The sequence below is a fragment of the Falsiphaeobacter marinintestinus genome, assembly GCF_007923355.1.
In the GTDB taxonomy this organism is placed as follows: Bacteria; Pseudomonadota; Alphaproteobacteria; order Rhodobacterales; family Rhodobacteraceae; genus Phaeobacter_A; species Phaeobacter_A marinintestinus.
The window spans coordinates 55346-113016 of the sequence record NZ_VOGO01000002.1 but is presented as its reverse complement, the minus strand read 5'-3'; the positions used below and the strand labels follow the sequence as shown (position 1 = coordinate 113016).

Annotated in this window: 52 protein-coding genes and 1 riboswitch (2 of these 53 running past the window's edge); of the genes, 18 read left to right on the top strand and 34 right to left on the bottom strand. The window is 59.5% G+C overall.

Annotated elements, in window-relative coordinates:
* Positions 1-1340: the 3' portion of a Ppx/GppA family phosphatase gene (locus FOY56_RS04795; protein ID WP_146344688.1), read on the top strand. The gene continues 205 nt to the left of window position 1, outside the view; only the last 1340 of its 1545 coding nucleotides appear in the window; its start codon lies beyond the left edge, outside the window; the stop codon is at positions 1338-1340.
* A gap of 3 nt (positions 1341-1343) precedes the next feature.
* Here the strand turns inward: FOY56_RS04795 and FOY56_RS04790 are convergent, their stop codons facing one another.
* The 11 genes from FOY56_RS04790 to FOY56_RS04740 all read right to left on the bottom strand — a co-directional run bounded on the left by FOY56_RS04790 (position 1344) and on the right by FOY56_RS04740 (position 11638).
* Positions 1344-1718: a hypothetical protein gene (locus FOY56_RS04790; protein WP_146344687.1), complete on the bottom strand. Its 375-nt coding sequence runs from the start codon at positions 1716-1718 to the stop codon at positions 1344-1346.
* 39 nt (positions 1719-1757) lie between these two features.
* Entirely contained in the window at positions 1758-2771 is a 1014-nt protein-coding gene (locus FOY56_RS04785) for an endonuclease/exonuclease/phosphatase family protein (RefSeq protein WP_146344686.1), read from the bottom strand.
* Positions 2771-3451, bottom strand: coding sequence for a molecular chaperone DjiA (locus FOY56_RS04780; protein WP_146344685.1), 681 nt, complete (start codon positions 3449-3451; stop codon positions 2771-2773). The genes FOY56_RS04785 and FOY56_RS04780 overlap by 1 nt, the downstream gene beginning before the upstream one ends.
* A gap of 51 nt (positions 3452-3502) precedes the next feature.
* Positions 3503-3985: a GNAT family N-acetyltransferase gene (locus FOY56_RS04775; RefSeq protein ID WP_146344684.1), complete on the bottom strand. Its 483-nt coding sequence runs from the start codon at positions 3983-3985 to the stop codon at positions 3503-3505.
* On the bottom strand, positions 3982-4593 hold the full coding sequence (locus tag FOY56_RS04770; protein ID WP_146345136.1) for a VOC family protein: 612 nt from the start codon (positions 4591-4593) through the stop codon (positions 3982-3984). The genes FOY56_RS04775 and FOY56_RS04770 overlap by 4 nt, the downstream gene beginning before the upstream one ends.
* A gap of 119 nt (positions 4594-4712) precedes the next feature.
* Positions 4713-5876, bottom strand: coding sequence for a M20 aminoacylase family protein (locus FOY56_RS04765; RefSeq protein ID WP_146344683.1), 1164 nt, complete (start codon positions 5874-5876; stop codon positions 4713-4715).
* Positions 5877-5908: 32 nt separating this feature from the next.
* Complete coding sequence (locus tag FOY56_RS04760) at positions 5909-7072, bottom strand: M20 aminoacylase family protein (protein WP_146344682.1); 1164 nt, start codon at positions 7070-7072, stop codon at positions 5909-5911.
* Between the two features lie 10 nt (positions 7073-7082).
* Positions 7083-8249, bottom strand: a complete 1167-nt coding sequence (locus tag FOY56_RS04755) for a M20 aminoacylase family protein (RefSeq protein ID WP_146344681.1) — start codon at positions 8247-8249, stop codon at positions 7083-7085.
* Between the two features lie 4 nt (positions 8250-8253).
* Positions 8254-9423, bottom strand: a complete 1170-nt coding sequence (gene argE / locus FOY56_RS04750; RefSeq protein WP_146344680.1) for an acetylornithine deacetylase — start codon at positions 9421-9423, stop codon at positions 8254-8256.
* Entirely contained in the window at positions 9420-9815 is a 396-nt protein-coding gene (locus tag FOY56_RS04745; protein ID WP_146344679.1) for a bleomycin resistance protein, read from the bottom strand. The genes argE and FOY56_RS04745 overlap by 4 nt, the downstream gene beginning before the upstream one ends.
* 2 nt (positions 9816-9817) lie before the next feature.
* Positions 9818-11638 (bottom strand): ABC transporter ATP-binding protein, encoded by a 1821-nt coding sequence (locus FOY56_RS04740; protein WP_146344678.1) that lies wholly within the window; start codon positions 11636-11638, stop codon positions 9818-9820.
* A gap of 270 nt (positions 11639-11908) precedes the next feature.
* Between FOY56_RS04740 and FOY56_RS04735 the strand changes: the two genes are divergently transcribed.
* The 4 genes from FOY56_RS04735 (at position 11909) to FOY56_RS04720 (ending at position 17000) form a co-directional block, all read left to right on the top strand.
* Positions 11909-13615: a peptide ABC transporter substrate-binding protein gene (locus FOY56_RS04735; protein ID WP_146344677.1), complete on the top strand. Its 1707-nt coding sequence runs from the start codon at positions 11909-11911 to the stop codon at positions 13613-13615.
* Between the two features lie 90 nt (positions 13616-13705).
* The gene (locus FOY56_RS04730) at positions 13706-14713 is read left to right on the top strand and encodes an ABC transporter permease (protein ID WP_146344676.1); all 1008 of its coding nucleotides are present in this window, start codon (positions 13706-13708) and stop codon (positions 14711-14713) included.
* Entirely contained in the window at positions 14706-15731 is a 1026-nt protein-coding gene (locus FOY56_RS04725; protein WP_146344675.1) for an ABC transporter permease, read from the top strand. Before FOY56_RS04730 ends, FOY56_RS04725 begins: the two co-directional genes overlap by 8 nt.
* Positions 15732-15941: 210 nt before the next feature.
* On the top strand, positions 15942-17000 hold the full coding sequence (locus FOY56_RS04720; RefSeq protein WP_146344674.1) for a YeeE/YedE family protein: 1059 nt from the start codon (positions 15942-15944) through the stop codon (positions 16998-17000).
* Here the strand turns inward: FOY56_RS04720 and FOY56_RS04715 are convergent.
* From FOY56_RS04715 to FOY56_RS04680, 8 genes are all read right to left on the bottom strand, one after another.
* A complete protein-coding gene (locus FOY56_RS04715) occupies positions 16936-18216 on the bottom strand; it encodes a DUF3422 family protein (RefSeq protein ID WP_146344673.1) in 1281 nt (426 codons plus the stop codon). The two genes, FOY56_RS04720 and FOY56_RS04715, sit on opposite strands and share 65 nt — an antisense overlap.
* 138 nt (positions 18217-18354) lie before the next feature.
* Entirely contained in the window at positions 18355-18735 is a 381-nt protein-coding gene (locus FOY56_RS04710) for a carboxymuconolactone decarboxylase family protein (protein ID WP_146344672.1), read from the bottom strand.
* Positions 18728-19099 (bottom strand): MerR family transcriptional regulator, encoded by a 372-nt coding sequence (locus FOY56_RS04705; RefSeq protein ID WP_146344671.1) that lies wholly within the window; start codon positions 19097-19099, stop codon positions 18728-18730. The genes FOY56_RS04710 and FOY56_RS04705 overlap by 8 nt, the downstream gene beginning before the upstream one ends.
* A gap of 76 nt (positions 19100-19175) precedes the next feature.
* Positions 19176-19583, bottom strand: coding sequence for a PaaI family thioesterase (locus FOY56_RS04700; protein ID WP_146344670.1), 408 nt, complete (start codon positions 19581-19583; stop codon positions 19176-19178).
* A gap of 76 nt (positions 19584-19659) precedes the next feature.
* Entirely contained in the window at positions 19660-21093 is a 1434-nt protein-coding gene (locus FOY56_RS04695; RefSeq protein ID WP_146344669.1) for an NAD(P)(+) transhydrogenase (Re/Si-specific) subunit beta, read from the bottom strand.
* Between the two features lie 13 nt (positions 21094-21106).
* Complete coding sequence (locus FOY56_RS04690; RefSeq protein WP_146344668.1) at positions 21107-22678, bottom strand: Re/Si-specific NAD(P)(+) transhydrogenase subunit alpha; 1572 nt, start codon at positions 22676-22678, stop codon at positions 21107-21109.
* A 131-nt stretch (positions 22679-22809) separates the two neighbouring features.
* On the bottom strand, positions 22810-23259 hold the full coding sequence (locus tag FOY56_RS04685; protein ID WP_146344667.1) for a methyltransferase family protein: 450 nt from the start codon (positions 23257-23259) through the stop codon (positions 22810-22812).
* Between the two features lie 22 nt (positions 23260-23281).
* The gene (locus tag FOY56_RS04680; RefSeq protein ID WP_146344666.1) at positions 23282-24235 is read right to left on the bottom strand and encodes an MBL fold metallo-hydrolase; all 954 of its coding nucleotides are present in this window, start codon (positions 24233-24235) and stop codon (positions 23282-23284) included.
* 124 nt (positions 24236-24359) lie between these two features.
* On the opposite strand from FOY56_RS04680, the gene FOY56_RS04675 reads away from it, so the two are divergent.
* Entirely contained in the window at positions 24360-25112 is a 753-nt protein-coding gene (locus tag FOY56_RS04675; protein ID WP_146344665.1) for an SDR family NAD(P)-dependent oxidoreductase, read from the top strand.
* 53 nt (positions 25113-25165) lie between these two features.
* Here FOY56_RS04675 and FOY56_RS04670 read toward each other — a convergent pair whose 3' ends face one another.
* Together FOY56_RS04670 and FOY56_RS04665 are read right to left on the bottom strand one after the other, a co-directional pair.
* Positions 25166-25594, bottom strand: a complete 429-nt coding sequence (locus FOY56_RS04670) for a CBS domain-containing protein (protein ID WP_186766239.1) — start codon at positions 25592-25594, stop codon at positions 25166-25168.
* A gap of 105 nt (positions 25595-25699) precedes the next feature.
* A complete protein-coding gene (locus tag FOY56_RS04665; RefSeq protein WP_246139416.1) occupies positions 25700-26323 on the bottom strand; it encodes a TetR/AcrR family transcriptional regulator in 624 nt (207 codons plus the stop codon).
* Positions 26324-26378: 55 nt separating this feature from the next.
* Between FOY56_RS04665 and FOY56_RS04660 the strand changes: the two genes are divergently transcribed.
* The 3 genes from FOY56_RS04660 (at position 26379) to FOY56_RS04650 (ending at position 31356) form a co-directional block, all read left to right on the top strand.
* Positions 26379-26843: a (2Fe-2S)-binding protein gene (locus FOY56_RS04660; RefSeq protein WP_146344663.1), complete on the top strand. Its 465-nt coding sequence runs from the start codon at positions 26379-26381 to the stop codon at positions 26841-26843.
* Between the two features lie 2 nt (positions 26844-26845).
* A complete protein-coding gene (locus tag FOY56_RS04655) occupies positions 26846-29083 on the top strand; it encodes a xanthine dehydrogenase family protein molybdopterin-binding subunit (RefSeq protein WP_146344662.1) in 2238 nt (745 codons plus the stop codon).
* 194 nt (positions 29084-29277) lie between these two features.
* Positions 29278-31356, top strand: a complete 2079-nt coding sequence (locus tag FOY56_RS04650; protein WP_146344661.1) for a Hint domain-containing protein — start codon at positions 29278-29280, stop codon at positions 31354-31356.
* Between the two features lie 13 nt (positions 31357-31369).
* Here the strand turns inward: FOY56_RS04650 and FOY56_RS04645 are convergent, their stop codons facing one another.
* The 3 genes from FOY56_RS04645 to FOY56_RS04635 form a co-directional block, all read right to left on the bottom strand.
* On the bottom strand, positions 31370-32149 hold the full coding sequence (locus FOY56_RS04645) for a gamma-glutamyl-gamma-aminobutyrate hydrolase family protein (protein WP_146344660.1): 780 nt from the start codon (positions 32147-32149) through the stop codon (positions 31370-31372).
* A 123-nt stretch (positions 32150-32272) separates the two neighbouring features.
* On the bottom strand, positions 32273-32698 hold the full coding sequence (locus FOY56_RS04640) for a GlcG/HbpS family heme-binding protein (protein WP_146344659.1): 426 nt from the start codon (positions 32696-32698) through the stop codon (positions 32273-32275).
* A gap of 84 nt (positions 32699-32782) precedes the next feature.
* Positions 32783-34933 (bottom strand): malate synthase G, encoded by a 2151-nt coding sequence (locus FOY56_RS04635; protein ID WP_146344658.1) that lies wholly within the window; start codon positions 34931-34933, stop codon positions 32783-32785.
* 257 nt (positions 34934-35190) lie between these two features.
* Between FOY56_RS04635 and pepN the strand changes: the two genes are divergently transcribed.
* The 5 genes from pepN (at position 35191) to gatB (ending at position 42212) form a co-directional block, all read left to right on the top strand.
* Positions 35191-37743, top strand: coding sequence for an aminopeptidase N (gene pepN, locus FOY56_RS04630; RefSeq protein WP_146344657.1), 2553 nt, complete (start codon positions 35191-35193; stop codon positions 37741-37743).
* A gap of 190 nt (positions 37744-37933) precedes the next feature.
* Positions 37934-38680, top strand: a complete 747-nt coding sequence (locus FOY56_RS04625) for an SDR family oxidoreductase (protein WP_146344656.1) — start codon at positions 37934-37936, stop codon at positions 38678-38680.
* A complete protein-coding gene (locus FOY56_RS04620; RefSeq protein ID WP_146344655.1) occupies positions 38680-39111 on the top strand; it encodes a hypothetical protein in 432 nt (143 codons plus the stop codon). Before FOY56_RS04625 ends, FOY56_RS04620 begins: the two co-directional genes overlap by 1 nt.
* A 218-nt stretch (positions 39112-39329) precedes the next feature.
* A complete protein-coding gene (locus FOY56_RS04615; protein WP_146344654.1) occupies positions 39330-40592 on the top strand; it encodes a hypothetical protein in 1263 nt (420 codons plus the stop codon).
* Between the two features lie 108 nt (positions 40593-40700).
* A complete protein-coding gene (gene gatB / locus FOY56_RS04610; RefSeq protein ID WP_146344653.1) occupies positions 40701-42212 on the top strand; it encodes an Asp-tRNA(Asn)/Glu-tRNA(Gln) amidotransferase subunit GatB in 1512 nt (503 codons plus the stop codon).
* Positions 42213-42344: 132 nt separating this feature from the next.
* Here the strand turns inward: gatB and FOY56_RS23475 are convergent, their stop codons facing one another.
* Positions 42345-42512 carry a hypothetical protein gene (locus tag FOY56_RS23475; protein ID WP_186766238.1) on the bottom strand — a complete coding sequence of 56 codons (168 nt, stop codon included), beginning with the start codon at positions 42510-42512 and terminating at the stop codon, positions 42345-42347.
* Between the two features lie 152 nt (positions 42513-42664).
* On the opposite strand from FOY56_RS23475, the gene FOY56_RS04605 reads away from it, so the two are divergent.
* The 3 genes from FOY56_RS04605 (at position 42665) to FOY56_RS04595 (ending at position 46702) form a co-directional block, all read left to right on the top strand.
* Positions 42665-44452 carry a helix-turn-helix domain-containing protein gene (locus FOY56_RS04605; protein WP_186766237.1) on the top strand — a complete coding sequence of 596 codons (1788 nt, stop codon included), beginning with the start codon at positions 42665-42667 and terminating at the stop codon, positions 44450-44452.
* 238 nt (positions 44453-44690) lie between these two features.
* Complete coding sequence (locus tag FOY56_RS04600) at positions 44691-46136, top strand: tetratricopeptide repeat protein (RefSeq protein ID WP_146344651.1); 1446 nt, start codon at positions 44691-44693, stop codon at positions 46134-46136.
* An 83-nt stretch (positions 46137-46219) separates the two neighbouring features.
* The gene (locus FOY56_RS04595; RefSeq protein WP_146344650.1) at positions 46220-46702 is read left to right on the top strand and encodes a thioesterase family protein; all 483 of its coding nucleotides are present in this window, start codon (positions 46220-46222) and stop codon (positions 46700-46702) included.
* A 74-nt stretch (positions 46703-46776) separates the two neighbouring features.
* On the opposite strand, the gene FOY56_RS04590 is transcribed toward FOY56_RS04595, so the two are convergent.
* The 6 genes from FOY56_RS04590 to folE2 form a co-directional block, all read right to left on the bottom strand.
* On the bottom strand, positions 46777-48363 hold the full coding sequence (locus FOY56_RS04590) for a thiamine pyrophosphate-binding protein (protein ID WP_246139415.1): 1587 nt from the start codon (positions 48361-48363) through the stop codon (positions 46777-46779).
* Complete coding sequence (locus tag FOY56_RS04585; protein WP_146345133.1) at positions 48363-49811, bottom strand: TrkH family potassium uptake protein; 1449 nt, start codon at positions 49809-49811, stop codon at positions 48363-48365. The genes FOY56_RS04590 and FOY56_RS04585 overlap by 1 nt, the downstream gene beginning before the upstream one ends.
* A gap of 38 nt (positions 49812-49849) precedes the next feature.
* On the bottom strand, positions 49850-50092 hold the full coding sequence (locus FOY56_RS04580; protein WP_146344649.1) for a hypothetical protein: 243 nt from the start codon (positions 50090-50092) through the stop codon (positions 49850-49852).
* 188 nt (positions 50093-50280) lie between these two features.
* Positions 50281-51051, bottom strand: a complete 771-nt coding sequence (locus FOY56_RS23470) for a hypothetical protein (protein WP_186766236.1) — start codon at positions 51049-51051, stop codon at positions 50281-50283.
* 15 nt (positions 51052-51066) lie between these two features.
* A complete protein-coding gene (locus FOY56_RS04570; RefSeq protein ID WP_146344648.1) occupies positions 51067-51426 on the bottom strand; it encodes a hypothetical protein in 360 nt (119 codons plus the stop codon).
* A 146-nt stretch (positions 51427-51572) separates the two neighbouring features.
* Positions 51573-52676, bottom strand: a complete 1104-nt coding sequence (folE2, locus tag FOY56_RS04565; RefSeq protein WP_146344647.1) for a GTP cyclohydrolase FolE2 — start codon at positions 52674-52676, stop codon at positions 51573-51575.
* Between the two features lie 231 nt (positions 52677-52907).
* Here folE2 and FOY56_RS04560 point away from each other — a divergent pair, with 231 nt between their 5' ends.
* Positions 52908-53696 (top strand): HalD/BesD family halogenase, encoded by a 789-nt coding sequence (locus FOY56_RS04560; RefSeq protein WP_146344646.1) that lies wholly within the window; start codon positions 52908-52910, stop codon positions 53694-53696.
* A gap of 14 nt (positions 53697-53710) precedes the next feature.
* Here FOY56_RS04560 and metZ read toward each other — a convergent pair whose 3' ends face one another.
* The 3 genes from metZ to FOY56_RS04545 all read right to left on the bottom strand — a co-directional run.
* Positions 53711-54895: an O-succinylhomoserine sulfhydrylase gene (gene metZ, locus FOY56_RS04555; protein WP_146344645.1), complete on the bottom strand. Its 1185-nt coding sequence runs from the start codon at positions 54893-54895 to the stop codon at positions 53711-53713.
* A gap of 80 nt (positions 54896-54975) precedes the next feature.
* A riboswitch (SAM riboswitch) is annotated at positions 54976-55051 on the bottom strand.
* A 253-nt stretch (positions 55052-55304) separates the two neighbouring features.
* On the bottom strand, positions 55305-57032 hold the full coding sequence (locus FOY56_RS04550) for a calcium-binding protein (protein ID WP_146344644.1): 1728 nt from the start codon (positions 57030-57032) through the stop codon (positions 55305-55307).
* 214 nt (positions 57033-57246) lie between these two features.
* Positions 57247-57671: the 3' end of a calcium-binding protein gene (locus FOY56_RS04545; protein ID WP_146344643.1), read on the bottom strand. The gene runs 1303 nt beyond the window's last position; the window shows 425 of its 1728 coding nt (coding positions 1304-1728); its start codon lies off the right edge, out of view; the stop codon is at positions 57247-57249.

Genomic DNA, 57671 nt, shown 5'->3' with positions numbered 1-57671 from the left:
TGTCGGAATCCGGTCGCCTGAATCCCAAGGGCCGCGACCGCGCCCTTGCAGCCATGCGCCGGTTCCAGCGTCTGGCCGAAGGCATGAATCTGCCGCCCCTGACCGCCGTTGCCACCGCCGCCGTGCGCGATGCCGAAGACGGCCCCGAATTCTGCGCCGAAGTTCAGCGCGAAACCGGGTTGAAGATCTGGGTGATAGACGGCGAAGAAGAAGCGCGGCTGTCAGCCCAGGGTGTTTTGCTTGGCTGGCCCGGTTCCTATGGGTTGGTCTGCGATATTGGTGGGTCGTCGATGGAGCTGGCCGAAATTCACGATGGCCGGGTTGGCAAGCGCGTCACCTCGCCCCTCGGGCCGCTGAAACTGCGCGACGTCAAGGGCGGCAAGAGCGGGCGCAAGGCGCATATCAAGACGGTCATGGAAGATCTTCACGACCGGATGGGCCCGCAACCGGATCGCTTGTTTCTGGTCGGCGGCAGCTGGCGTGCGATTGCCCGGATCGACATGTTGCGCCGGGGCTATCCGCTGACGGTTCTGCATGAGTACCGGATGAATGCGCAGGCGGTGCGCGACACCATCGCCTTTATCGAGTCCGGAGATCTGGACGACATCCGATCACGGGCCGGGGTGTCCTCTGCGCGGGCCGCGCTGGTGCCCTATGCCATCGAAGTCCTGCACCGGCTGAATCGGACGTTCAGGCCCAAAGATATCGCAATCTCAAGCTATGGGATCCGCGAGGGGCTGTTGTACGAACAGATGCCGCAACGCTTGCGTGAACGCGATCCGCTGATCGAGGCCTGCTATTTCGCCGAAGCCAAAGATGCCCGCCTGCCCGGGTTTGGAAAAACGCTGTTCAACTTTGTGCGGCCCTTGTTTTCCTCGGTTCCGCACGCCCGGCTGCGCCTGATCAAGGCTGCGTGCCTGTTGCATGACGTCAGCTGGCGGGCGCATCCGGATTACCGGGCCGAAACCTGCTTTGACAACGCGACCCGTGCCAACCTGGGCGGCATCCGCCATTCAGAACGCGTGTTCATGGGCCTCGCCTTGCTTCACCGCTATCGCAACAAACGCGACGGAACACGCTTTGAACCACTGTACGACCTGATCCCTCAGGCCGAAATCAAACAGGCCGAAATCCTTGGCAAAGCAATGCGTTTTGGCGCCATGCTATGGATGCAGCCGGACGCCGAAATGGCGCAGTTCAAATGGTACCCGAAGAAGAAAGTGTTGGATCTGACCCTGACCAAAGAAGCGCAGCCGCTGTTCGGTGAGGTCGCCGAAGCCCGGCTGATGTCACTGGTGCAATCGCTTGAAGCCGAAGTCAATATCCGCGTCCGGCGCTGACCGTCAGATATCAATAGCCCTGTCGGGTGCGGTGTCTTCCTGAGGCTCTGCTTCCGGTTCTTCGGGGGCCGGATCTGGCTTGCGGCGGATGATGATGTCACCGTTCGGCAACATCTCGGGCATCTCATACCGGCTCCAATCCTGCACCTCGGTCATCATCTCGGCAAGGGCCGGGCCCATCTCTTCAAAGAAGCTGCGCATGGATGGTCCGAACTGGCGGGCCAGATCCCCAAGCTCGATAATGGCGGGCGCCATCTCCTCGCGGAGCCCGTCAAACAAAAGCTCAAGCCCTTGTTCCAAGTCGGATTTAGGGTCTTCCGCATATGCCGGAGACACCGACAGGGCAGCAACGATCAGGACGGCAGAAATCTGTTTCATACCCGAATATATAATCGCGCCAACCCCGTCTGATAAGGGCTATATGTCAATGTCGAGCGTCACAGGGAAGTGATCTGACGCCGTCAGCAACGCGTCACGCAATTCAGGAATCGACCAACATGCTTCGTCTTCGAACGGGTTCCAAATGCGCCAGACCGGATTTTTTGCCATCAGATCCTGAGAGATCATGATGTAATCCAGAAGTGCCTGCAGATACCTGCCATCGCCTGAAATCTTGAACCGCGCCGATGTCGGAACAGCCCCGGGACGCGGTTGGCTAACCTTGCGGGCGTGCGGATCATACAAATTTTCGCCCAGCAGGATTTCGACCGAAGACCGCCCGAACAGATGTTCGAATTCATCCAATCCGGGCCCGTCATTCATGTCCCCCAGCAAGATCACGCTTTGGCCGTCTGCAAGATGCCTGTCGATCCGGGCCCGCAACCAGACCGCCTGCGCCATCTGCTTGCGCCGGTTCGCGATCGAAGCGCGCATGATCCCGTTGCGGGTCCGCTCGCCATGCGGAGCCTTTGATTTCAGATGCGCGCCGATCAGGCGCAGCCGGGTTCCCCCGGCAGTGGTCGCGCCCAGTTCCAGCGGCGGTTTGGAAAACCGCACCAGATCCTCGGTCGCATCGACATCAAGATCGATCCGGAAAGTCCCATCAAACCGCGGCGCGTCGGGGCTGCCCTTGCGCCCCGTAACCTCTCCGATCGGGTCGTGAACGACGCTGATTGCATCCGGGTCGTACATCAGAGCGATTTCCTGATGCGTGTCGTTGGCAAAGCCAATCACGGCGCGGCGCTGGCGCAAATCGAACGCTTTGGCAAACCCCTCAAGCGCTTTGACTGTATTCTGCTTGCGACCCGTGTTCGGGGCTTCGATCACCATTATGGCATCCGCGTCCAACGCGACAAACACCTTGCCCAAGGCCTCGATCTGCTGCGCCCGCGTCACATCCTGACGCCCGGACCAGCCATCATCGACGATCAGTTGATCCTGGTTGTCAAACAGGTTCGCGAACCATTCAACGTTATACGTTGCAAGCCGCATCAGACGGCCTTTTTGTTGATGTCTTCCCATGCCTGATTGATCGCAATCAGACGCTTTTCTGCCAGCCGCACGGCTTCTTCCGGCACACCGCGCGCAATCATCTTGTCGGGATGGCTATCGCGGACCTGCTGGCGCCAGGCTTTGCGGATATCGGCCAGTGGCATATCCGACGACACTCCCAGAACCTTATAGGGATCGGGTTTGGAATCAGGCACAAAACGCGCCCTGATCGTGCCGAATTGCGCCGGGTTCATCCCGAAAATCGTCGCAACGTCCTCAAGAAAGGCATTCTCACCCGGATGATAGAACCCATCGGCCATTGCGATGTGAAACAACCCTTCCACAAGATCCAACAGGGCATCGGGATCAGATTCGAACATCCGCCCGATCTGTCGGGCATAATCCTGGTATCCGGCCACGTCCTGACGCGCCATGTTGAACACCCGCGCGGCCCCAGCTTCATCCTCCTGCGCGATCTGAAAGACCTCGCGAAACGCCATGACCTCGTCCCGGGTGACCTGCCCATCCGCCTTGGCCATCTTGGCCCCCAGCGCGATCACGGCAATGGCAAAGGCCACGCTGCGCTGCGGCGGCGTGCGCAGCCGTTCAAAAACCTCGGTCAGGCTTTCACCGCTGGTCAGAGCGCCCAGCGCATCAGATATACGAGTCCAGATCGACATGCCGCCAACCTAACCTGCCTCTCACGTAAAGTCAGGTGCGGCCAAAAGGGATCAGGCCAGTTTTTTCTGCATCAGCACAAGATCCAGCCATTGGTCGAATTTGCGCCCAACCTGCGACATGCGCCCGACCTCGGAAAACCCCATCGCTTCATGAAATGCGATGCCGTCAAAGTTGGCCGCGCTGACCCCTGCAATCAGGACATGGATACGGTCTTGGCGCGCGACATCCTCTAACCGGCTCATCAGTTCGCGCCCGACACCCTTGCCGCGCGCCTGCGCAGACAGCTGGATACTATGTTCAGCCGTATGGACATAGCCCGGACCAGACCGGAACGGGCCATAACTGGCAAATCCAAGAACCGCGCCCTGATCTTCAGCCACCAGAAACCGCGCGCCTTTCTCGAAAATCTCTTCAGCAACCTCGCTCTCAAGGCGTTCGCGCGTTGTGAACGTGATCAGGGTATCGCGAATGATCGGGTTGGTGATGGCACAGATCGACCGGGCATCCGCCGCGATTGCAGGCCGCACAATCACCGCAACAAGCGCCGCCCGTGCGGCGTATCAAACTCGGCCATCGCCCCGGCAGGACCGGGCTCAATGACAACCCGCCCATCCGCCAATCGGTCCGACAACACCGCGCTTAAGCCTGCCGCATCAGGATGGCTCACGATAAGGCGACGCAAGGCACAGCCCGTAGGCGCTAACATCTGCGCCGGATGCCGATCCGTCTGCCACTCGATCAGCGCGGGAAACATGTTGTCAAACGGCAAGATCCCGGATTGCGGCACCGCCATCTGCCAGAGCAGATCCCCCCGCTGCAAAGCCACGGGTTGCCCTGCATCAACCGGCAAGCCCTTCAGCTCAGCCGCCAGATCACCGCTTCGGCAAATCCAGTTGGTCAACCGGGCCGAACCCTCAAATCGATCCAGATCAAACCAGCGGGGGCGATCCGGGTTCGGCGCTGCCGGATCAATCGCGATCGCTTCCAGATACAGCCCATCAGCCAGCCCAAGCAGCCGATTATGTGTAAAAAACACATCATGCTGCCCGCCCGGCTGCATTTTGACCCCTAGTGCGACCTCCACGGCCTCGACCGCATCTGCCAGAACCGTCCCCGCGACGGCAACATGATCCAGATTCAGCATGACCTGCCCTTTTTGCTAAAACCGCCCCTTGGCTTCTTTCTTGTCTCAAATCCCCTCGGGGGTGAATTGAGCCAGAGGCTCAAGAGGGGGCAGACAGCCCCCTCCCGCCATCACAATCAGGCAGACGGCATCCGCTGTTCGACCAGCTCGGCATACCACGAACACCCTGCCGGGATCGCTTCATCGTTGAAGTTGTATTCCGGGTGATGAACCATGGCCGTATCGCCATTGCCCACAAGAATGTAGGCCCCCGGGCGTTCTTCCAGCATAAAGGCAAAATCCTCGCCGCCCATCACCAGCGGTGCCTCGACACAGTCACCCGACACCTTGCGCGCGACCTCGGCGGCAAATTCGGTCTGTTCTTCCGAATTCACCATGACGGGATAGCCACGGATGTATGTGACATCTGCGGTTCCGCCAAAGGTTGCCGCGATACCGTCACAGATTTCTTTGATCCGGGTTTCGGCCAGTTCGCGCATCTCTTTTGTCATCGTCCGCACAGTGCCCTTCAACTGCACTTTCTGCGGAATCACGTTGAAGGCCTTCGACGAGGTTTCGAACGACGTGACCGACACTACAACCCGGTCAATCGGGTCCGCGTTCCGGCTGGCGATGGTTTGCAGAGCCAGCACGGCCTGGGCCGCCATCACCGTCGTATCCACAGTTTCATGCGGTTTTGCGGCGTGGCCGCCTCGACCTTCCAATGTGATGTCAAACTGGTCGGTAGCGGCAAAGAAGGCGCCCGAGCGAATGGCGAAAGACCCCGTCGGCTGACCCGGCCAATTGTGCATGCCATAGACTTCGTCGATTCCCCACCGCGCCATCATGTCGTCATCGCACATCTCTTTCCCGCCGGCACCGCCTTCTTCGGCAGGCTGAAAAATCACAACAACTGTGCCGTCAAAATTGCGCGTCTCGGACAGGTACTTGGCCGCCCCCAGCAACATCGCCGTATGACCGTCATGACCGCAGGCGTGCATCGCACCCGGCGTTTTTGAGGCATAGTCCAACCCGGTCGCTTCCAGGATCGGCAGCGCATCCATGTCCGCCCGCAGGCCAATCACCTTACCCTTGCTGTCGGATTTGCCCTTGATCACCCCGACAACACCGGTTCGGCCGATGCCAGTGACAACTTCATCCGCGCCGAACTCTTGCAGCTTTTCCGCAACCAGCGCAGAGGTGCGATGCGTATCGAACAAGATTTCGGGGTTTTCGTGGATGTCACGCCGCCATTCGGTGATTTCACCCTGCAATTCTGCAAAACGGTTCTTTACGGGCATGTGCTTGCTCTCTTCCTGTAGTGTCGCTTGGATCAGGCCGCCGGCATCCGGCGTTCGACCAGTTCAGCAAACCAGCTGCACCCGGCCGGGATCGTCTCATCGTTGAAGTTGTATTCGGGGTGATGCAAGGACGCGCTGTCTCCATTTCCAAGGAAAATGAAGGCGCCGGGGCGTTCCTGCAGCATAAAGGCAAAATCTTCGCCGCCCATGATCAGGGATGCTTCGCTGCAATCGCCCGCAATGCTGCGCGCGATACCTTCAGCAAACGCGGTGTTTTCATCCGTATTGATCGTGATCGGAACGTGGCGCAGATATTCAACCTGCGCCTGCCCGCCAAAACTGGCAGCGATCCCTGTCGCGACATCTGACAACCGCTGTTCAATCAGATCCTGCAAGTCGGCAGAATGAGTGCGGACCGTGCCGCGCAGTTTTACCGATTGTGGGATCACATTGAACGCATGTGACGAGGTGTCAACGGATGTCACCGACACCACGCCCTGCACAATCGGGTCGGCATTTCGGCTGATGATGGTTTGCAGCGCGATCACGATATGGCTTGCGATCACGGTCGGATCGATCGACGTGTGAGGCTCGGCGGCGTGCCCGCCCTTGCCCCCAACCGTGATGAAAAACTCATCTGTCGCTGCCAGCAAAGGCCCCGGGCGAATCGCGAATTGACCAACCGGCAGGCCGGGCATGTTGTGAATGCCATACACCTCATCGACGCCAAACCGGTCCATCACACCGTCGTCGATCATGCCTTTGGCCCCCAAAGCGACCTCTTCGGCCGGTTGGAACAACAGCACCACGGTACCATCGAAATTGCGGGTCTCGGCCAGATATTTGGCAGCCCCCAGCAGCATCGCGGTATGGCCATCATGGCCGCATGCATGCATGACGCCTTCGTTCCGCGAGGGATAGTCTACGCCCGAGGCTTCCAGAATCGGCAAGGCGTCCATGTCGCCCCGCAACCCGATCACTCGCCCTGACGTGTTGGCCTTGCCCCGGATCACGCCGACCACGCCGGTGCCCCCGACGCCCGGAACGATTTCATCGCACCCGAAGGCTGCCAGTTTGTCAGCTACCAGGGCTGCTGTGCGGTGTTCTTCGGTGCCCAGTTCCGGATGCGCGTGAATATCCTGACGCCATGCGGCGATTTCGGGCAGCAGCTCGGCCAGACGGTTCTTGATGGGCATGTTTGGCTCCTTAGCTTGCGGGCATCCGCGCTTCGACCAGTTCGACAAACCAGCTGCAGCCCATCGGGATCGCATCATCATCAAACTGATACGCCGGATGATGACACATCGCCGTGTCCCCGTTGCCCAAGAAGATATAGGCCCCGGGCCGTTCTTCCAGCATGAATGAAAAATCTTCTGCCGGCATGATCGGATCGGTTTCGGTATCGACCTTGTCGGTCACCCGCCGCGCAGCCTGAATCGCGTATTCGGTTTCCTGTTCGGAATTGACGGTCACCGGATACCCCTCTTCCCAGTGCACCTCGGCCGTTGCGCCAAAGGCTTCGGCTGTGTTCAGCGCCACACGGCGTACGCGGTCTTCGGCCATTGCGCGTTCGTCCGGGTCCAGCGTGCGCACGGTGCCGGTCATGCGCACGGTGTGAGCAATGACGTTTGACGCGTTACTGTCGGTTTCAAACGTCGCGATGGTCACGACCACCCGTTTCACCGGGTTCACGTTGCGGGCCACGATAGATTGCATCGACACCACGATCTGAGCCGCAGCAAGCGTGGTATCAATCGCCTCGTGCGGCGCAGCGGCATGCCCGCCCTTGCCGGTCACCACGATTTCGAATTCATCCGCCGACGCCAGAAGCGGTCCGGGCCGGATGGCGAATTCACCGACCGGAAGCCCCGGCATGTTGTGCAGGCCATACACTTCCTGAATGTTCCATCGGTCCATCAGACCGTCCTTGCACATCTCGCGCCCACCCCCGCCGCCTTCTTCGGCAGGTTGAAAGATCAGCACAACAGTGCCGTCGAAATTGCGGGTTTCAGCAAGGTATTGCGCCGCCCCCAACAGAATCGAGGTGTGCCCGTCATGGCCACAGGCATGCATCTTGCCCGCCACTTTTGACGCATAGTCCAGCCCGGTCGCCTCAACAATCGGCAGGGCATCCATATCCGCACGCAGCCCAATCACCCGGCCACTGGTATTGGTTTTGCCCTTGATGGTCGCCACGACACCGGTCTTGCCGATGCCGGTGGTGATGCCATCAACACCGAATTCTTTCAGCCGGTCGACCACAAAGGCCGCGGTTTCGTGAACGTCGAACATCAGTTCGGGGTTTTCGTGCAGATGCCGGCGCCAGCCGGTGATTTCGTCGTGAGTTTCGGCAAGGCGGTTCTTGATCGGCATCGGGTTATCCTTGTTGCAAACGCGCCAAAAGTTTTTCCATGAAGGCATGGCCGGCGTTGAACTGTTCTATGGTGATGAATTCGTCGGGCTGGTGGGCCTGCGCGATATCGCCCGGACCGCAAACCACGGCGGAATACCCGGCTTCCTGAAACTGCCCGGCTTCGGTGCCATAGCTGACCACATGGGTTTCGTTGTCACCGGTCAGTTGCCGGGTCAGCGCTTCGGCTGCGCCATTGTCTTCAGGCACCAGGGCGGGCACGCGAAACCATGGGCTAAGCTCGACCCGGGTATCGGGGTGGATGGCCTGAATATCGCTTTGCACCTGCAACGCAGCTTCGGTGTAGGCGTCGCACCAGGCTTGCGGGTCTTCGCCGGGCACGACCCGGAAACTGACCGCGAAGTCGCATTCACCAGCTGTGATGTTATGCGCCGTCCCGCCCGAGATCATGCCGATATGCGCCGTGGTGTATGGCGGGTCAAACATCGCCGCCAGCGGGCCCGGTTCTTTGTCGCGGTTGGCAACATTGGTATCGTTGACCCACGTGATTAGCGGTGCGCTGGCCATGATCGCATTGACCCCGATATGCAGAAGCGAGCTGTGAACTTCATGTCCGATGACATGGGTTCTCAACCCCTGCCCGCCCTTGTGTCCGGTCACTGTCTTCATCATCGACGGTTCCCCGACGATCACCGGCCCGCCCTTTGGCAGAACGGGTTGCATGGCCTCGATCATTGGCGGTGCCCCGGTGCACCCGACTTCTTCGTCAAAGCTGAGCGCCAGTTGCAGAGGGTGTTTGACACCGCGCGTCTGGGCTTCGACCAAGGCCCAGATCGCCAGCGCGTCAAAGCCTTTCATGTCACAGGTGCCGCGCCCGTAATATTTGCCGTCCCGTTCGGTCACGGTGAACGGATCGCTGCTCCAGTCCTGCCCATCAATGGGCACCACATCGGTATGACCCGACAGCACTACGGCCCCTTCTTCCCATGGGCCGACATGGGCGAACAAGGCCGCCTTGTGCGGTTGGTCCGGGTCCGGCCAGCGGTACGCTTTGATCCCGTGCGACCCAAGATAGCCTTCGACCCAGTCGATCAGCGGCAGATTGGTATCCCGGCTGACAGTGGGAAAGCTGATGAGTTTGGTCATCAATTCGAGTGGCGTAAGTTTCATCGTCACATTTTCACCGGTTCGCCAAAGAACACCAAAGTACAATCTTCGTCTGCCACATGGAACTCGCGTTGGCCGTAGTCCTGATCAAACGGCGCACGCACACGCTCAGCCGGCAAACTGTCCAGCGCGGGTTTCATGGTTTCATACAGCGCGTCCAGCCCGTTGACGTCGATATAGAAAGAGTTTTCCCGCTCAGGATGCTTGAGATCGACGTGGCCCGAGACTTCGACCAGCCTGATGGCGACGGAGTCCCTGTGCAGAAATGCGTAATTTTCCGCCAGAAATCCGATCTCGAATCCCAGCACATCCCGGTAGAACGCCACCTGCGTGTCTAGCGACGTACAGGGAACAAAGGGTGTGATCTGCTTAAGGACTGGGGGCGACTGCGGATCAGCCACGCTCAGTACCCGCTGTCAGTGGTCAGCACGAAGTGACCCGGTTCAACCTCTTTGTATTCGGATGGTGCTGGATCATAATCCAGATTGTGAATTGGCGATGGGATGGGCTTGAAATTCAAGTCTTTTTCTGATTTTCGCCGATGCGGATCAGCAATCGGAACCGCCTTCATCAAGGTCTGGGTATAGGCGTGCTGCGGGTTTTCGAACACTCGGGAACGCGGCCCCATCTCAACAATCCGGCCCAGATACATCACGCCGACATGATGGCTGACGCGTTCGACCACGGCCATGTCATGGCTGATGAACAGGAAGCTGATGCCAAGCTCTGATTGCAACTCCATCATCAGGTTCAGCACTTGCGCCTGCACTGACACATCCAGCGCCGACACCGCTTCATCCGCGATGATCAGCTTGGGATTCAGCGCCAATGCGCGGGCAATGGCGATACGCTGGCGCTGGCCGCCGGACATCTCGTGCGGATAGCGCCGCATGAAACTGCGCGGCAATTCCACCCGGTCGAACAGGTTTGCAACGCGGTCGGCCAGATCCGTTCCGCTGGCAGTGCCATAGTTGCGCATCGGTTCGGCGACCTGATCCTCTAGCTTCATCTTGGGGTTCAGAGATGCAAACGGGTCCTGAAAGATCATCTGCATGTCAAGCCGCGCCTCGCGCAGGCCGCGTTCGTCCAGCTTCATGATATCGACCCCGTCCAGATCGACTTCGCCTGCCATCGGTTCGACCAGTCGCAGGATCGACCGACCCGCCGTCGATTTGCCACAGCCAGATTCGCCAACAAGGCTGAGGGTTTGCCCCTTGTTGACGGTGAACGACAGGTCTTCGACGGCATGGACGTTGGCAAGCGTGCGGCGAAAGAACCCGCCTTTGACGGGGAACCGGGTTGTCAGCCCTTTGACCCGCAGCAGTACCTGGTCAGTTCCCGGAATCGGATCCAGATTCTGGTTTTCGACGCCCATCAACTTCATCGGTTCGGGGGCCGCTTTGCCGCGCATCTCACCCAGTTTGGGCACTGCCGCCAGCAAAGACTTGGTGTACGCGTGCCTTGGGTTGGCGAAAATCTCTTCAACAGGGCCTTCTTCCACCTTGTTGCCACGGAACATGACAACAACACGGTCCGCCATCTGGGCGACAACGGCCATGTCATGCGTGATGAACATGACCGCCGTGCCGGTTTCCCGTTTCAGCCGGTCCATCAACGCCAGAATTTCAGCCTGAATGGTCACATCCAATGCAGTGGTGGGTTCGTCCGCGATCAGAAGACGCGGTTCACACGCCATCGCCATGGCAATCACGACCCGCTGGCGCATTCCACCCGACAATTCGTGCGGATACTGGGTCAGACGGCGCTCGGGTTCCGGAATGCGGACATGCTTCAAAAGCTCCAACGCCCGGGCCTCTGCCTCGGGCTTGGTCATGCCTTTGTGCACACGCAATCCTTCGGTCAACTGGCGGCCGACCGTGAAAACCGGGTTCAGGGCCGTCATCGGTTCCTGAAAAATCATCCCGATTTCGTTGCCGCGGATCTTTTGCATCAGATCCTGATCGGTTTGCGCCAGATCCAGCACGCCGCCATCTTTTCGATCAAAAAGCAGGCGGCCGCCTGAAATTTCACCACCTCCGAACTCGACAAGTCGCATCAAAGACAGCGAAGAGACCGATTTCCCTGACCCGGATTCGCCAACGATACAAACGGTTTCCCCCGGATTGACGTCGAAAGAAACATCCTCGACGCCCACTACGGGTCCATCTTTTGTTTGAAACTCGACCCGTAGGCCTTGGATTTGGGCAATCGGCTGATCCAGCACTTGTGCGCTCCCTGAACGTGATGCCGAACGCTAAGACTGTGGCGGGTAAAGTGTCAAACCCCGATGGCCAATTTCCGACGGCAAGGCTTGCAATTTCCGAAAACTCTGTTTCGATGGTCGCAGTATCCGGTTCGGGGGGATCGGGGCACAATGTGTCACGTTCAGTGTTTTCCACTCGTACAAATACTTACCCCCAAGAACCGCATATTCCGCGCGGTCCACGCCGCGCAATGATAACAAGGCACGTATGTGTCAAACATGGAGTGTAGTATGAAACTGAAAGCGCTACTGCTTGGTGCGATTGCGTCAACGGCACTGGCCCCGATGGCCATGGCGGAACGCGGATCGGACGGAAATGTCAGCATTATTTACTGGCAAGCCCCGTCGATTCTGAACCCATTCCTTTCGGGCGGCACCAAAGACGTCGAATCCGCATCGCTCATCGTGGAGCCGCTGGCCCGCTATGACGAAAACGGCGAGATGGTTCCGTTTCTCGCAACCGAGATCCCCACGGTAGAAAACGGCGGCGTCAGCGCCGACCTGACGTCGATTACCTGGAAAATTGCCCCCGGTATCCTGTGGTCAGACGGCACGCCGTTTACCTCGGCCGACGTGAAATTCACCGCCGACTACTGCATGGACCCGGATGGCGGCTGTGCCCAGCTGACCAAGTTCAATGGTGTGACCTCGGTTGAAGCACTGGATGATCTGACAGTCAAAGTCAGCTTCGACAAGCCGACGCCGTTCCCTTACGGCCCGTTTGTGGGCGGTGAAAACCCGATTATTCAGGCCGCGCAGTTTGCTGACTGCATGGGCGCCAAGGCCCCCGAATGCACCCAGCAGAACTTTAATCCGATCGGCACTGGCCCGTTCATGGTTACCGAATTCAAACCGAATGACGTGATCACGATGGCCGCCAACCCGAACTATCGCGATCCGGCCAAACCAGCCTTCGCAACACTGACCTTCAAAGGTGGCGGCGACGCAACCGCAGCTGGTCGCGCGGTTATGGAAACCGGCGAATTCGACTATGCGTGGAACCTGCAGCTGGCACCCGACGTCATCGCCAAGATGGAAGAAGGCGGCAAAGGCACGCCGGTCGCGGGCTTCGGTCCTCTGGTCGAGCGAATCATGCTGAACAACACGAACCCCGATCCGGCACTTGGCCCGGACGAAAGGTCCGTTGTTCGCCCGCACCCGTTCCTGGGTGATCCTGCCGTGTACAAGGCAATGTCGATGGCCATCGACCGTCCGCTTCTGGTCGAAGTCGGCTATGGCAAAGCCGGTAAAGTGACCTGCAACTGGGTGCCCGCCCCGGCGGCGTTCAATTCGGACACATTCGATTGTTCGACACAGGACATCGAAGGCGCCAAGGCGATGCTGGAAGCCGCCGGTTACAAGGACACCAACGGTGACGGCGTCCGCGAGACCCCGGATGGCGTCAAGATGAGCATTCTGTACCAAACCTCGACCAACGCCGTCCGTCAGGATTTCCAGGCGCTGATCAAGGAGTGGTGGAGCCAGATCGGCATCGAAACAGAGCTGCGTAACCTGAACGCGTCTGTGTTCTTTGGTGGTGACCCCGGTTCGCCTGACACCTTCCAGAAGTTCTATGCTGACGTGGAAATGTATGCCAACACCTTCAATGGCACAGATCCGCAGTCTTACATGGGCAACGGCCTGTGCGACAAAGCCCCAAGCCCGGCAACCCAGTGGCAAGGTGAAAACATCTCGCGCTTCTGCAGCGAAGAGTTTGACGCACTGCACGCAGAACTGGCCAAGACCGCAGGTCTGGAAGCCCGCTCGGCAATCGCCAAGCAGCTGAACGACATGATTGTCGAAGGTGGCGGCATGATCCCGCTGGTGCACCGTGGACGTCTGTCAGCCCATGCGAATTCGCTGGGTGGCGTTATCCTGAACGTTTGGGACAGTGAGCTGTGGAATGCAGCCGACTGGTACCGTAAGAAAGGGTCGTAAACCGACCTGCCCCACCCCGGTCATGTATCGGGGTGGGGTACTTCCGACCTCGCCCAACAACAAAAAGACTATGCTGCAAAGGCGCCCTGAATGCTGACATTCACCATTCGTCGATTGGTTCTCGCTGTCCCGACGCTTTTGTTCATCAGTCTCGTGATCTTCCTGCTTCTCGAACTCGCTCCCGGAGACCCGATGGCACAGGTCCCGCTGACCGTGCCGCCCGAGGTCAAGGAAAAGATGCGCGAGGCGCTTGGCCTTGGCCAGCCGATGCATATCCGGTTCTGGAAATGGCTGGTGCAGTTCTTCTGGATCGAACCGCAGGTGCTGATCGACTGGATGATCGGCACCACGTTCTCCGAAGGCGATCTGCGCGTGATTTCGTGGCAGACCCGCTCGCCGGTGATGGACATCGTCGTTCAGCGCCTGCCCCAGACCCTTTGGGTGGTCGGAACCGCCTATGTGCTGGCCACCATCATCGCGATCCCGATCGGCATCTATTCCGCGTATCGCCAGTACAGCTGGTTTGATCAGTTGGGCACGTTTGTGTCGATGATCGGCTTTTCGGTCCCGCCGTTCTTTTCGGGCGTTCTGGTGATCGTCATCTTCTCGGTCAATCTGGGCTGGTTCCCGTCGATCTATGATACGACGCTGAAGGTCACAGACTGGGAGAGCTTCTTAAAACAGCTGCAACAGATGATCATGCCGGTCATGGTGCTGGCACTGCAGATCACCGCACAAACCAGCCGGTTCATGCGCGCCTCGATGCTCGACAACCTCACCCAGGACTATGTGCGCACCGCCCGTGCCAAGGGCCTGCGCGAATACACGGTTGTCATGACGCATGTTCTGCGCAACTCGATGATCCCCGTCATCACAGTAATCGCGCTGGGGATCCCTGCGATCTTTGGCGGCGCCATCATCACCGAGCAGGTGTTCAAGGTGAACGGCATCGGCCAGTTGCTGATCGGTGCCATTCAGGCCAATGACCTGCCGATGGTGCAAACGCTTACCTTCATTTTCGCAGTGCTGATCGTCGTGTTCAATCTGATCGCCGACGTGCTCTATGGCCTCATGGACCCGAGGATCCGCTATGACTGATAAGGACAACTTCGTACCAGACGAAGGCCTCGCCCCCGCATCGACGATCCTGCCCGCCGCTGCTGGCCCCCTGCAAGACCTGTCGACCCCAGCGCGCAGTCAGTGGATGGATGTCTGGGACCAGTTCAAGACCCACAAGGGCGCGCTGTTTGGCTCGTTCGTGTTCATCTTCATCATCTCGTCGGTCTATATCGGCCCGCTGCTGTGGGGCATTGACCCGCAGTTCCTGCCGCAGGGTCGCGATTTCATCAATCTGCGCGACACGCGGCCGATCTGGGTTGGCTTGTTTGATGCGGATGCCAAAGTCGACTGGTCGCACCCCTTGGGCACCGACAATCTGGGCCGCGACATGCTGGCCCGCCTGATGTTCGGCGGCCAGGTGTCCATCGCCGTGGGTTTGACCGCGATGCTGCTGGCGCTGTTTCTTGGCACGCTGGTCGGAGTTCTGGCCGGGTATGTGAAAAAACTGGACGGCATTCTGATGCGTCTGACCGACCTGTTTCTGGCGTTGCCGCTGCTGCCCCTGATCCTTGTCGCGTCGTTGTTGTTTCGTGATCCGCTGTCGGCGATGTTCGGCCCCGAAGGCGGGACATTCATCCTGATCGTGATGCTGATCGGCGTGACCTCATGGATGCCGACTGCGCGGATCGTCCGGGGCGACGTTCTGGCCCTGAAAGAGCGTGAATTCGTGCTGGCCGCCCGGTCGATCGGCACCAATAACAGACATCTGATCCTGCGCCATGTACTGCCGAATGTGCTGTCTCCGATCATGGTGTCGGCAACTTTGGGTATCGCAACCGCGATCATCACCGAAAGCGCGCTGTCCTTCCTAGGCTTCGGCTTTCCACCCGACTTCCCGACTTGGGGTCGTCTTCTGAACGACGGAGTTGACCGGGTGGCCAGCTATCCCGAGCGGTCAATCCTTCCGGGCATCATGATCTCGCTCACCGTGCTCAGCGTGAACTATCTGGGCGATGGCCTGCGCGACGCATTGGACCCACGGATCCGCGGACGCTGAACGTCAAATAAGAACACTCCAGTCGTCATGTCTGGCATTCAAAGGGCGCGGTTCCAAAATGGCCGCGCCCTTGGTGTATTCGTTTGCATCACGCGACCCAATTGAGAACACTGTTCCCCCAAGCAAACACAATCACACGTCTGAATAGGTTGATTTGGCCAGCTTTTACCGACATCTGGGAAAAAATTCCAGAAAACGTGGAGCTGCCCCATGTATGAATCCCTTGCCCTCGATCTTACCCCTCAGGCCGCCTCGGCCTGGTTCGGCCTTGCTCTTGGCCTGGCGTTCGGCGCCTTGGGCCTGCTGACGGGTTTCTGCCTGAGACGCGCATTGATCGGCGACGACAGACGTCAGGCCGGGGGCGTCTGGTTGCTGGCTTTGGCCGTCGCAATCCTTGGCACACAACTGGCCATCGGACAGGACCTCATCAGCTTTGATGGCCACCGTTTTGTCACCACCGACATCCCCGTTCTGGCGATTGCCCTTGGTGGCGTTCTGTTCGGCATCGGTATGGTTCTGGCCCGGGGCTGCATCGGTCGGCTTTGGGTGCTGAGCGGCACGGGGAATCTGCGGGCACTGACCGTGATCGTGGTTGCCGCCATTGTCACCCACGCAACACTCAAAGGCGTTCTGGCGCCCCTGCGCACCGCGCTGCAATCTCAAACCCTGTCGCTCGACAGTGGCACCCTGCCCGGCGCTCCGATGCTGTGGACCGGACTGCTGGTCGCTGCTGGTCTGTGGGCTGCCGTTCGCTCGGGCAACCGGCCCATCGTCCTGATCGGGGCCATCGCCCTGGGCCTGCTGGTTCCGCTGGGCTGGGTTGGCACCGGTTTTGTCCTGTTTGACGACTTTGACCCGATTGCAATGGAAAGCCTGTCCTTCGCCTCCCCCAGCGCCGAAAGCCTGTTCTATGTCATTGCGGCCACGGCAGTCGCTCCGGGCTTTGGCACGGGCCTGATGGCGGGTGTGCTGGGCGGAAGCCTGATTGCCGCGCTGGTGTTCGGCCAGTTCCGTCTGCAAAGCTTTGAAACCCCGCAACAGACCCTGCGCTACTTGTCCGGGGCCGTTCTGATGGGCACAGGCGCGGTTCTGGCCGGGGGCTGCACCATCGGCGCCGGTCTTGCCGGGGTTCCGTCGCTGGGCATCTCGGCGGTGTTGGCGCTGGTTTCGATCATCGTCGGCGTGCTTGGCACCAACGCCCTGATCAGTCGAGGCGTTTCCGAATCCGGCGAACAGACCACCACACCAATGCCACAACCGGCAGAGTGACCACCGCAGTCAGCATCCCCTTGCTGAGGTCAAAGATCTTGGCGAGGGGATACAGCGCATAAGACGCCAAGGACACGGCGTAATAGCTGATCGCCACCACAGACAGACCTTCGACCGTATGCTGCAATCGCAATGCCAGATCGGCGCGGCGGTCCATGCTTTCCAGTAATGCCTGGTTTTGGGCGCTGCGCTCCACATCGACCCGGGTGCGCAACAAATCCCCGGCCCGCATGGCGCGGTCTGCCAGCGCCTGAAGACGGCCCTCGGTCGATTTCACAGTCCGCATGGCAGGCTCGTACCGCCGAACCATGAAATCTGCGAACGTCTGACGGCCATGAAACCGGGTTTCGCGTAACGATCCGATGCGCTGCGCGACAATGGCTTCATACGCCCCGGTCGCCCCAAAACGGAACGAGGCGCGGGCCCCCATCGTCTCAAGCTCGGCCGAGATCGACAGCAGGCTGGTCAGGGTAACCGCAGCATCCGAGGTATTCCCGGTCATCCGCACCATCAATTCGCTCAGATGGTTATCCAGCTCGCCCAGAGGCCCCGACAATTCACGCGCCCGGGAAAAGCCCAGCATCGACATCGATTTATAGGTTTCGATCTCAAGCAACCTCTGCACAACCCGACCGATCCGGCGTTGACCGGTCTCGGGGCCAGCGAACACGGCAAACCGCATGTGGCCCGCCGGGTCGATCCGGAAGTCTCCGGCGGCGACAGCGGCATCGTCCAGCACGTGCGCAACCGCCAGACTTTCGGGAACGAACCAGTCCGCCAGCGCCGCGTTAATCCCGGCCTCGTCCGGACGCGGACACACGCGCAAGGAAATCGAAGTCATTCTGACACCGGGGGCCTCATCCAGCCAATCGCCTGGGAAGACCTCAAAATCTGCCGGATCAAACGCCCGTGCGCTGAGCCCGTCGGAAAACGCCGTATACGTCACAAACTCGGTATGCTGTTCCCATTTCAGGACATGCCGACCAAGCTGCGCCGAGTGATGTGTCGCGCCGGGCTGTGGGTAAGGTGCCCCGTGCCGGTCCAGCAGTGATTTCAGATGCTCAAGATCCGCCGTACGGTCCCGACTGACGGCCTGGCTGGGTTGCTTGATCGCCAGTTGAACCACCGTGCAAGAGCTTTGCATCGGGGGAAACGGGCGCGCATGCAATTCGTTAGCCAGTTGATAGCGCAGCGGATGATCCGGGATCGGCGGCATAAGGTGTCCTTCGGGGGTCTGCGTGACTTTTAGCCATGCACTTTAAAAAAGTAAATCCTTCTATTTCAATACCTTAAATGGATACCAAGGTATACCGAACCGCCAACCGTTATCTGCCCCGCCAAACCCATGGGCCAATCACGCGGCATCGCGCGCGTCAAACACGTCTCTGGCCGCATTCAAGCCGTTGATCGCAGCGGGCAGGCCGCCATAGACCGCGATCTGCCAGATAACTTCCACGATCTCGCGACGATCAGCTCCGGCGGCCAGCGTATGTTCGATGTTGATCTTCAGTTGCGGGCCGGTCTGTCCGCCCAATGCGGTAAGCGCCGCAATCGTGCACAACTGGCGGGTCTTCAGGTCGACCCCGTCGCGGGCATAGTGGCGACCATAGGCCCATTCGACCAACGTTTCTGCCATTTCGGGGATCAGATCATCATAGCGATCGACCAGAATGTCTTCGAGACCCGGATTCATGCCTTTCAGCAGGTCCCGGCCTTTTTCCAATGCATCAGACATTTTCAATCATCTCCTGTTCCATGTCACGGTACAACGCTACCTTGCGGTCCATCAGCGCCAGCGTGTTTTTGACCTGTTCCAGTTGCAAGGCCACCTGCTCACGATGGGCTTCCAGCATCTCGCGCCGCTGTGCGCAGGTCTGCGGGCCCTCCGCCCTAAGCCGGGCATACCGGATGCGGTCAGCCTGTTTCATGCCAGTGGCATTCAGCTGATCCAGAAACCGGATCCATCCCAAAACCTGAGGGTCATAGTCGCGCCGGCCTGCCCCATCGCGGGGTGGCGGATCAATCAGACCGATTTTTTCATAAAAGCGCAGGGTGTCGATGCTGAGACCGCTTTGCGCGGCCACGTCCGAAATCTTCACTGGCGATCTCCATTTCATCCGAGTCGCCATCAGCTTACGGGCTGGAGTACACTCCAGCTCAAGCGATTTCTTCAGTTTAGCGCGATGCGATCATCACAGTGCCTTGTGCGACGGCACACAGCTTTTCGCTGTCCTTGGACACAGCAAAGACTTTGCACTGGCAAACGGCCTGTGTGCGGCCCGCAGACAGCACCTCGGCCCGCGCGACCAACCGGTCCCCGGTCGCGGGGCGGACATAGTTGATCTTCATCTCAAGCGTCAGGACAGGCCCCAGAACGGAACCGCCTGCAAAGGTCAGCGCGTTGTCCGCCAGATAGCTGACAACCCCGCCATGGGCAAAACCGTTCTGCTGCAGATGATCCTCGCGCAAAGCCAATGTCAGCTCGGCCTTACTTTCTTCAAAGACAGTCAATTCGGCCCCAAGGGCCACGCTGAACGGTTGTTCAGACAGGATCTTGCGCCCGAATGCCATCATGTCCGACATAAAAAAACTCCGCCCCAATACATGGGACGGAGCAAACGCTTTCCTTGCGACGCCGTCAAAGACGACGTGGCGTCGGTCAGTCGATCATTGGCAGCAGTTTATCCAGCGATGCCTTGGCGTCGCCGTAGAACATGCGCGTGTTCTCTTTGTAGAACAGCGGGTTTTCGATGCCCGAATACCCGGTCCCCTGACCGCGCTTGGACACAAACACCTGCTTGGCCTTCCAGCACTCAAGAACCGGCATGCCCGCGATGGGCGAATTCGGATCTTCCTGAGCGGCCGGGTTCACGATGTCGTTTGACCCGATCACGATGGCGACGTCCGTTTCCGGGAAGTCATCGTTGATTTCGTCCATTTCCATGACGATATCGTACGGAACCTTGGCTTCGGCCAGCAGCACGTTCATGTGCCCCGGCAAACGACCGGCAACGGGGTGGATCGCAAAGCGCACGTTCTTGCCCTGCGCCCGAAGCTTCTTGGTCAGATCACTCACCGCCGATTGTGCCTGCGCCACGGCCATGCCGTAGCCCGGGATGATGATGACGCTGTCCGCGTCGTTCAAAGCGGCTGCGACACCGTCGGCTTCGATTGCGATCATCTCGCCTTCGACTTCCATTGCAGGACCCGTGGTGCCGCCAAAGCCGCCCAGGATCACGCTGATGAACGACCGGTTCATCGCCTTGCACATGATATAGGACAGGATCGCACCAGACGAACCAACCAGCGCACCAACAACGATCAGAAGGTCGTTGCCAAGGCTAAAGCCAATCGCCGCCGCGGCCCAACCCGAGTACGAGTTCAACATCGATACAACCACCGGCATATCAGCACCGCCGATACCCATGATCAGGTGATAGCCGATGAACAGCGCTGCCAAGGTCATGATGAATAGCGGGAAGAACCCGCCAGAGTTCATGTACCAGATCAGGCAGATGAACGAGAGCGCCGCAGCACCCGCATTCAGCATATGACCGCCCGGAAGCTTGGTCGCTGCCGAAGACACTTTGCCCGCCAGCTTGCCATAGGCAATGACCGATCCGGTAAAGGTCACAGCACCAATAAAGACGCCCAGGAACACCTCGACCCGCAGGATCGTCTGTTCGACAGGTGTCTTATGCGCCAGCAACGCCGCAAACCCGTCCAGAGCCTCGCGTTCGTCATGACCCATGGCCAGAACATTGCCCAGTTCGATATGCGCGTTATAGCCAACGAACACAGCCGCCAGACCAACCAGCGAATGCATCGCCGCAACCAGCTGAGGCATTTCTGTCATCTGCACGCGCGTCGCCACGACATAGCCGATGGCACCACCGCCAGCGATCAGAAGAACCGACAACCACCACAGACCGGCACCCGGTCCGATCAGGGTCGCCACAACCGCCAGCGCCATGCCAACGATCCCGTACCACACCGCGCGCTTGGCGCTTTCCTGGCCTGACAGTCCGCCAAGGCTGAGGATGAAGAGGACAGCCGCGACGACATAGGCCGCCGTTGTAAATCCGAATTCCATTATCCCCTACTCCTTACGATTTCTGGAACATGGCGAGCATGCGCCGTGTCACGAGGAAGCCGCCGAAGATGTTGATCCCGGCCATAAAGACCGAAAGCGCGGCAAGGAGAACCACCAGCCACGAGCCTGATCCAATCTGCATCAGGGCCCCCAGAATGATGATCGACGAGATTGCGTTGGTCACGGCCATCAGCGGCGTGTGCAAGCTGTGCGACACGTTCCAGATCACCTGGAACCCGACGAACACGGCCAGAACGAACACGATGAAGTGCTGCATGAAGCTGGCCGGAGCCACCAGACCGACGGCCAGCAGCAACGCGCCGCCAACAGCCAGCAAAGTCACCTGCTGTTTGGTTTGCGCCTTGAACGCCGCCGTTTCCAGCGCGCGTTTTTCTTCCGGGGTCAGCTCTTTTGGCTTTTCCTTCGGTTGCGCGGCGATGGCTTTGATTTTTGGCGGCGGCGGCGGGAAGGTGATTTCGTGATTGAATGTCACGGTCGCGCCGCGGATCACGTCATCTTCCATGTCATGATTGATCTGACCGTCCTTTTCGGGAGTCAGGTCGGTCATCATGTGGCGAATGTTGGTCGCATAGAGTGTCGAGGCCTGCGACGCCATACGGCTGGGGAAGTCGGTATAGCCGATGATGGTCACGCCATTGTCGGTCACGATCTTCTCATCCGGGACGGTCAGCTTGCAGTTGCCGCCCTTTTCCGCTGCAAGGTCAACGATGACCGAGCCCGGCTTCATCGCGGCGACCATGTCTTCGGTCCACAGCTCGGGCGCTTCGCGGTTCGGGATCAGCGCCGTGGTGATGACGATATCGACCTCGGGCGCCAGTTCGCGGAACTTGGCCAGCTGGGCCTCGCGGAACTCAGGGCTGGACACCGCAGCATAACCACCGGTGGCCGCGCCATCCTGCTGATCTTCTTCGAAGTCGAGGTAAACGAACTCGGCACCCATCGATTCGACCTGTTCAGCCACTTCGGGCCGCACGTCGAACGCCAGAGTGATCGCACCCAGCGAGGTCGAGGTCCCGATGGCGGCCAGACCGGCAACACCAGCACCAACAACCAGAACCTTGGCCGGGGGCACTTTGCCAGCGGCGGTGATCTGACCGGTAAAGAAGCGGCCAAAGTTGTTGCCCGCCTCGATCACGGCGCGATACCCGGCGATGTTGGCCATCGACGACAGCGCATCCATCTTTTGGGCACGGCTGATACGCGGCACCATTTCCATGGCGATCACATTCGCGCCCTTGGATTTGGCCAGTTCCATGCCTTCTTCGTTCCCCGCAGGATTGAAGAAGGAAATCAACGTCTTGCCACCGGTCATGCGCTTCAGCTCGGTGTCTGTCGGCTGGCGGACTTTGGCGACGATGTCGACCGATTTCCACAAAGCCGCCGGTGTCTTGATGATTTCCACGCCAGCATCGGCATATGCGTCATCCGAGAACCCGGCCGCCGCGCCCGCACCACTTTCGATGGCGCAGTCATACCCCAGCTTTTGCAGTTGCTTGGCTGAATCCGGCGTCATCGCGACTCGCGCTTCGCCGTCAAAAATCTCTTTCGGTGTGCCTATTTTCACCCTTTATGTCCCCCTTTACCGCCCCGGAACAGGACGAACCTCGGTACAGTTTGCAAATTCTGGACCTACCCTGCGCAAGAAAATTTCGCAAGTGCAGCATAAGTAGGACGCCACGTTCTATTGATTGCCCGCTACACCCATCGGCGCACCTTGCTTTCATAGCGGGCAAAGTCCATGCGGTATTTGCGCCTCATTCTGTCTTCTTCGGACAGGATGAACCGTTTCTCGATCACGTATACGAAGATCGGAATCAACGGCAGCGCCAGCACCGCGTCGAACCTGAGAATCAGCCCGGCGAGAACCAGACCGTCCCCAAGGTAGATCGGGTTTCGCGTGCGGCTGAAGATGCCGCTTTGCACAAGCGCGCTTGGCGTCTTGTGCGGAACGACCGTGGTGCGGTTGCGATTGAGCTCATAGACCGCCAGCAGCATCAGAACCACACCGCCCCCAACCAGTAATCCGCCAGCAAAATCAGCCCAGTAGCCGCCAAAGCTGAGACCCATGGGGAAATATGTCACTTGCAGCCACGCCGCTATGATAAAGCCGATCAGCCAGACAGGCGGGAGATCGATCCATTTCATAGTTCAGGTTTCCATGCTGCGGTCATTCCCACTCCATTTCGGCAAACACCCGACCGGCGTTCTTGGTGGCCAGCTCATCAAACGTATCAAGGTTCCGCCACCGGTCCTGATCGACATAGTAAGAACCAGCCAGATCGCCGCCCTCATCGATATGGGCACCGATCTTTTCCCTAAGGTCAACCAGATAATCAAGCGTATAGCGGCGCACCTGCGCCAGATTCGTTGGGTGCCCATGACCGGGGATCACATAGGTCGGTGCCAGAGGCTCCAGCGCGGTTTCCCAGGTTTCGATCCAGCAACTTGTGCAGGTGTAGTCAAAGATCGGCAGCATCCGTTCGTGAAACGCGATATCGCCTGCGATCATGATCTCCCACTCCGGGATCCAGACCTGAATATCGCCCGGATCGTGGGCCGGTCCCAGATGCAGCACCTTAATGTCCACCCCGCCTAAAGTGACCTCATACTGGTCTTCAAAGCTGAGGTTGGCATGTTCGACCCGACTGCCTTCGGCTTTGTCACGGTTATACCGCTGCATCCCCTGAAATATGAAATCGCCGTTTTCGGTGGTCTCGGCAATAGCGTCGACATGGGCCAGAACATCGACACCCTGATCGCGCCAGTATCCGTTCCCGAGCATCGCATGGCCCTGTCCGTTCTCGTTGATGACCAAAACCACGGGCTGATCGGTCACCGCCTTGATCTCATCATGCAGGGCCGCCGCCAACCGGCTGGACGCACCTGCGTTGACCACGATCACGCCCTCATCCGTCACGATGAAGCTGAGGTTGTTGTTATGGCCCGAATTCTCATAGGTCGGCGGCGCGGTGGCCCCAATTGCCGAAAACACATGCGGAATGACTTCGACCGGTTTTGAGTACAGCTCGGACTGGGGGTACTGGTCGGCAATGTCTTCGCTTGCGGTGGCGGCCCCGGCCCCAATACCAGCAAGGGTGAAAGCGATCAAAATGCGTTTCATGAGTCTCTCCCTGAATTCGGCAACAAATTCACATGTGTGAATGGGTAAGTAAAGTGACGAAACGGCGCGTCTTGTCACGGCGCGGCCAACCGATAGGGTGTCCGAAATGAGGGAGGATTTGAACATGTCACTGAATGGAAAACACGCTTTGGTCACTGGCGGTGGTACTGGAATCGGGCTGGCCATCGCCCGTGCGCTGGCCGCCGAGGGCGCGCAGGTCACCATCACCGGCCGCCGGCAAGAGGTGCTGGACGACGTCGCCGGGAAAGGCCTGTTCGGAATGGCCATGGATGTGCGCGACGAAGACGACGTGGTTGCCAAGGTCGAAGCCGCCGTTGCCGCACGTGGACCGATCCAGATTTGCGTCGCCAACGCAGGGATCGCCGAGGGCAAGGCGTTTCACAAAATGTCGATGGAGTTCTGGCGCAACATGGTCGCCACCAATCTGGACGGCGTGTTCCTGACACTGCGGGAAAGCATGAAATCCATGACCCAGACGGATTGGGGCCGGGTCATCACGATTTCTTCGATTGCGGGTGTCAAAGGCATGCCAAGCGGAGCCTGTTACTCAGCCACAAAACACGGCGTCATCGGTCTGACCCGGTCGCTGTCCGAAGACTACCTTGGCCAGAACTTTACCTTCAACGCATTGTGCCCAGCTTTTGTCGATACACCGATCGTGACCCGCAATACTGACAACATTTCAAAACGGGCTGGCATCAGCGAAGAAGAGGCGAGAGCGTCGATGGTCAACGTAAACCGCCACAAGCGTTTGATTGCTCCGGAAGAAATCGCTGCGGCTGCGCTGTGGCTTGTCGGTCCGGGATCAGGAAGTGTAAACGGTCAGGCCATCGAAATCGCCGGTGGTCAGATGTAGCGATTGTTTCGGGTTGGACAGGCGCCGCGCTGCCTGTCCGGTCGATCTGACGACTAATCCGACGCCTTTCCGGCCACAAATTCCTCGTAGCGTTCAAGCATCATCCGGTATTCTGTCGGCACATCGCGGATCGACAGCATCCCGACGGTTTCCGCGCCGTCCACAACCGGCAAATGGCGGAATTCACCGTCCATCATGATCCGCAAGGCTTCGGCCACCCCGGCGTTCAGGGTCACGACAGCAGGGTCGTGGGTCATGATGTCTTTCACCATGGTGTCTGCCGTGTGCAGCGATCCGCAAACACATTTGCGGATGACGTCCCGCTCGCACAGGATTCCGACGAGTGCGCCGTCTTCCAGAACAGCCACCGATCCGACGTCAAAGGCGTCCATAACATGGCAGGCCTCGCGGACAGTCGACGTGGGCGTGGTTTGGGGAAGCTTTCGCTGGCCGAGGATTTCGGCAACAGAATGAATAATCAAGTCACTCTCCACTCAATACGGGATTTCCCCATAAACTAGCAGATGAATGTCAAATCGAACCAGACATTTGGCCTGCATTTCTGCCCGTCAAGGTGCGACGAATGATCAGCCTATGCTTAATCCGCGCGCAATCAGACGCGCCAGCATCCTGACCCTTGCTTGGAATTCGGGATAATCCGGCGCTGTCATCTTCAGCCCCTTCAGGGCGCCCGTCATGGTCAAAGCCATCTGCATGGCATCCCCAAGCAGGCGGACCCGCCCGGTCTGTGCCGCGCTTTCCAGCCATTCACCATACAGAACGGCGAACCGGTTTTCGCCAATTTCCGCGATATCCGCACATGCCTTGAACCCGGTATCCATCAGTTCGGCCCCATGCGGCGACGACATCATTGCTTCGACGATTTTGTCGTATTGGGCCATGAATGCAGCCGCCAGAACATCCTCGACCGGCCCCTGCCCGCCCAACGCTTCGGCCACATTGGACGCGGCCAGATCATAGTGAAACTGGGAGAGTGAGCGAAAGATGTCTTCTTTGTTCTTGTAATACAGATACAGCGCAGGCCGCGACATTCCGGCCCCGCGGGCTATGTCATCCATCGAGGTCTTGCGAAAACCATAATTTGCAAAGGCATCCCAGGCGGATGTCAGGATCGCGTTCTGTTTGGGATCATCGCTTATTGGCTCCATACTAGCGTTCTGACGTTTCAGGCCAATAATGTCAATTGACATACTGACACAATATGCTAATTTTGTCAGATGCGTCGGAGATTCAGGGAGAGCCCCCATGCCAACCACCCTAACCGTAAACGGCAAAGCCCATCAGGTGGACTTGCCCGATGACGTCCCCTTGCTTTGGGTCCTGCGAGACGAACTGAACATGACCGGCACCAAATTCGGGTGTGGCGTGGCGGCCTGTGGTGCCTGCACCGTACATATTGGCGGCGAAGCCGTACGAAGTTGCCAGGTCTCTTTGTCGGATGTTGACGGCGACATCACAACGATCGAAGGCGTCGGAACCCCCGCAGCCATGGCCGCAATCCAACAAGCCTGGGTCGATCATCAGGTCGCGCAGTGTGGTTATTGCCAGTCTGGTCAGATCATGCAGGCCGCAGCCCTTCTGGCTGAAAATCCTGAGCCCAACGATCAGGACATCGATGATGCCATGCAGGGCAATCTGTGCCGCTGTGGCACCTATCCCCGGATCCGGGCCGCCATTCATACCGCCGCAAAACAAATGCAGGAGGCATAAAGATGTCCCGAGCAGGTAAAATCGCCCGACGTACATTCCTGATCGGCTCGGCCGCCATTGTTGGTGGCGTGGCCTTCGGGGTTTACTCGATCCGCAAGACCGCCCCCAACCCGCTGACGGCGGACGCTGGTGAGGCCGCTCTGAACCCATTCGTTTTCATTGACCCGCAAGGCGTGACCCTGATCGCGCCGCGCGCCGAAATGGGACAAGGCGTCAGCACCACATGGGCCGCCTTGATCGCCGAAGAACTGGACGTGAACCTTGACGATGTCCGGGTTTTGCACGGCCCACCAGCCAAGGCCTATTACAACACAGCCATGCTGGGCGAGGCATTGCCCGGCAAAGGCTATGACCAATCTGAATTCATGCACAGCCTTGCCGAGTCTCTGGGCATGGCTGGCAAGCTGATGGATATGCAGGTGACCGGCGGATCGACCTCGATGCGTGATGGGTTCACCCGCATGCGCGAGGCGGGCGCCTCGGCCCGTGAGACGCTGAAACTGGCCGCTGCCGAACGTCTGGGTTTGGACGCACGGCAGCTTAAGACAGAAAACGGTCAGGTTCTGGCACCCGACGGCACCGCCCTTACCTATGCCGAACTTGCAGCTGAAGCGGCAGACATCGACCCGCCCAAGGTCAAGCTGCGCCCCAGTTCTGACTGGAAACTCTTGGGCAATACGCAACCCCGCATCGATATGGTCGGCAAATCCACCGGTACCGCAGAATTCGCCATCGATACCCGCATGCCGGGGATGAAATTCGCGACGATCAAGGTCAACCCGGGTCGTTCCGGTATGGTCAGCTATGATGACAGCGCGGCCAAGGACATGGCTGGCGTCGAGGCGATTGTTGATCTGGGTGACGGCATTGCTGTGATCGCCCGCAACACCTGGCTTGCCATGCAGGCGGCTGACGCCGTTGAGATTGAGTGGGAAGCAGCCAGCTATCCCGCCGACACGGACGGCATCTTTTCCAAGATCGAGGCCGCGTTTTCGGACAAACCGAACTCGACCATGCGCGATGAGGGCGATGCAGACACGCTGCCCGATGGCGCCACCGAAGTGACCGCCGAATACCGCCTGCCCTATCTGGCCCACGCAACGATGGAACCGATGAACGCAACAGCGGTGTACACCGGTGATGCGCTGGAACTCTGGAGCGGTAACCAGGCTCCGGTGTTCACGCAAAAAACCTGCGCCGACGTGGCCGGATTGGACCAAGAAGCCGTCACCGTGCACACGCCGTTGATGGGCGGAGGATTTGGTCGTCGCGGCGAACTGGATTTCTCGGCCTACGCCACCAAGGTTGCAATCGCGATGAAAGGGACGCCTGTTCAGGTGACCTGGAGCCGCGAAGAGGACATGACACATGACTTCTACCGCCCCGGCGCGATTGCCCGGTTCCGCGGTGGCGTCAAAGACGGCAAGGCGGTTCTTCTGGATGGCGCTGTATCGGGTCAGTCCTGTGCGCAGCAGGCATTGAACCGCTGGATGGGATTTGCCCCGGGTGGCCCTGACAAAGCCCATGTCGATGGCGCGTTCAACCAGCCCTATGCGATCCCGAATTACCGGATTGCCGGGCATCTGGCGGATCTGACCGTGCCGGTCGGCTTCTGGCGGTCAGTCGGTGCATCCTTCAACGGGTTCTTCCACGACACGTTCATGGATGAACTGGCCCATGCTGCTGGACGTGACCCGCTGGAGTTCCGGCTAGAGCTGATGCAGGACGAACACATGCCCTCGGCCAAGGTTCTGGAAGCTGTGCGGGACATGTCTGGCTGGACCGGCAAAACCCCGGACGGCATCGGGCGCGGCGTCGGGTTCTGCTATAGCTTCGGCACGCCCACCGCGACAGTGATCGAGGTCGAAGACCGCGATGGCGAGATCGCCATGACACGGGCGTGGATCGCCTGTGACCCTGGCATCGCGCTGGATCCCGGTACCATCGAGGCCCAGATGATCGGAGGCATGGTCTATGGCCTGTCTGCGGCCTGCTTTGGCGAGATCACTTTTGCTGACGGCGCGGTCGAACAGCAGAACTTCCCGGATTATGACGCGCTCAGGATCCACAACACGCCTGTCACCGAGGTCGCGATTCTGGAAAACCAGACGCATATCACCGGTGTCGGCGAACCCGGCACACCGCCGTCCATGCCAGCCCTTGGCAACGCGATCTTTGATCTGACCGGCAAGCGCGCCCGCAGCCTGCCCCTGATGCATGACTTCGACCTCTTGGTCTGATCACCGTTTCGGCCCGCAGGCATTGCGGGCCGAACACTCTTGTTCATTTGTGACCATTGTTTCCAAATTTGCCATTATTGGGACCTTATCGTTCCTCATTCTGACCGCGATGATCCGTTAACCTTTTCCTCAAGGGGGCAAACCCCACGAAGATCGGTGGGTTCAAAATCCCGCCGGAACCGAGGAAGAGTTTTATGCCTACAGGGTATCTGGTCACGCCGGGCGTCGATGGCGATCTGACACAAGAGCTTAGCATTGGCGGCGCATATACAGCGTTCACGACCGATCAAGCGCTGGGATCGGGTGAATGGGCCTGGACCGGAAACTATTTCACCACAGACTATTACAACGAAACCGAACCCGGCGAATATTTTCTTGCGACCGACGGCAATATCTATTTCGTTCCGGATCTGGGCCCGGTCACGGCCATCATCTCGGCCGAAGTGGTCACTGCCCCGGAATATTCCCCCTTGAACAAGGTACAGGGCACCAACAACGACGACCTGATTGATGACACCTATGTCGACAATAACGGCGACTCGGTCGATAGCGGTGAAGGCACCGGTCCGGGCGGTTTCGGCGATGATGTGTTCGGCAAGAAGGGCGATGACGAGATCTATTCCGGTCTTGGCGATGACACAGTCGAAGGCGGATCCGGCAACGATGAGATTTATGGCGGCACCGGCAACGACATATTGCTGGGCGATGGCCAGGCCAGTTCAACCGAAAGCTTTAACTGGTTTGCCGCCGGAACCGACGGTGCAGACCTGAGCGCCGGAGTCGACCAAAACACCGGCGACATCGATGTCAGTGTCAGCTTCACCAACGACGGCAACAACAATCCCGACTTTGAACTGCGCACCGAGTCACAAACCTATGTGGGCACTGGTGAATCGCAAACCGAATACTCCGCATTGTATCTCTTTGGAAACGGCGGCGGGGCCACATCGACGACCACCATCGAATTTGCAGCCGCGACAGGCGCCGATGTCGAAGACGAGGTTGAAAACGTCATGTTCCGCATCAACGATGTGGACTTTGCCAGCGGCAATCACCTTGATCTGGTCTCGGTCACAGCAACCGATGCCAACGGCGACCCGGTTGACGTAACCTTTACCGTGTCGCCCAATGGCGCGAATACCGACACCGTTTCAGGCAACACTGTCACCGCGGGCAACTCATCCGAAAGCGAACTGGATGCGGCAGGGTCGATCCTTGTCGAAATCGACGGCCCGGTGCAAGAAATCGTGATTTCTTATGCCAACGGGCTCGGCGGCACTCAGGCAATCTGGGTGTCCGATATCTTCTTTGACACAGTGGCGGCACAGGATGGCAACGACACGATTGATGGCGAAGAAGGCGATGACGAACTGTACGGCGGGGGCGGCGACGACATCCTGATCGGCAATGTCGGGGCCGACGAGATGTATGGCCAAGACGACGATGACACGCTTTACGTGGCGCAGGGCGATTCCGCCTATGGCGGCGCAGGCGATGACACCTTTATCCTGACCGATCTGGCCGAGGCCGGCACCGACGCGATTTTCATCACCGGCAACGAAGGCGGCGAAACGCTGGGGGACACGCTGGCGTTGGGCGATGTTGTTGACTACAGCACGCTGAACCTGACGGTGGATACGCCGGACGAAAAGGAAGGTACGGTTGAGCTGCTGGACGGCACGCTGGTCAGCTTCACCAATATCGAAAACATCATCTGTTTCACCCCAGGCACGTATATTTCGACGGCCCACGGTGCGCGCCTGATTGAAACACTGCAGGTCGGCGATCTGATCGTGACACGCGACAACGGGCTTCAGCCACTGCGCTGGATCGGGCAGCGCACGGTTTCTGGTATCGGACGTTTCGCGCCGATCTCGCTCGACCCATCGCTGCTGCAGGATGCCGATGCCCCGGTACTCGTGTCACCTCAGCACCGGATGTTATGGAGTGGGTATCGCGCCCAGATGATGTTCGGTGAGTCCGAGGTGCTGGTTGCAGCCCGACATCTTCTGGACCACCCCGCAGTGTCCCGCGTGCCCAGTCAAACCGTAACTTACATGCATCTGATGTTTGACCGTCACGAGGTCATCTATGCCAACGGTGCCCCAACCGAGAGCTTTTTTCCCGGCGACAATGCCCTCAGCGCCCTGACCCGCCAATCCCGCGAACAGATGTTTTCGGTGTTTCCAGACCTTCGCAGCCACAGCGCCGCCTTCGGAGACACCGCGCGGCTTTGCCTGAAACCCCACGAGGCCCAGGTGCTGGCGGCATAATCCTGTCTTACCGTTACGCGGTTTTTTGAAGCGGCGCGCCTTGGCGGGCCAAAGACCATTGCAGCACAGCCGCGCCAAAGGCTGCAAACAGTGGGCGCGAGACCGGGTCATTCGCCGCATCCCATTCCGGATGCCACTGCACCGACAAGGTAAAGCCTGGCGCATCCTTAATGAAAATCGCCTCGGGCGTGCCATCGGGCGCATAGCCATCAATCACAACCCGCGCGCCCGCAGTCTTGATGCCCTGCCCATGCAAGGTGTTGGTCATCACCTCTTGCGCGCCCATCAGCGTGTGAAACACGCCGCTTTGCGAAAACGTCACCTTGTGGCGCAGCGCAAACTTCTCTTCCAGGGTGCCCTCAGGCGGCATTCTGTGGTTCAGACGGCCCGGCAGATCCCGGATCTCGGGATACAGCGTTCCGCCCATGGCCACATTGACCTCCTGAAACCCGCGGCAGATGCCAAGAAACGGCTGCCCCCGGTCGACGCATTGGCGCACCAACGGCAACGTGATCGCGTCCCGCGCCCGGTCAAAGGTCCCATGCGCATCGGTTTCCGCTTCACCATATTCTTCGGGATGCACATTCGGGCGACCGCCCGTCAGCACGAACCCGTCACATGTCTCCAACAACTCATCGACACCGACATAGCGCGGATCCGCCGGGATCAGCAGCGGCAGGCAGTTCGAGACCTCCGACACCGCCTCGGTATTCATAGTGCCGCCCGCATGGGTCGGATAGCTGTCGTTGATCAGATGGGAATTTCCGATGATGCCGACGATGGGGCGCGTCATGAACCGCTCTTCTTTTGCGTTGTTTCACACAAAATATAGGGACAGGCCCGCCGCCGCAACACCCATCCCCTGCGTCACGGCGCAGCTGCGTGTGCCCGATTGCACAAACAGCAGGCGTTTGCGTCAGGCTTCGCCGGTCAATCCTGCGGCCGCCAACCCCGCCAATGCAGCATTGGCATCATTGTCCGACGAGTCCCCGGTCACCCCGACAGCCCCGATCACTGCTCCGTCTTCATCGCGCACCAGAACGCCCCCCGGTACAGGAACGACCTTGCCGTCAAAAAGCCCGTTCATAGCCGTCATGAAATAGTGCTGAGATTCGGCCCGCGCCATCTGCGCCCCGCCCGCCATGCCCAGCATGACCGATCCATAAGCCTTGCCGAATGCAATCTGAAACCGCCCCGGCGACGCCCCGTCTGACCGCTCAAAGGCTTTCACGTGCCCCCCCGCATCCAGAACGACCACCGACAGCGGCTTCATGTCCTGCGCGACGCCATGGGCCAATGCTTCGCGCACGGTGGTGCGTGCCTGTTCCAGTGAAATTGCCATCCTAGTCCCTTTCTTCTCTTTCAAAATACTCTCGGGGGTGAATTGCGCCTCAGGCGCAAGAGGGGGCAGACAGCCCCCTCCCCTTTACCCTTGATGTGTTGCTTTCCATTCCAGACGCCGGGCGTGCAGCACTGGTTCCGTATATCCCGACGGCTGCACGCGACCTTTGAACACCAGATCACTGGCCGCCTGAAACGCCACGCCGTCGAACCCCGGCGCCATTGGCACATAGGACGCATCGCCGTCATTCTGACGATCGACCACAGCCGCCATTTTTCGCATCGCTGTCATCACCTGACCGTCATCAACCACACCATGGTGCAGCCAATTGGCCAGCGCCTGGGACGAGATCCGGCAGGTCGCGCGGTCTTCCATCAGCCCGACATCGTGAATGTCCGGCACTTTCGAACAGCCAACGCCCTGATCGACCCAGCGCACGACATACCCAAGGATGCCTTGGGCGTTGTTCTCAATCTCCTGCGCGATTTCATCGTCGCTCAGATTGCGCCCGACCATGACCGGGATGGTCAGCAGATCACCCAGCGACCCACGCGCGCCGCCGGCCTTGATCTCATTCTGCCGGGCAAACACGTCAACCTCATGATAATGCGTCGCGTGCAGTGTTGCGGCCGTCGGTGACGGAACCCAGGCACAGTTCGCCCCCGCTTGCGGATGACCAATCTTGGCCTCCAGCATATTCGCCATCAGATCCGGCATGGCCCACATGCCCTTGCCAATCTGCGCCTTGCCCTGCAACCCGCAGGCCAGTCCGATATCGACATTGCGATCCTCATAAGACGTGATCCACGGCGTCGATTTCATTTCACCTTTGGGCAGCATCGGCCCGGCCTCCATCGAGGTATGGATTTCATCCCCGGTGCGGTCCAGAAAGCCGGTGTTGATAAATGCAACCCGGTCTTTGGCGGAGCGGATGCATTCTTTCAGGTTCACACTGGTGCGACGTTCTTCGTCCATGATGCCCAGTTTCACGGTGTTGCGTGGGAGACCAAGGATGTCTTCGACCATATCGAATATCTCAACCGCAAAGGCGACTTCTTCGGGGCCGTGCATCTTTGGTTTCACAACATAGACCGAGCCATGCAGGGAATTGCCACCATCCCGCTGCAGATCATGCATTGCGATCATCGCGGTGCAGAGCGCATCCAGCAGCCCTTCGCCAATTTCAAGCCCCTCGGCGTCCAATACAGCCGGGTTGGTCATCAGATGGCCGACATTGCGCACCAACATCAGCGACCGACCCTTCAGCGTCAGCGCACTGCCATCCGGAGCGGTAAACGTCAGATCATCGGCCAGCACCCGGTCAAAGGTCTTGCCGCCCTTGGACACGCTTTCCTTCAGATCGCCGCGCATCAGGCCCAGCCAGTTGGTATAGGCCAGCACCTTGTCTTCGGCATCGACAGCCGCGACGCTGTCTTCGCAATCCATGATGGTCGACATGGCGGATTCCAGAACCACATCCGCGATATGGGCCGGGTCGTCCTTGCCGATCGCATGGCTTGCGTCAAGGATGACGCGCAGATGCAGGCCATTGCAAACAAACAAAAGTTCGTCGATGTCGCCACGGTGCCCGGCATACTGCGCCGGATCAGCCAACCGCACAGCCCCCGACGTCGTCGAAAATACAGGCCCGTCCGCATCCACTTGAAGACCATTTACGTCCGTCCAGCTGGCCCCGTTCAGAGGCACCGCTTTGTCCAGATGGGCCTTGGCCCAGGCCACAACCCGCGCGCCCCGCGCCGAATCATATCCGCCCCCCGCTGGCAAATCACCCAGCGCGTCCGTTCCGTAAAGCGCATCATACAGCGATCCCCACCGCGCATTCGCAGCGTTCAGCGCAAAACGCGCATTGGTGATCGGCACAACAAGCTGAGGACCGGGCACATGGGCGATCTCGGGATCAACACCTGTTGTCTCAATCTCAAAATCCGCATCTTCCGGCACAAGATACCCGATCTCGCGCAGGAAGGCTTCATAGGCCGCCGCATCATGGTCCTGCCCTTGACGCGCCATATGCCAGGCATCGACCCGGCTCTGGATGTCTGCGCGAGCGGCCAGAAACGCGCGGTTCTTTGGCCCTAGTTCCGTTGTCATCTGCGCCAGGCCGGCCCAGAAATCATCCGCTGACACGCCTGTTCCCGGCAAAGCCTGCGTTTCGATGAAATCCACCAGCTCGGTCGCCACCTGCAACCCTTGCTTTTCCACCCGATCCGTCATCGCGGCCTCCTCTTCGAACTACCCCTGCCTAGAACGGCAACCAATCTCGCCCTGATTAGAACAAAAGTTTCCGATAGGCAACACGGTGGTCAAAAAGGTTTACCAATTCTCCAAGGCGCACTTTCAAGATTGTCCGAACCTTTGGCAGAAGGCGCGAAATCCATGCAAGCGATGCTGCAAAATCCGGTCCCTTGCAGCCTTCGCGCGCGACCTCTACGGTCCGCATCAACACCGGTTCAAAGCTTCAAGGACATGCCATGCGCGACGCTGCACCGAAGACGATCTATCTGAAAGACTACACACCCTTTGGCTATATGATCGACGCGGTCGAACTGACCTTTCGCCTTGATCCCACCGCCACCCGTGTCCTGAGCCGCATCGCGTTTCGCCCCAACCCGGACGCAAGCGATAACCGGTTTTTCCTCTATGGGGAAAACCTGAAGCTGATTTCGGCCACCATCGACGGCAACCCCGTCGACCTGCGCGCGGTCGATGACGGGATCGAAGCCGATGTGCCCGATGCCCCCTTCGTGTGGGAGGCCGAGGTCGAGATCAATCCGCAGGCCAACACAGCGCTGGAAGGGCTGTACATGTCCAACGGCATGTACTGCACCCAGTGTGAGCCCGAAGGCTTTCGCAAGATCACCTACTACCCGGACCGCCCCGATGTGATGGCCACCTTCGACGTGCGGATCGAAAGCGATCTTCCGGTGATGCTGTCCAATGGCAATCCGGGCACCGTCGGTGAGGGTTTTGCCGAATGGTCCGACCCCTGGCCAAAGCCCGCATATCTGTTCGCTCTGGTCGCAGGCGATTTGGTGGCCCACCCGGATCAGTTCACCACAAGTTCCGGCACTGATGTCAGCCTGAACATCTGGGTGCGCCCCGGCGACGAAAACAAATGTGCCTTCGGGATGGAAGCGCTCAAGAAGTCGATGTCATGGGACGAAGAGGTCTATGGGCGCGAATACGATCTGAACACGTTCAACATCGTTGCTGTCGATGACTTCAATATGGGCGCGATGGAAAACAAGGGGCTGAACATCTTCAACTCCTCTGCGGTTCTTGCCAGCCCCGAAACCTCGACCGATGTCAATTTCCAGCGGATCGAAGCGATCATTGCGCACGAGTATTTCCACAACTGGACAGGCAACCGCATCACCTGCCGCGACTGGTTTCAGTTGTGCCTGAAAGAGGGGCTGACCGTTTTCCGCGATGCCCAGTTCACGTCGGACGTGCGCTCAGAACCCGTCAAGCGCATACAGGACGTGATCGATTTGCGCGGGCGTCAGTTTCCGGAAGACAATGGGCCTTTGTCGCATCCAGTGCGACCCGAAAGCTTTCAGGAAATCAACAACTTCTACACCGCGACCGTCTATGAGAAAGGCGCCGAGGTGATCGGCATGCTGAAACGTCTGGTCGGCGATGCTGCCTATGCCGAAGCGCTGGAGCTGTATTTCGCGCGCCATGACGGTCAGGCCTGCACCATCGAAGACTGGCTCGCTGTGTTTCAGGATGTCACCGGGCGCGACCTGACGCAGTTCAAGCGCTGGTATTCGCAATCGGGCACGCCCCGGTTGGCGGTCGAAGAGTCCTTTGCCGATGGCACCTATACGCTGACCTTTACGCAATCGACACCATCCACTCCGGGCCAGCCCGACAAAGCGCCTCAGGTGATCCCTGTTGCCGTCGGGTTGTTGGGTCAGAACGGCGACGAAGTTGTGCCGACACAGGTGCTCGAGATGACCGAGGCCACGCAGTCGTTCACCTTTGAAAACCTGCCCAGCAAACCGGTTGCATCGATCCTGCGCGGGTTTTCAGCCCCTGTAATCCTTGAACGATCGACCCAAGCCGCAGAACGCGCGTTCCTGCTGGCGCATGACACCGACCCGTTCAACCGCTGGGAAGCGGGCCGCAGCCTTGCCAGCGAGACCCTGATCGCCATGGCAACCGAAGACGCCGCACCAGATGCCGCCTATCTGGATGGCATTCTTGCCGTTCTGCGCGATGACGGTTTGGATCCGGCCTATCGCGCGTTGATGCTGGGCTTGCCGGGTCAGTCCGAACTGGCCGGGGCGCTGCATGAGCGCGGCATCACGCCTGACCCGATGGCGATCTGGCAGGCGATCGAAACGATGAAACAGGCCATGGCCCAGACCGCGCAAGACACCCTGCCGCGGATTTATGCCGATATGCAGATCGACGGAGAATACCGCCCGGATGCCGAGCAATCCGGCAAGCGCGCTTTGTCCGGTGGGGCTTTGGCGCTGATGTCGCGGCAGGATGGCGGGGCGCAGGCGGCAGCGCAATATGGTCAGGCCGACAACATGACCCAGCAACTGTCGGCGCTGGCCTGCTTGCTGAGTGCAGGCAAAGGCGCCGATCAACTGGCGGCGTTCTATGATCAGTGGCAGGATGACCGGCTGGTGATCGACAAATGGTTCATGTTGCAGATCACCCAAGCCAGCCCCGACGCGGCTGTTGAGACAGCCCGGAGGCTGACGGAACATGCCGATTTCAACTGGAAGAACCCGAACCGGTTCCGCGCGGTGTTTGGTGCCCTGTCGATGAACCACGCCGGTTTTCATAATGCGGATGGGTCGGGCTATGCCCTGCTGGCGGACTGGTTGATCAAGCTCAACCCGGTGAACCCGCAAACCACGGCGCGCATGTGTTCGGCGTTCCAAACCTGGCGGCGATACGATGCCGACCGTCAGGCGCTGATCAAGGTCCAGCTGGACCGGATTGCCGACACGCCGGACCTGTCCCGGGACGTTGCAGAAATGATAACACGGATTCGCGGAGCATAACCAAGTCGTTTGATAGCCATATGCCAGTCCCGAAAGCCACGCCCTGTCGCAACAGGTACAACGGCGGGCTTTCGGGCAAACCCATCAATAAGGGTGACGCGCCTTCGGCAAATGGGGGCCCCGCCCCGCACCATGTTGGCACGTCTGAACCGGCCTTTCCATGCGGGCAACACTGCGATAGCCTGCCCGCATGACAGACAGAAAAACTCTTCTCATCACCGGCGCCAGCGCTGGTATCGGCGCGGCAACAGCACGGCTTGCGGCCAAACGCGGTTATGATCTGGCCCTGAATTACCGCAGCGACACAAAAGGCATGCAGGCCGTTGCGGTAGACTGCGAAGCGGCTGGTGCGCGGACGCTGATCCTGCAGGCGGATGTTGCCGACCCCGACCAGATCGCGGCGATGTACGCCCAGATCGATGCCGAGTTCGGACGGCTTGATGCCTTGGTGAACAACGCGGGCATTGTAGATCAGGCGGCCAAGGTAACCGACCTGACCCACGACCGGTTGCGGCGCATGTTCGATGTCAATGTGATCGGCGCGATGCTGGTCGCAAAAGAAGCCGTGCTACGGATGCAGGCTCAGGGTGATGGCGGTGCCATCGTCAACATCTCGTCCGCTGCGGCCCGGCTTGGGTCCGCCAATCAATACGTCGACTACGCCGCGTCCAAGGCCGCTGTCGATACCTTTACCAAGGGGCTGAGCGACGAGGTTGCGGCCGACAACATCCGCGTCTGTTCCCTGCGCCCCGGCCTGATCGATACCGAAATCCATGCTAAGGGCGGCGATCCGGATCGCGCCGCGCGGCTGGCGCACAACGTCCCGATCCAGCGCACCGGCAGCCCCGAAGAAGTGGCGCGCGCCATCCTGTTCCTGCTGTCCGATGACGCATCTTACGTCACCGGCACAACTCTGGATGTGACAGGCGGACGATAGTGGTTGCCCCCCTGACGTTTCAGCGCGAGGCCCGCACGCCGGGCCTCCAGTTCGCTTTGATCGCGATTTATGCCGTGCTGACGGTGCTGGTCTATGTCTATGACGCCGCATTCTGGGTCATCGCGCTGCTGATCCTGCCGACACTTCCGGCGTTGTTCGACCTCTATACCAACCCCGTGTCCACGCTGACCTTGGGCGCAACGACATTGGACTGGGCCAATGGCAGGCGTCACGGCAGCCTGAACCTTGCTGACATCGACCACATGCGGTTCGACACCCGTTGGGATTTCTCGGTGCGTGCCACGGCCATTCTGAGCAACAAAACCAAACAACGCCTGCCGCAGCCCTGCATGCCGCCACATCTGTCTTTGGAGCAGGCGTTCCAGGACCGCGGAATCAGGGTCGAACGACACCACTTCCGCGTGTTCTAAGCAGTGATCCGCCCTTATTACCTGGTGATTTGAGAACAATGCAGCCACCAGACCGGGATTGGCGACAACGTCGGCCAGACTTTGGCGGATTGCTGCTAATTTGCCCAATTTGTCTTTGGTATTCTTCTCGGGAAAGCCATCTTTAGGCCCAATACGCAGGCAATGATGACTGCACATGATTTTACCAGTAGCCGGGTCTTTCGATGATAAACCGATCCTTGAGTACCCTTTTCCCGAAACTTGCCAGTTTCCGGCGGGCTTTCGTTCAGCGACCTGCAGCCGTGCTGGCGCTGCCTGCCCCGAAACCGCAGCGCAGCACACTACCAGACCTGAGCTTACTGGACATCCCGATCCGCGATCTCAGCAGCGACGGCGCCGCAGCCCGCGCCGCCTTTGCCCGTGGTCAGTTCCTGGCGCGTCAGGACCGGTGGGAAGACTTGTCAGGCGAAATCATGAGTGCTGACGCCGACCGTCAGAAAACCCCTGCCGGTATGCCGATCGCTGATCTGATGGCCTACGGAGCCCGGGCGGACGTGGTTCAGGCTGCCGAGCATGCACTGTTCGAAGAACGCCCCGCCAATGACACCCCGCTGGTCGACGGCATCGCTGCGTTGGAACAGATCCGCAGTGAGTTTTCAGATGACCCGTATATCACCGCCATTGTCGCAATGACACATGTCGACATAGGTTGGACATGGCGCGGCAGTGGTCAGAACAGCGTACTTCCGCAACTGAACCGCGACCGCTGCGTTGCCCATTTCGACCGCGCTTTCGAAATTCTGAACCCCTTCTGCGGTATCGAATTGAACAGCCCACTAATTGCCAGCACACGCTGCGCGCTTCTTGCAGGAAGCCGCGATCCGTTGCCGCGTCTGGCCGATGACTATGAGGATCTGATCGACCTCGACCCTGAAAATCACCGCCCGATGCGCGCCCTTGGCAACCACATGCTGCCGCAATGGTTCGGGACTTATGGCGCCCTTGATCTGGAAGCCCGCCGCACCGCTGCCCGCACGCAAGATATCTGGGGGGCCGGAGGATACACATGGGTCTGTTTTGATGCCATGGCACAGGATGAACGCGTCTGTGAAGTGATCGACACCGAGTTCTTCATCGAAGGACTGCGCGATATCGTAAAAGCACGCCCCGATCAGGAAACCGTCAATCTGCTTGCCGCGTTCTGTGCCGTAACGCTCAGATCCCAGGAAGGCCTTGATATCAATTCAGATCTCGCCCGCTTTCAGATTGCCGACTGTGCGTCATGGTTGATCCGCGACCACCTGACCGAGCTGCATCCGCTGATCTGGGCGCACGCTTCGGAAGGCTTTGACAACAATGCCCGCATCATGTCCCCCAGCCGGTTCGCCGCGCGCGGCAGGTCGCACGGGCTGATGGCCATCGCTGAACAGTTCCGGGACGATATTGATCGCGGGTTGCGCGTGACCTTCACACCGGATGGCCCACAGGTCGGGCCTGCATAATCAAACCAATTGACGCCCTCAGGGCCCGACTGCATTTCATTGCCTCTTGCCCAGCCGCGCCACCGCGCCTAGAACGCTCGGGATCCAGATATACAAGAAGGCACGCCCATGCTTGACCTGACTTACGACATGCCAAAACCCAAAATCATCGCCGGAGCCAAGCACGATTGGGAACTGGTGATCGGCTTAGAGGTCCACGCGCAGGTCAGTTCGAACGCGAAACTGTTTTCGGGCGCCTCGACTGCATTCGGAGCCGAACCGAACTCCAACGTCTCGTTTGTGGACGCTGCCATGCCCGGCATGTTGCCCGTGATCAACGAGTATTGCGTCGAACAAGCGGTGCGCACCGGGTTGGGCCTGAAGGCCGACATCAACCTTGTAAGTGCCTTTGATCGCAAGAACTATTTCTATCCCGACCTGCCGCAGGGCTATCAGATTTCGCAGCTGTACCACCCCATCGTGGGCGAAGGCGAAGTGCTGGTGGAACTGGGCGACGGAACCGCACGTCAGGTGCGGATCGAACGCATCCACTTGGAGCAGGATGCCGGAAAATCCATTCACGACATGGATCCGCACATGTCCTTTGTTGACCTCAACCGGACTGGTGTGGCGCTGATGGAGATCGTGTCGCGGCCTGACATTCGCGGACCGGAAGAAGCTGCGGCTTACGTGACCAAGCTGCGGCAGATCCTCAGGTATCTTGGGACGTGCGATGGCAACATGCAGAACGGCAACATGCGCGCAGATGTGAACGTGTCGATCTGCCTGCCAGGAGCGTACGAGAAGTATCAGGAAACACAGGACTTTTCGCATCTGGGCACGCGGTGCGAAATCAAGAACATGAACTCGATGCGGTTCATTCAGGCGGCGATTGAAATCGAGGCGCGGCGCCAGATTGCGATTGTCGAAGCGGGTGGAAAAGTCGATCAGGAAACCCGCCTGTATGATCCGGACAAGAACGAAACGCGGTCGATGCGGTCCAAGGAAGAAGCGCATGATTATCGCTATTTCCCCGACCCCGATCTGATGCCGCTGGAGATCGAACAGGGCTGGGTGGATGACATTCAGGCCAGCTTGCCTGAGCTTCCGGATGAGAAAAAATCACGCTTTATCAATGACTTCTCTCTGTCTGATTATGATGCATCGGTGCTGACAGCCGAGGCTGAAAGTGCGGAATATTTTGAGTCCGTTGCGGAAGGGCGCGATGGGAAACTGGCGGCGAACTGGGTGATCAATGAGCTGTTTGGGCGGCTGAAGAAAGACGACCTTGATATCACCGACAGCCCGGTGTCACCGGCGCAGCTGGGTGGGATTATCGAGCTGATTTCGGCCGAGACGATCTCGGGCAAAATCGCCAAGGACCTGTTTGAAATCGTGTTTAATGAAGGCGGTGATCCTGCTGTAATCGTTGAAGAACGTGGAATGAAGCAGGTCACGGATACGGGCGCGATCGAGGCCGCTTTGGACCAGATCATCGCTGATAATCCGGCGCAGGTTGAGAAGGCCAAGGTCAATCCCAAGCTGGCTGGATGGTTCGTTGGGCAGGTGATGAAAGCGACGGGTGGCAAGGCCAATCCCAAGGCGGTCAATCAACTGGTCGCGCAGAAGCTGGCACAGTGATTTGACCGTTTTGTACAGACCCTGAGAGGGGGTTTGTCCGTTTTGTACACTCTGAAAACAGCGCAGACCCCGGAGCTGATCCGGGGTCTGCGCTGTTTCCTGCGATCCCCGGTCAGTCCGGAAAGATCACGGTCAGTGACCGGCCTTCAAAACCATGGCCACATACAGCGCCGTGACGATCTGATTGACCAGTTCCTTGTCGAGCCCAAGGCACGATGCGCCATAGGCACCGGCAAGCCCGGCATAGATTGTCTTGTGCGACCAGAGGATGCTGATCTGTTTTGTAATCCACTCTTTCATCGGAAGTCCTTTCCGTTAAACTGAGTGGGGCCCCACCGAAGGTCTGCTTCGGCCTCAATTGATGAGATCAATCTGGCGACTTGGCGGGGCAATTGCGTTGTGCAATTGTTGCAGCATTCCGGTTGTGGCGAATTGCGAAAGGTTGTGGAAAGTTGTTGGACCGCGTGGCCTTTGGCGCATTGGTAAAGCGAAAGCGCGGTCAAAAACGCCTGACGCAACAGACATTGGCAGAAGATGTGTTTGGCGATTCGTCGCGAAAGGCCGATATCTCCCGAATTGAAAACGCCAAGGTTGAGCCGCAGGAAGCGACCATTCAGAAATTGTGCAAGGTGCTGGGCATATCTGAAGCCGAGATGGCCCCGATCCGCAGCTTTCGCCCGGCTGCCCAACTGGATCAGATCCCGACGCTAAGCCGCGATGATCTGGAATTGCTGGCCTCGCGATTTGGGGCGGAAACCCCGCATGATCAAAGTGATGGTCAGTTACGGGAGTTTCTGACGTCAAAAGCGCAGGAGTATCGAAAGCTGCGCGGCCAGATTGCAGAGCTGAAAGGTCTTTCAGCGCGAATCGATAATGTGCGCGGGACGGCGGAGGGTGCGCTTGATAACGGCGATTTCGACGGGGCCAAATCGCTTTTACAGGACGCGCGGGAAATCATCCAAGATCAGATTCGCGAACCGTTGGAAATCAATGCGACTTTGATGGAGCGTCAGGCAGATATTGCCTTGCTGCAAGGCGATGCCGAGCAGGCCTATGTCCTATTCAAGGCCGCTGCCGACAGTTTTGCCGGGATTGATCCACTGGACCCGGCGCGGCGAAAGATTTTGAGATACTTTGAAATTCTGTGGAAGCACGGCTTGCGTTACGGGGGCGACGGGTTGGCGCGGGCAGAGGCGTTGGTGCGCCCGATTTTGACAGACGACCTGCTGTCCGCAGATGGGTGGCTGTGGGCCGCCGGGCAAAATACCCTCGCCGCCGCGCTTCAAGAGCAAGGTATCCGCACGGGTGGGGCAGAAGGGGTGGCGTTGTTGGGACAGGCCGTTGACGCCTATCGCGATGCGCTCACCGTGTACACCCGCGCTGAGCATCCGGTGGACTGGGCGATGACGCAGAACAACCTCGCCAACGCGCTTGTGCAGCAAGGCATCCGCACGGGCGGTGCAGAGGGGGCGGTTTTGTTGGGACAGGCCGTTGACGCCTATAACGCAGCGCTGACCGTTTACACCCGCGCAGAGCATCCGGTGGACTGGGCGATGACGCAGAACAACCTCGCCATCGCGCTCAGGAATCAAGGCACCCGCACGGGTGGTGCAGCGGGGGCGGTTTTGTTGGGACAGGCTGTTGAGGCCTATCGCGCCGCGCTGACCGTTTACACCCGCGCAGAGCATCCGGTGGACTGGGCGATGACGCAGAACAACCTTGGCGGCGCGCTTGAGGCGCAAGGTACCCGCACAGGCGGTGCAGAGGGGGCGGTTTTGTTGGGACAGGCCGTTGAGGCCTATCGCGATGCGCTCACCGTGCGCACCCGCGCAGAGCATCCGGTGCACTGGGCGGGGACGCAGAACAACCTCGCCGTCGCGCTTCAGGCGCAAGGCATCCGCACAGGTGGTGCAGAGGGGGCAGCTTTGTTGGGACAGGCCATTGACGCCTATCGCGATGCGCTGACCGTGTACACCCGCGCAGCGCATCCGGTGCAATGGGCGATGACGCAGTTTAACCTTGCGATTGCCGAACAAGGGATTGCGCAGCATGACAGTTGTGAAGACCCTGAACCGCAATTGCGGGCGGCGTTGGGTCATGTAGAGGCCGCGCTGGAGGTCTTTGACCCCGTGCACATGCCGTATAATCACGACAAGGCCTTGGCGTTGCGCGAGTGGATTCAGGCGGCGTTGGACGGGCATGGTGGGTCGGCGTCGGGGGACGCGGGCGGCGAGGCGTAGACTCGTGACGTTACGTTCCGTGGCGCAGGGCCGGTTCGACCCCTGTTTTTGGAATGTATTTTCCCAATTCTGACGTAATTCGCCGCAAATTCACCGTTTTCTGCGAGCATCGGGATGACAGTATACCTGTGACACCCGGTCCTGTGACGCTGCTTTGGACCGGCCGTTGGAACAGGCTTTGACGGCCGGCGGAGTGTTTTTCGCCGGATGTGTGTAGTAACGAGTGGGGGATCGACAGGTGTTAGATCACGTGGCTTTTGGCGCTTTGGTGAAACGAAAGCGTGGCGAAAAGAAACTTTTATCGATCAATCTGGCGGAAGACGTGTTTGGCGACCCCAAACGGCGGCGTCATCTTGCGAAGATCGAAAACGCGCTGGTGCTGCCCGACCCCGAGACGGTTCAGAAACTGTGTGCGGTGCTGGAGATCAGTGAGGCCGAGATGGCCGAGATCCGCAATTTCCGGCTGGTGACGCAATTGAACCAGATCCCGGCGCTGGACCGGGACGAGCTGGACCTGCTGGCGTTTCATTTTGGCGCGGAGCGGGCGCATGATCAGAGCGAAAACGAGTTGCGGTCGTTCCTGACGCTGAAGGCGCAGGCGTATCGCAGTCTACGGCGGCGGGTGGCGGATCTGGCCGGGGTGTCGGCGCGGATCGATGCGGTGCATGCGGCGATCGAGACGGCGTTGGAGTGCGGTGACTTTGAGGCGGCCAAGGGGTTGCTGGTGGAGGCGCGCGAAGGCGCGGCGGATGCGAGCGTCGAGACGCTGGAGATCACTGCCAAGCTGATGGAACGGCAGGCCGCGATTGCGTTGTTGCAGGGCAAGGTCCGTCAGGCGCAGTCGCTGTTGTCGAGCGCGGCGGAGAGCTTTTCAAGCGTAGATCCGCAGGAACCGGCGCGGCGCAAGATCTTTAGATACGTGGATATTCTGTGGGATCACGGGTTGCGGTTTGGCGGCGACGGGCTGACGCGATCAAAAGCGATGCTGCGGATGGTGCTGACGGATGATCTGAAGGACCTGAACAGCTGGCTGTGGGCGGCGGGGCAGAACGCGCTGGCCGTGGTGCTGTCGGATCAGGGCGGGCGGCTGGATGGCGCGCCGGGAACCGAGCTGATCGGGGAGGCTGTCGTGGCCTATCGCGCGGCGTTGTCGGTTTATACGCAAGCCGATTACCCGGTGGAATGGGCGATGGCGCAGAACAATCTGGGCACGGCGTTGTCGGACCAGGGCGAGCGCACCGAGGACCCGGAAGGCGCGGCGTTGCTGGCCGAGGCGGTGGACGCCTATCGCGCGGCGCTGGAAGTTTACACCCGCGCCGATCACCCGACCGAATGGGCGATGGCGCAGAACAATCTGGGCGCGGCGTTGCAGGAGCAAGGCACCCAGACGGAAGGCGCCGATGGTGTGGCGGTGCTGGAACAGGCGGTTGAGGCCTATCGTGCCGCGCTGTCGGTGCGGACGCGGGATGACAATGCTGTCGGCTGGGCGATGACCCAGGAAAACATGGCAATTGCGGAACAGGCAATTGCGATGCATGACGCCAACCCCGATCCGCGCCCCCATCTGAGCGCGGCGCTTCAGCATGTCGAGGCGGCCCTGGGGGTTTATGACTCGGATTACCTGCCTGCGGTTCACGACACCGCCACGACGTTGCGCGACGGGATCCGGGCGGTTTTGATGTAAGGTCACGGCGCGCCCTTTGCGGGGTGCTCTGGACGGTACCGGGTCGTCGGGCTAAGCCGGTCGTGCAACACTTTGGAGGTGTCATGACCGCGCCCTTTACCTCAGCCCCGATGCGGGTTCTGCCCGACTGGATCGATTATAATGGCCATCTGAACATGGCCTATTACAGCGTGCTGTTTGATCAGGGCGCTGAGGCGATGTTTCACACCGGCATTTTCGGCAAGGAGTATCGCGAGACCCGTGGGTTCACGACGTTTTCGGCCGAGTTTCACGTCTGTTACCTGCGCGAACTGCATGAAGGCGATGCGGTTTATGTGACGACGCAATTGCTGGATTTTGACGCCAAGCGGTTTCATTTTTATCAGGAACTCTACCACGAAGACGGATGGCTGTCGGCCACTGGCGAGGGGTTGGGGTTGCACATCGATCAGAGCGGGCCGCGCGTTGCCGCGATGCCGGATGATGTGCAGGACAAGCTGGCCGCGATGCTGAAAGAGCATTCCGCCCTGCCCCATCCCGAGCGCGCGGGTCGGCGGATCGCAATTCCCGGCGGGCGGTTTGATTAGAGGGGGGCGCTGCCCCCGTCCCCGATTAAATCGGGGACTTCCCCCGGAGTATTTTGAAAGAGAAGAATTAGAGGCTATGCCACGAGCGCGGGCGTGAGCCGGATCAGCGTGGGTTTGTCTGCGTCAAAGGCAGCGCGAACGGTTTTCTGCATGTCGTCGAGCGTTTCGGGGGCTTCGTAACCTGCACCATAGGCGCGCGCCAGCAGGTCGAAATCGGGGTTTTTCTGGATCACTGCATTGGGCGCAATCTGGGCGGCGACCATACTGGATTCGATGGCGCCGAGTTTGCCATTGTCCCAAAGGATAATCGGCAAAGGCAGTTGCAGTTCCACCGCCGTTGCGAGTTCGTTGCAGGTGTATTGAAAGCCATAATCCCCGGCGATGGCCATCGTCGGCTTGCCTGCGCGCGCAACGGCGCCGCCAATGGCAGCGGGCAGCCCATATCCCAATGTGCCAAAGCCGGTGGGGTGGTGCCAGTGGCCGGGACGGTCCATATCCCAGACCTCTTTCGCGGCATAGGCGAATTGGGTCATGTCGGAATAGATCATGGTGTCTTCGGGCAAGCAGGCGCGCAGGGCGCCGGCGACCGGTCGGATATGGGGATAGTCGGCGTCAACCTCGGCGCGCCACTGGGCGCGGGCCTGAGCGACCTCGGCCTGCGTCCATCCCGAGGATGCGCGGGCAACGCCCATGTCGCGCAGATCGCTGAGGAACAGGTCGGCGTCGTAGCGGATCTTGAGGTCGGCGCCGTTCTGATCGCCAAGCGGGTCGGCATCAATATCGACACGCACCAGCGGCGCGGACTGGCCCAGTTTGGCGCGCCAGAGATCGACCTCGGCCAGTTCGGTGCCGACGGCAATCACGAGATCGGCGCTGGCGATGACATCGGCGCTGCCCGGGCGGGCCAGATTTGAGCCGAAGAAATGGCGCGCGTCAGGTGCCACGAGTCCGCGCCCGGCATAGGTCACGAAGGACGCGGCTTGCGTGTCTTGCAGGAGATCTGCGACAGCGGATGCGTCGCGCACGCCGCCGCCAAAAATGAACATCGGACGTTTGGCCGTGCGCAACAGGGTTTGAACCGGCGCAAGATCGCTGTCGCGCAGCCGGGATCGGCGGATCTGATGCGCGGTCGGGGCCGGTTCTGCATTTGCTTCGAGAACGGCGATGGGAACCGAGATCGATTTTGGCCGTGGGCGGGTGGCATGGTCGAGCTCAAGCAATGCCCGGTCGATCAGCTGGTAGGCCGCCTGGGCGCTACGGGCCTCAACCGCCCAGTCGCTGACGGTTTCAGCTGCGGCGCGCTGGTCTTTCATCTGGTGAAGCTGGCCTTTGCGAGCGGCCGTTTCGTCAAGGCAGCTTGAGATCACCAACATCGGGATGCTGTCGGAATAGGCCTGCCCCATCGGGGTCATGATGTTGGTGAGCCCTGGTCCGGTGATCACATAGCACACGCCCGGGCGACCGCTGGCACGGGCGTATCCGTCGGCCATGAAGCCGGCGCCCTGTTCGTGGCGGGCCAGAACATGGGTGATGCCGGCTTGTTCGATGCCGCGATACAGCTCTTGATTGTGGACACCCGGGATGCCGAAGATCGTGTCGACGCCGCGATCTTTCAACATGCGCGAAATCTGTACGCCAAGGGGGCGGTCTGTGTCAGGCATCAGGCCCTCCAGAAATGAATTGTGAACAGGGCGAAGACGACCATCAGTTCAAGCCGGCCAATCAGCATCGCGGCTGTGAGCATCCATTTGGCGGTGTCGTTGAGGGTGCTGAAATTGCCCGCCGGGCCGATGATGTCGCCAAGGCCGGGGCCAATGTTGGCCAGTGCCGTGGCCGCGCCCGAGATCGAGGTGATCATGTCGAGACCGGTCAGGGACAGGCCCCAGCTGAGCGCGCCCAGGGAGACGACGAAGAACATGAAGAACGAAATCACCGAGCTGAGCACGTCGGGGCCAACGGGGCGGCCTTCGAACCTGGGGGTGAAGATGCCGGACGGGTTGCGGATCAGTCGGATCTGGGCGCGGATCGACGAGAACAGGATCTGGTAGCGGAAGATCTTGACCGAACAGGCGGTTGATCCGGCGCAACCGCCAATCAGGCCGATGAAGAAGAACACCATGATCAGGAAACTGCCCCATTGCATGTAATCCACGCTGGCATAGCCGGTGCCCGAGATGATCGAGGTGATATTGAACAGGGCCTCACGAAACGCCCGTTCCCAGTGATGTGGGAAGGTCGAGGTGAGGACGGCAGTGGTAACAAGGACGAGGATCAGGATGGTCAGCACGAAAGCGCGGACCTGACTGTCGCGCAGCAGCGGGCGGCCATGGCCGTTGATCAGCTGGACGTAGCGTACAAAGGGCAGCGCGGCGGCGATCATGAAGATCGAGGCGGCATATTCGGGGGCGCCGGAGAACGTGCCAAAGGAGGCATCATAGTTGGAAAAGCCGCCTGTTGAGACGGTTGTCAGGGCGTGCACGATTGCGTCGAACCAGGACAGTCCAAGCACCAGGTAGGTTAGGATGCAGGCGATGGTGATGGCGACGTAGATGGTCGAGATCTGGCCCGCGATCTGGGTGGCACGGGGCAGGATTTTTCCCATGGTATCAAAGCCTTCCGAGCGGAAGATCTGCATCCCTCCAACCCTGAGTTCGGGCAGGAACACCATGGCGACGACAATGATGCCGACGCCGCCCAGCCATTGCAGGATACCGCGCCACAGCAGCAGCCCGTCGGGCAGTGTATCAAGGCCCGAGATCACCGTGGAGCCGGTGGTGGTGAGACCGGACATGGCTTCGAATATTGCGTCGACCACCCGTAGTTCGGTTTCGCCCAGGATAAAGGGGATCGCGCCGAAGATCGGCAGGGCGACCCAGACCCCGGTGGTCAGGATAAAGGTTTGCTGGATTGTCAGGCCTTCGCGCACGCCGTTCTGACAACTGATGGCGATCAGGCTGCCGATCAGCACGGTGACGATGCCGCTTTCCAGAAAGACGTGCCATTCGCCCCGCCCTTCATAGAGGTCGACCAGCATCGGCAGCACCATCACGGCGCCAAGCATGGCGACGAGCAGGCCGATGACATATCCGACGGGGCGCAGGTCCAACATGGCGGCAGCGTTGGCGCGACCGGCAGGCCGTGTCAAGATCAGACCGGGCGTTGAGGGGGCGCGAGCAGATCACTGAAGACGAAGGCCGGGATCTGGGTTCGGTCAAGACCCATGGCGATCAGCTGCGCGTCCGACAGGGAATCAAGCGCTATGAGGTCATGCAGGCGATCACGATAGGCCAGACCCGCGTTGAACCCCAGTCCGAGAGAGACAAGATACAGATCAACCCGTGCCCTGAGCCCGGGCCGCAGACTGCTGATGTCGACGTGGTCGTGTTGCATTGGACGTCCTCTTGTTGGATCTTCAGAGGGTCCTCCCATCACCAGTATAGCAGGGATTCGTCACGAAAATGCTGCATCGCAGCAACGTGAGCGCTTTGGTGCCGGATTTGTCGCCCGGGGGACACGGGCACAAAAAAGGCCCGCGCAAATGGCGGGCCTTTTCATCAGACAATGCGTGGTTTTGCGTCTTATGCCTTGGAACCGGGCATTTGCGTCGGTTTGGCCGGTGTGCGACGCGCACGGGTTACCGGCTTTTTGTCAGCCGGGGCTGGTGCTGTGTCCGCAGGCTGGGCGGCGGCCTTGGGTGCGGGGGCTGCTTTTGGAGCCGCTTTTGGGGCTGCTGCCTTTGCAGGTGCAGTTTTACGTGCAGCAGGCTTAGGCGCAGGGGCTGCAGCAGCCGGTGCTTTGGGCGTTTCGGCGGTTTTGGCCGCTGGCTTTGGCTGAGCCTTCACAACTGCGGGCTTTGGTGCAGCGGGTTTTGCTGCAGGCTTGGGCTTGGCGACCGGCGTCGCGGCGGCTTTGGCAACAGGCTTGGCAACGGGTGCAGCTTCGGCCTGGGCCTTGGCAACCGGTTTGGCCGCTGGCGTTGCGGTCGGCTTTGTGGCGGTCTTTGCAACAGGTTTCGCGGCAGGCTTGGCCGCTTTGGGGGCGGGTTTGGCGGCTACCTTGGCCGCAGGTTTGGCAACCGGTTTTGCCGTCGCCTTGGGTGTCGGTTTGGCGGCGGGCTTGGCCACTGGCGCCGCTTTGGCAGCGGGGGCAGTGCCGCTTGCTGGCATCAAGGACTGGGCGATGTCAGACGGCAGAGAAATCGCGCTGTTCATTGCGCGAATCTGGATCAATGGCAGTTCCATCGCAGAGGACGCAAAGGCTTCGAACAGTTTGATCTGTGTGGCAAACGCGTTGCTGGCCATTTTGACGGCGGCGGCATGCATTTGAATCGGGTTGGTCATTGGGGTCATGTGTCTAGAACTCCGTTAGAGGGATCCGGTCGCCTCGGCCAGAACAGGTTGTTGGTCCGCCATACGCGGCCCTCCACCTGCCAGCCGCGCCCGGTTGTCGCGGGTTATGCGGGAGATCGGTTCAATCGCGGCCTGCATCACACGGTCGGGGCCATGCCCGGACCACACAGCCAGCGTGCCCGAAATGAAGGATTCGGTAAAAGCGGGTGCTTTTTCGTGAACCATGTCGTGATGTTCGTTGTCTGGCACCGACCAGATACCGGACAGGCCCATCAGCCGCATGGTAATTATGAGGGGAACATCCGCAACCATTTGGGTACAATCCCACCACAGGCGGGTCATATCGTTGGCGCGGTCAATGGCGTCATGCAGCATGCATGTCTCCGAAAATAAGGTGCAGGAACTCGTACGTAAGCATACCTTACCCGAATTGTTTTGCGCGCGCAGCATAAAATGCTGCACTGCGGCAATAACGCGACAATCCGCCGGTGCGTGGATGACATTTCAGGCCGTGAAGGGGCTTAGCCGGGGTGCACCAGCGTTCCGAACAGGCGCGGATCAAGCGAGGCAGACTGAAATGTCGGACCTTCGGTCAGGATGCTGACGGCGTCATGGCTGTGCAGGCTTTCCTGATGGCTGGCGATGATACGGAAGTCGCCAACGCGGTGGTCGGCCTGCAGTTCCTTGCAGAACAGGCGCACCGCGTCTTCGACAAAGATCGGGTTGGCGGCGTTGAGTTCGGCAAAGGCCTGTTCGTCTTCGCGTTTGACCATGACCTGTGTTTCGGTCGGCACGGCGCGGCGGCAGGCGTCGATCAGGTCTTCGAACCACAGGCAATTGGCGTCGCAATCCAGAACCACCGAGATCCGGGCCACCGACCGTTGTGAATGCGGCGTGGCAAGCTGGCCGCGCTGCTGACGGGCATGTTCGCTGAGCTCAAGCGAACACGGACATGTCGAGGAATAGACGTAATCGAGGTGCATCACCTTTTGGCGGACCCCGTCGGTTTCGACCAGTTCAAGCGCAATGTCGTAATACTGATAGCCCGACAGGCCCGAGCGCAGGCTTTCGACCTTCATCGGGAAGGACAGGCGCATCTGCAGGCGGGCGCCAAAGCTGTCGAGATCGGATTTGTAATCATCCAGCGCGGCTTCCATCACTTCGAAGCTGAAAGTGCGTTCGGCGTGGCGATAGAACGACCGCATGATGCGGGACATGTTGATGCCCTTCTTGTCGGCATCCAGACTGACAGTGCCAGTGACGCTGGTTTCCAGCGTCAGATCTGCACCATCGCGGCTGTGATAGCGGATAGGCAGGCGGAAGTTCGAGATGCCGACATGCTGGATCTGCTGCTGCGCGCCACGGATCAGGCTGGTGGGGCCGTTCTGCAGATCGGGCAGCGAGGCTTTGTAAGCCGGATCAACTTTGAAATCCGCCGGGTATTCACGTGCCAGGTCAGGATAGCTGACCGGCGCGGCCTCGGGCAGAAGCCGGGCGATCGAGGGGTGCAGGTCGGCAATTTCCGTCCGGGACGCGGTGGTCGCCCAAGCGCGCAAAACCTTGAGCGCGGCGGCGGCTTCGTCCTTGTCCGGTGCGCCATCCAGCGCGCGCGAATGAATGTTCATGTCCCAATTCCCCCGTCAAAGCGGTCCAGACCCAAAGATAGTCATTCCCACAGGCTGTTTCCAATAGACAAATTCAATACGTTCCAAAAGACGTTGCGGATCACCCTGAGTGGCGGATTATCGCGGGGCGGCGTTTCAGGAATGGCGCAGAGAGACAGATATTTGGCCAAAACCGGCCAGTTCGGGGTTTTTGGGGCTGATAGGTTGGATTTGGACGCAAGAGAGGTTTGCATGCACGATATCCTTGATCTGGAGCGCTATCCGCTGGATCGCCCCGATACACCGGAGTGGCAGGCATTGGTGACATCCTGCCGCGCGGATCTGGACGCAGGCGGGATGTTCAGTCTGGACGGGTTGATGGACCCGGACGTGGCCGCGGATATGGCAGTCGGGTTGCAGGCTGCGTTTGCAACCGAAAGCTTTCGGCATCAGCGCGATCACAACATCTATTTCCGCAAGTCTGTTCCGGGGCTGGCGGACGACCACCCTGCCCTGACGCGGTTTCATACCTCGAACGATACGCTGTGTGGCGATCAGGTGGCGGGCAGCGCGGCGGACCGGTTGTATCACTGGCCGATGTTCGCGCGGTTTCTGGCCGCGACGATGGGCAAGCCCGCGTTGTTCCCGATGGACGATCCGTTGGCCGGGCTGAATGTGATGTCTTACGGCGAGGGTCAGGCGTTGAACTGGCATTTCGACCGGTCTGAATTCACCACGACACTGCTGTTGCAGGCCCCGGCCGAGGGTGGCGACTTTGTGTATCGGACCGATCTGCGCCGCGACGATGACCCCAATTATGAAGGGGTCGCGCGGTTGTTGCGGGGCGAGGATGATCAGGTGCAGGTTCTCAGGCTGAAACCCGGCACGCTGAACGTGTTTCGAGGCAAGAACACGCCACACCGGGTGACGCCTGTCATGGGCGACAGGGCGCGGGTAATTTCGGTGTTCAGCTTTTTCGACACGCCCGGCGTGCGGTTTACTGACGACGAGCGGATCGGGTTTTATGGCCGCGCGGGTTAAGCGCGGCCAGTGGATCAGAGGGCGGCGTCCAGACCGGCTGTGACATCGGCGATCAGGTCCGCCGCGTCTTCGATGCCCATCGACAGGCGCACAAGGCCGGGTGTAATGCCCAGCTCGGCGCGCTGCTCTTCGCTGAGGCGCTGGTGGGTGGTGGTCGCCGGGTGGGTCACGATGCTTTTGGCGTCGCCCAGATTGTTCGAGATAACGGCCACTTGCAGCGTGTTGAGGAAGGTAAAGGCCGCCGGTTGGCCGCCCTTGAGGTCCAGCGACAGAACGGTGCCGCCCTTTTCCATCTGCCCCATCGACAGGTTATGCTGCGGATGGCTGGGGTGGCCGGGATAAAGCGCGCGGGCCAGAGCGGGGTGATCGCGCACTGCCTCGATCACCTTGAGCGCGTTGTCGGCCTGTGCATTGACCCGGAGGCTGAGCGTTTCGAGCCCTTTGAGCATGACCCACGCGGTAAACGGGCTCATCGAGCCGCCGGTGTGTTTCATGTAGGGCTCAACGGTTTTGCGGATAAACTCCTTGGTGCCAAGGATGATCCCGCCCAGCGCGCGGCCCTGCCCGTCGATGTGTTTGGTTGCGGAATAGACCACCACGTCGGCGCCCTGTTCGATGGCAGTGGAAAACACCGGGGTTGCAAAGACGTTATCGACCACGACCGTCGCGCCGACCTTGTGCGCAAGGGCCGACACGGCGCGAATGTCGATGACTTCAAGCGTCGGGTTGGACACGGATTCAAAGAATACGGCGCGGGTGTCGGGGCGCAGGGCGGCCTCCCACTGGGTCAGATCGGTGCCATCGACAAAGGTGACCTCGACTCCGTAACGGGTCAGAACCTCTTCGAGGATGTAAAGACATGACCCGAACAGCGCGCGCGAGGACACGACGTGATCGCCCGCCTTCAGCATCGCTGTCAGCGCACCGGAAACGGCCGCCATGCCAGACGCGGTGGCAAAGCCGTCTTCGGCACCCTCAAGCAGGGCAATGCGTTCTTCGAACATGCGCACGGTCGGATTGCCGTAGCGGGCATAGATGAATTCGTCATCGCCACTTTCGATAAACCGGGCTTCTGCGGCTTCGGCGCTGTCATAGACAAAGCCCTGCGTCATGAAGATCGCTTCGCTGACTTCGCCATATTGGCTGCGGCGGGTGCCACCGTGGACGGCATTGGTGCGTTTGTTCCAGTTCTCGCTCATAATTTTCTGTTCTCCTGCGGCGTGGCCAGGAACACAGGCCACGCGGCGACAAAAAAACCCCAGACGCGGTCAAGCGAAAGGGGTCTTTCATCCTGACCTTTTAGCGGTTGATTTACGTGGCCCGCAATCCGGTAACAAATCGCCACGGTGTTCCTGCGGTTGAGTTACGCCCCGGCGCAAGCGCAGTCAAGCCAAGATGCCATGTCCGCGACATGCAGCGTCACGCAGGCCTAAGCAAAGCTTCATTCGGGGGGGCAAAGATTCAGCCGTGGCATATCCACAGTGTCTTGTGAGGCGTCTGAGCGCGCCGGTTCTGATGCGTCTGGTTACAGCGCCCGACGTGGTGGCGACCTTGCGTGTGGCGGTGTGGCCGGCATGAACGCCAGCCACAGCCTTTAGCTGATGATCTTTAGCTGATGATATAATCGCTGCTGATCAGATCGGGGATATCGGCCTCGACCAGATCATCGATGCGGATTTCGTTGCCGTTATAGGACAGCGTCACAAAGCCCTTGCCGACGCCGTTGCTGTCGACCTGTTCGGCGATGGTCAGACGGGGATCGTCAAGCGAGAAGATGCCCCATTCGGACAGGTTGATCTGATCGACCCTCAGTTCGAAATCCATGATGCGGTCACGGGCGCCATCGCCTTCGACGAACATGAAGATATCGATACCGCTGCCGCCGTACATACGCTGCACGCCCGCACCATCCATAATCTCATCGTTGCCGTCGCCGCCGTACAGACGTTTGGTCGCGGCGTCGGCGATGATGACGTCGCCAAATTCGGATCCATAGATGCTTTTGATGTTGGTATAGCTGTCGCCGGTCGCAATGCCCGAGCTGTTGGACGTATCGGTCAGATCGATCCTGAGGCCTTCGGTTGCATTGGCGTAGCTGACACTGTTGCTGCCTGAGCCACCGAAATACTGGTCGGCCCCGTCGCCACCGATGAACAGATCGTTCCCGGCGCCGCCGTAAACCATATCGTCGCCAGAGCCATCGTAAATGACGTCAGCCCCGCCCTCGCCCAGAATGGTTTGACCGCCTGACCAGATCCGTTCGCCGTCAACATCCCGGAACATCGCATCGATCACATCAGCATCAGACGTTCCGTTGATGGTCGCGCCTGTGAAATCAAGCGTGGCAAACACGAAATCGCTGTCTGAAAAGCTGGCGACGTCGGCCTGAACCAGACCATCGATGCGAACCTCGTTGCCATTGTAGGAGAGTTTCAGGAAGCCTTGCGGAATACCATTGCTGTCGACCTGTTCGGTCAGGGTCAGGCCGGGCTCGGTCAGGGAGGTGACGCCCCATAGCGAGAGGTCAAGTTTGTCAACGCCGACCTCGAAATCCATGACGCGGTCTTGCGTGTTGTCGCCATCGATAAACCGGAACACATCGCTGCCCGCGCCGCCAAACATGCGCTGGGTGCCTGCGGCATCGGTTATCACGTCGTCGCCGCCTTCGCCGTTGAGGTTGGTCACGCCTTCCCCGCCGATGATCGTATCTGCGAAGTCCGAGCCGTGTACGAACTTGATATCGGTATAGCTGTCGCCGGTTGCGATTCCGGTGCTGTTGGACGAATCCACCATGTCGATGGTCAGCCCGACCAGAGAGGTTGTATAGTTCACAGTATCGCGGCCGGAGCCGCCGAAGTATGCATCCTGGCCGTCGCCTGCAAAAAACACGTCGTTGCCGCTGCCGCCAAAGACAAGATCATCGCCCGCGCCATCATAAATGATGTCATTGCCGCCCTGGCCAAGCAGTGTCTGACCGGTGTCAGCAACGCTTAGGCCGTTGATATCGCTGTAGGATCCATCGATTATGTCCACGCTTTCGGTTCCGTAGACAATCTCGCGCAGGGGGGCGGCAATCCAGGCCGCCAGATCGACATCCTCAAGCACCACAAAATCGTCACCGCCACCGTATTGGATGATGGTGTTATCTTCGGATTGAGACATCGTGACGCCGACAGGGAGCGTCTGAGGGAAAACGACAACGCCGTCGATGGTGATCAAATCGACGGCAAAATTGAACCCGGAGACGAAACTCAGGGCGTCGCCATCCGCAAATGAGAAAATCTCAAACCCATCGGTACCGGTCAGGGTCAGAAAGGTGGTCGGAGCACTTGTCATTTTTATTCTCCACTGAGCTATGGCAGCTTACTGGTTAAAGTTTTGACCACACAACCAAGTCACAAATATCGCGACAATCAGGCCTTAGAGTGGCGATTGTCGTCTCAAAAAGTATTAACAACGTTGAGATCAGTGTCCAGAATTAACGATAATTCCACCTTTCCGTGCCTCAGCGGGCCGGATCAGCCCGCTGAGTTTTTTCCGGTGATCTGATCTAGGCGAACAGGAAATCGCCGCTGGTGAGGCTGGCTACATCTGCTTGGACGAGGCCGTCGATGCGGATTTCATTGCCGTTGTAGGACACTTTGACAAAGCCCTGCCCGACCCCGCTGCCATTGACCTGTTCCGCAATCGTCAACCCGGGATCGCTGAGCGAGGTGACACCCCACAAGGACAGGTCAAGCGTGTCAACGCCCAGTTCGAAGTCCATGATGCGGTCTTGCGCGCCATCGCCATCGATGAACTGGAACACGTCGCTACCATCGCCGCCATAGAGGCGCTGGGTGCCCGCCGCGTCGGTGATCACATCATCACCGTCTTCACCATAGACTCGGGTAATGTCCGCGTTGGCGGTAATGATGTCGCCATAGTCAGATCCGTACGCAAATTTGACGTCCGTATAGCTGTCTCCGGTGGCGA

What these genes read in the sequence shown, in the direction of transcription:
- FOY56_RS04790 (WP_146344687.1), bottom strand. Translation starts at nt 1,718, where the DNA reads ATGAAACAGATTTCTGCCGTCCTGATCGTTGCTGCCCTGTCGGTGTCT.
- FOY56_RS04785 (WP_146344686.1), bottom strand. Translation starts at nt 2,771, where the DNA reads ATGCGGCTTGCAACGTATAACGTTGAATGGTTCGCGAACCTGTTTGAC.
- FOY56_RS04780 (WP_146344685.1), bottom strand. Translation starts at nt 3,451, where the DNA reads ATGTCGATCTGGACTCGTATATCTGATGCGCTGGGCGCTCTGACCAGC.
- FOY56_RS04765 (WP_146344683.1), bottom strand. Translation starts at nt 5,876, where the DNA reads ATGCCCGTAAAGAACCGTTTTGCAGAATTGCAGGGTGAAATCACCGAA.
- FOY56_RS04760 (WP_146344682.1), bottom strand. Translation starts at nt 7,072, where the DNA reads ATGCCCATCAAGAACCGTCTGGCCGAGCTGCTGCCCGAAATCGCCGCA.
- FOY56_RS04755 (WP_146344681.1), bottom strand. Translation starts at nt 8,249, where the DNA reads ATGCCGATCAAGAACCGCCTTGCCGAAACTCACGACGAAATCACCGGC.
- FOY56_RS04735 (WP_146344677.1), top strand. Translation starts at nt 11,909, where the DNA reads ATGAAACTGAAAGCGCTACTGCTTGGTGCGATTGCGTCAACGGCACTG.
- FOY56_RS04730 (WP_146344676.1), top strand. Translation starts at nt 13,706, where the DNA reads ATGCTGACATTCACCATTCGTCGATTGGTTCTCGCTGTCCCGACGCTT.
- FOY56_RS04725 (WP_146344675.1), top strand. Translation starts at nt 14,706, where the DNA reads ATGACTGATAAGGACAACTTCGTACCAGACGAAGGCCTCGCCCCCGCA.
- FOY56_RS04720 (WP_146344674.1), top strand. Translation starts at nt 15,942, where the DNA reads ATGTATGAATCCCTTGCCCTCGATCTTACCCCTCAGGCCGCCTCGGCC.
- FOY56_RS04715 (WP_146344673.1), bottom strand. Translation starts at nt 18,216, where the DNA reads ATGCCGCCGATCCCGGATCATCCGCTGCGCTATCAACTGGCTAACGAA.
- FOY56_RS04710 (WP_146344672.1), bottom strand. Translation starts at nt 18,735, where the DNA reads ATGTCTGATGCATTGGAAAAAGGCCGGGACCTGCTGAAAGGCATGAAT.
- FOY56_RS04700 (WP_146344670.1), bottom strand. Translation starts at nt 19,583, where the DNA reads ATGTCGGACATGATGGCATTCGGGCGCAAGATCCTGTCTGAACAACCG.
- FOY56_RS04695 (WP_146344669.1), bottom strand. Translation starts at nt 21,093, where the DNA reads ATGGAATTCGGATTTACAACGGCGGCCTATGTCGTCGCGGCTGTCCTC.
- FOY56_RS04685 (WP_146344667.1), bottom strand. Translation starts at nt 23,259, where the DNA reads ATGAAATGGATCGATCTCCCGCCTGTCTGGCTGATCGGCTTTATCATA.
- FOY56_RS04680 (WP_146344666.1), bottom strand. Translation starts at nt 24,235, where the DNA reads ATGAAACGCATTTTGATCGCTTTCACCCTTGCTGGTATTGGGGCCGGG.
- FOY56_RS04675 (WP_146344665.1), top strand. Translation starts at nt 24,360, where the DNA reads ATGTCACTGAATGGAAAACACGCTTTGGTCACTGGCGGTGGTACTGGA.
- FOY56_RS04665 (WP_246139416.1), bottom strand. Translation starts at nt 26,323, where the DNA reads ATGTCAATTGACATTATTGGCCTGAAACGTCAGAACGCTAGTATGGAG.
- FOY56_RS04660 (WP_146344663.1), top strand. Translation starts at nt 26,379, where the DNA reads ATGCCAACCACCCTAACCGTAAACGGCAAAGCCCATCAGGTGGACTTG.
- FOY56_RS04655 (WP_146344662.1), top strand. Translation starts at nt 26,846, where the DNA reads ATGTCCCGAGCAGGTAAAATCGCCCGACGTACATTCCTGATCGGCTCG.
- FOY56_RS04650 (WP_146344661.1), top strand. Translation starts at nt 29,278, where the DNA reads ATGCCTACAGGGTATCTGGTCACGCCGGGCGTCGATGGCGATCTGACA.
- FOY56_RS04645 (WP_146344660.1), bottom strand. Translation starts at nt 32,149, where the DNA reads ATGACGCGCCCCATCGTCGGCATCATCGGAAATTCCCATCTGATCAAC.
- FOY56_RS04640 (WP_146344659.1), bottom strand. Translation starts at nt 32,698, where the DNA reads ATGGCAATTTCACTGGAACAGGCACGCACCACCGTGCGCGAAGCATTG.
- FOY56_RS04635 (WP_146344658.1), bottom strand. Translation starts at nt 34,933, where the DNA reads ATGACGGATCGGGTGGAAAAGCAAGGGTTGCAGGTGGCGACCGAGCTG.
- pepN (WP_146344657.1), top strand. Translation starts at nt 35,191, where the DNA reads ATGCGCGACGCTGCACCGAAGACGATCTATCTGAAAGACTACACACCC.
- FOY56_RS04625 (WP_146344656.1), top strand. Translation starts at nt 37,934, where the DNA reads ATGACAGACAGAAAAACTCTTCTCATCACCGGCGCCAGCGCTGGTATC.
- gatB (WP_146344653.1), top strand. Translation starts at nt 40,701, where the DNA reads ATGCTTGACCTGACTTACGACATGCCAAAACCCAAAATCATCGCCGGA.
- FOY56_RS23475 (WP_186766238.1), bottom strand. Translation starts at nt 42,512, where the DNA reads ATGAAAGAGTGGATTACAAAACAGATCAGCATCCTCTGGTCGCACAAG.
- FOY56_RS04595 (WP_146344650.1), top strand. Translation starts at nt 46,220, where the DNA reads ATGACCGCGCCCTTTACCTCAGCCCCGATGCGGGTTCTGCCCGACTGG.
- FOY56_RS04590 (WP_246139415.1), bottom strand. Translation starts at nt 48,363, where the DNA reads ATGCCTGACACAGACCGCCCCCTTGGCGTACAGATTTCGCGCATGTTG.
- FOY56_RS04585 (WP_146345133.1), bottom strand. Translation starts at nt 49,811, where the DNA reads ATGTTGGACCTGCGCCCCGTCGGATATGTCATCGGCCTGCTCGTCGCC.
- FOY56_RS04580 (WP_146344649.1), bottom strand. Translation starts at nt 50,092, where the DNA reads ATGCAACACGACCACGTCGACATCAGCAGTCTGCGGCCCGGGCTCAGG.
- FOY56_RS23470 (WP_186766236.1), bottom strand. Translation starts at nt 51,051, where the DNA reads ATGACCCCAATGACCAACCCGATTCAAATGCATGCCGCCGCCGTCAAA.
- FOY56_RS04570 (WP_146344648.1), bottom strand. Translation starts at nt 51,426, where the DNA reads ATGCTGCATGACGCCATTGACCGCGCCAACGATATGACCCGCCTGTGG.
- folE2 (WP_146344647.1), bottom strand. Translation starts at nt 52,676, where the DNA reads ATGAACATTCATTCGCGCGCGCTGGATGGCGCACCGGACAAGGACGAA.
- FOY56_RS04560 (WP_146344646.1), top strand. Translation starts at nt 52,908, where the DNA reads ATGCACGATATCCTTGATCTGGAGCGCTATCCGCTGGATCGCCCCGAT.
- metZ (WP_146344645.1), bottom strand. Translation starts at nt 54,895, where the DNA reads ATGAGCGAGAACTGGAACAAACGCACCAATGCCGTCCACGGTGGCACC.
- FOY56_RS04550 (WP_146344644.1), bottom strand. Translation starts at nt 57,032, where the DNA reads ATGACAAGTGCTCCGACCACCTTTCTGACCCTGACCGGTACCGATGGG.